58 protein-coding genes, 1 tRNA gene and 1 riboswitch (2 of these 60 cut by a window edge) are annotated in these 54,696 nt (G+C 67.2%); of the genes, 34 read left to right on the forward strand and 25 right to left on the reverse strand.

Annotated features, from left to right (window positions below; translation table 11 throughout):
* The 3 genes in view from BUR94_RS18140 to recR are tightly spaced (at most 27 nt apart) and all read left to right on the forward strand, a layout consistent with a single transcriptional unit that may run on beyond the window.
* On the forward strand, positions 1-12 hold the 3' portion of the coding sequence (locus tag BUR94_RS18140) for a DNA polymerase III subunit gamma/tau (RefSeq protein ID WP_074257853.1). 1,749 nt of this gene lie to the left of the window's left edge; 12 of the gene's 1,761 nt are visible here — the last part of the coding sequence; its start codon lies beyond the left edge, outside the window; its stop codon occupies positions 10-12.
* 27 nt (positions 13-39) lie between these two features.
* Complete coding sequence (locus BUR94_RS18145) at positions 40-384, forward strand: YbaB/EbfC family nucleoid-associated protein (protein WP_074257854.1); 345 nt, start codon at positions 40-42, stop codon at positions 382-384.
* Positions 385-397: 13 nt separating this feature from the next.
* A complete protein-coding gene (gene recR, locus BUR94_RS18150; protein WP_074257855.1) occupies positions 398-997 on the forward strand; it encodes a recombination mediator RecR in 600 nt (199 codons plus the stop codon).
* On the opposite strand, the gene BUR94_RS18155 is transcribed toward recR, so the two are convergent.
* Positions 994-1,554, reverse strand: a complete 561-nt coding sequence (locus BUR94_RS18155; RefSeq protein WP_074258239.1) for a DUF4453 domain-containing protein — start codon at positions 1,552-1,554, stop codon at positions 994-996. The two genes, recR and BUR94_RS18155, sit on opposite strands and share 4 nt — an antisense overlap.
* Before the next feature lie 144 nt (positions 1,555-1,698).
* Entirely contained in the window at positions 1,699-2,457 is a 759-nt protein-coding gene (locus BUR94_RS18160) for a DUF1013 domain-containing protein (RefSeq protein ID WP_074257856.1), read from the reverse strand.
* Positions 2,458-2,585: 128 nt separating this feature from the next.
* Here BUR94_RS18160 and BUR94_RS18165 point away from each other — a divergent pair, with 128 nt between their 5' ends.
* Positions 2,586-3,221 carry a ribonuclease T2 family protein gene (locus tag BUR94_RS18165; protein WP_074257857.1) on the forward strand — a complete coding sequence of 212 codons (636 nt, stop codon included), beginning with the start codon at positions 2,586-2,588 and terminating at the stop codon, positions 3,219-3,221.
* Between the two features lie 60 nt (positions 3,222-3,281).
* On the opposite strand, the gene BUR94_RS18170 is transcribed toward BUR94_RS18165, so the two are convergent.
* Entirely contained in the window at positions 3,282-3,710 is a 429-nt protein-coding gene (locus BUR94_RS18170) for a SpoIIAA family protein (protein WP_074257858.1), read from the reverse strand.
* Between the two features lie 115 nt (positions 3,711-3,825).
* Here BUR94_RS18170 and BUR94_RS18175 point away from each other — a divergent pair.
* Both BUR94_RS18175 and BUR94_RS18180 read left to right on the forward strand, forming a co-directional pair.
* A tRNA-Arg gene (locus BUR94_RS18175) sits at positions 3,826-3,902 on the forward strand.
* A 403-nt stretch (positions 3,903-4,305) separates the two neighbouring features.
* A complete protein-coding gene (locus BUR94_RS18180; protein ID WP_074257859.1) occupies positions 4,306-9,192 on the forward strand; it encodes a DEAD/DEAH box helicase in 4,887 nt (1,628 codons plus the stop codon).
* 12 nt (positions 9,193-9,204) lie between these two features.
* On the opposite strand, the gene BUR94_RS21125 is transcribed toward BUR94_RS18180, so the two are convergent.
* Positions 9,205-9,630 carry a helix-turn-helix domain-containing protein gene (locus BUR94_RS21125; protein ID WP_074257860.1) on the reverse strand — a complete coding sequence of 142 codons (426 nt, stop codon included), beginning with the start codon at positions 9,628-9,630 and terminating at the stop codon, positions 9,205-9,207.
* A 191-nt stretch (positions 9,631-9,821) separates the two neighbouring features.
* Between BUR94_RS21125 and BUR94_RS18190 the strand changes: the two genes are divergently transcribed.
* Complete coding sequence (locus BUR94_RS18190; protein ID WP_084193188.1) at positions 9,822-10,094, forward strand: helix-turn-helix transcriptional regulator; 273 nt, start codon at positions 9,822-9,824, stop codon at positions 10,092-10,094.
* Positions 10,095-10,651: 557 nt separating this feature from the next.
* Here the strand turns inward: BUR94_RS18190 and BUR94_RS18195 are convergent.
* From BUR94_RS18195 to rpsU, 11 genes are all read right to left on the reverse strand, one after another.
* Positions 10,652-12,262, reverse strand: coding sequence for a GMC family oxidoreductase (locus tag BUR94_RS18195; RefSeq protein WP_074257862.1), 1,611 nt, complete (start codon positions 12,260-12,262; stop codon positions 10,652-10,654).
* A gap of 63 nt (positions 12,263-12,325) precedes the next feature.
* Entirely contained in the window at positions 12,326-13,096 is a 771-nt protein-coding gene (locus tag BUR94_RS18200) for a cobalamin-binding protein (RefSeq protein ID WP_074257863.1), read from the reverse strand.
* On the reverse strand, positions 13,096-13,836 hold the full coding sequence (locus BUR94_RS18205) for an ABC transporter ATP-binding protein (RefSeq protein ID WP_074257864.1): 741 nt from the start codon (positions 13,834-13,836) through the stop codon (positions 13,096-13,098). Before BUR94_RS18205 ends, BUR94_RS18200 begins: the two co-directional genes overlap by 1 nt.
* Entirely contained in the window at positions 13,833-14,819 is a 987-nt protein-coding gene (locus tag BUR94_RS18210; RefSeq protein ID WP_074257865.1) for a FecCD family ABC transporter permease, read from the reverse strand. The genes BUR94_RS18205 and BUR94_RS18210 overlap by 4 nt, the downstream gene beginning before the upstream one ends.
* Positions 14,820-15,012: 193 nt before the next feature.
* Complete coding sequence (locus BUR94_RS18215; RefSeq protein WP_074257866.1) at positions 15,013-15,840, reverse strand: ABC transporter substrate-binding protein; 828 nt, start codon at positions 15,838-15,840, stop codon at positions 15,013-15,015.
* Complete coding sequence (locus BUR94_RS18220) at positions 15,827-17,662, reverse strand: TonB-dependent receptor plug domain-containing protein (protein ID WP_074258240.1); 1,836 nt, start codon at positions 17,660-17,662, stop codon at positions 15,827-15,829. The genes BUR94_RS18215 and BUR94_RS18220 overlap by 14 nt, the downstream gene beginning before the upstream one ends.
* 136 nt (positions 17,663-17,798) lie before the next feature.
* A riboswitch (cobalamin riboswitch) is annotated at positions 17,799-18,003 on the reverse strand.
* A gap of 54 nt (positions 18,004-18,057) precedes the next feature.
* Positions 18,058-19,275 (reverse strand): Na+/H+ antiporter NhaA, encoded by a 1,218-nt coding sequence (gene nhaA / locus BUR94_RS18225; protein WP_074257867.1) that lies wholly within the window; start codon positions 19,273-19,275, stop codon positions 18,058-18,060.
* A 97-nt stretch (positions 19,276-19,372) separates the two neighbouring features.
* Positions 19,373-20,044: a GNAT family N-acetyltransferase gene (locus tag BUR94_RS18230; protein ID WP_139301353.1), complete on the reverse strand. Its 672-nt coding sequence runs from the start codon at positions 20,042-20,044 to the stop codon at positions 19,373-19,375.
* 108 nt (positions 20,045-20,152) lie between these two features.
* Complete coding sequence (locus tag BUR94_RS18235) at positions 20,153-20,539, reverse strand: rhodanese-like domain-containing protein (RefSeq protein ID WP_074257868.1); 387 nt, start codon at positions 20,537-20,539, stop codon at positions 20,153-20,155.
* 9 nt (positions 20,540-20,548) lie between these two features.
* Positions 20,549-21,448, reverse strand: a complete 900-nt coding sequence (locus BUR94_RS18240) for an MBL fold metallo-hydrolase (protein ID WP_074257869.1) — start codon at positions 21,446-21,448, stop codon at positions 20,549-20,551.
* Positions 21,449-21,636: 188 nt separating this feature from the next.
* Positions 21,637-21,843: a 30S ribosomal protein S21 gene (gene rpsU, locus BUR94_RS18245; protein WP_007118112.1), complete on the reverse strand. Its 207-nt coding sequence runs from the start codon at positions 21,841-21,843 to the stop codon at positions 21,637-21,639.
* A 115-nt stretch (positions 21,844-21,958) separates the two neighbouring features.
* Here rpsU and BUR94_RS18250 point away from each other — a divergent pair, with 115 nt between their 5' ends.
* Genes BUR94_RS18250 through BUR94_RS18260 form a run of 3 tightly spaced genes read left to right on the forward strand, consistent with a single transcriptional unit; the run spans position 21,959 to position 24,154 of the window.
* Positions 21,959-22,660, forward strand: coding sequence for a COQ9 family protein (locus tag BUR94_RS18250; RefSeq protein ID WP_074257870.1), 702 nt, complete (start codon positions 21,959-21,961; stop codon positions 22,658-22,660).
* Between the two features lie 49 nt (positions 22,661-22,709).
* Entirely contained in the window at positions 22,710-23,696 is a 987-nt protein-coding gene (locus BUR94_RS18255) for an NAD(P)H-quinone oxidoreductase (RefSeq protein ID WP_074258242.1), read from the forward strand.
* Positions 23,693-24,154: a hypothetical protein gene (locus tag BUR94_RS18260; protein ID WP_074257871.1), complete on the forward strand. Its 462-nt coding sequence runs from the start codon at positions 23,693-23,695 to the stop codon at positions 24,152-24,154. The genes BUR94_RS18255 and BUR94_RS18260 overlap by 4 nt, the downstream gene beginning before the upstream one ends.
* A 48-nt stretch (positions 24,155-24,202) precedes the next feature.
* Here the strand turns inward: BUR94_RS18260 and BUR94_RS18265 are convergent, their stop codons facing one another.
* The 3 genes from BUR94_RS18265 to BUR94_RS18275 are packed head-to-tail and all read right to left on the reverse strand — an operon-like array spanning position 24,203 to position 27,804.
* Positions 24,203-25,624 carry a sensor histidine kinase gene (locus tag BUR94_RS18265; RefSeq protein WP_074257872.1) on the reverse strand — a complete coding sequence of 474 codons (1,422 nt, stop codon included), beginning with the start codon at positions 25,622-25,624 and terminating at the stop codon, positions 24,203-24,205.
* A gap of 36 nt (positions 25,625-25,660) precedes the next feature.
* Complete coding sequence (locus BUR94_RS18270) at positions 25,661-27,070, reverse strand: dihydrolipoyl dehydrogenase family protein (RefSeq protein ID WP_074257873.1); 1,410 nt, start codon at positions 27,068-27,070, stop codon at positions 25,661-25,663.
* Complete coding sequence (locus BUR94_RS18275; RefSeq protein WP_175570500.1) at positions 27,070-27,804, reverse strand: TVP38/TMEM64 family protein; 735 nt, start codon at positions 27,802-27,804, stop codon at positions 27,070-27,072. The genes BUR94_RS18270 and BUR94_RS18275 overlap by 1 nt, the downstream gene beginning before the upstream one ends.
* A 299-nt stretch (positions 27,805-28,103) precedes the next feature.
* Between BUR94_RS18275 and rpmH the strand changes: the two genes are divergently transcribed.
* From rpmH to BUR94_RS18325, 10 genes are all read left to right on the forward strand, one after another.
* The gene (gene rpmH / locus BUR94_RS18280; protein ID WP_012177012.1) at positions 28,104-28,238 is read left to right on the forward strand and encodes a 50S ribosomal protein L34; all 135 of its coding nucleotides are present in this window, start codon (positions 28,104-28,106) and stop codon (positions 28,236-28,238) included.
* Positions 28,239-28,267: 29 nt separating this feature from the next.
* On the forward strand, positions 28,268-28,651 hold the full coding sequence (gene rnpA / locus BUR94_RS18285) for a ribonuclease P protein component (RefSeq protein WP_245794628.1): 384 nt from the start codon (positions 28,268-28,270) through the stop codon (positions 28,649-28,651).
* 75 nt (positions 28,652-28,726) lie between these two features.
* Positions 28,727-28,948 (forward strand): membrane protein insertion efficiency factor YidD, encoded by a 222-nt coding sequence (gene yidD, locus BUR94_RS18290; RefSeq protein ID WP_074258244.1) that lies wholly within the window; start codon positions 28,727-28,729, stop codon positions 28,946-28,948.
* A gap of 55 nt (positions 28,949-29,003) precedes the next feature.
* Entirely contained in the window at positions 29,004-29,483 is a 480-nt protein-coding gene (locus tag BUR94_RS18295) for an SH3 domain-containing protein (RefSeq protein WP_074257875.1), read from the forward strand.
* 88 nt (positions 29,484-29,571) lie between these two features.
* Positions 29,572-30,717: an aromatic ring-hydroxylating oxygenase subunit alpha gene (locus tag BUR94_RS18300; RefSeq protein ID WP_074257876.1), complete on the forward strand. Its 1,146-nt coding sequence runs from the start codon at positions 29,572-29,574 to the stop codon at positions 30,715-30,717.
* Entirely contained in the window at positions 30,714-30,914 is a 201-nt protein-coding gene (locus BUR94_RS18305) for a hypothetical protein (protein WP_074257877.1), read from the forward strand. Before BUR94_RS18300 ends, BUR94_RS18305 begins: the two co-directional genes overlap by 4 nt.
* 144 nt (positions 30,915-31,058) lie before the next feature.
* On the forward strand, positions 31,059-31,487 hold the full coding sequence (locus BUR94_RS18310; protein ID WP_074257878.1) for a DcrB-related protein: 429 nt from the start codon (positions 31,059-31,061) through the stop codon (positions 31,485-31,487).
* Positions 31,488-31,497: 10 nt separating this feature from the next.
* Positions 31,498-32,757: an HNH endonuclease gene (locus tag BUR94_RS18315; protein ID WP_074257879.1), complete on the forward strand. Its 1,260-nt coding sequence runs from the start codon at positions 31,498-31,500 to the stop codon at positions 32,755-32,757.
* 3 nt (positions 32,758-32,760) lie between these two features.
* Positions 32,761-33,237, forward strand: a complete 477-nt coding sequence (locus tag BUR94_RS18320; protein WP_074257880.1) for an SMI1/KNR4 family protein — start codon at positions 32,761-32,763, stop codon at positions 33,235-33,237.
* Entirely contained in the window at positions 33,234-33,626 is a 393-nt protein-coding gene (locus tag BUR94_RS18325; RefSeq protein WP_074257881.1) for a hypothetical protein, read from the forward strand. The genes BUR94_RS18320 and BUR94_RS18325 overlap by 4 nt, the downstream gene beginning before the upstream one ends.
* Before the next feature lie 149 nt (positions 33,627-33,775).
* Here BUR94_RS18325 and BUR94_RS18330 read toward each other — a convergent pair whose 3' ends face one another.
* Positions 33,776-34,357 carry a hypothetical protein gene (locus BUR94_RS18330; RefSeq protein WP_074257882.1) on the reverse strand — a complete coding sequence of 194 codons (582 nt, stop codon included), beginning with the start codon at positions 34,355-34,357 and terminating at the stop codon, positions 33,776-33,778.
* Between the two features lie 220 nt (positions 34,358-34,577).
* On the opposite strand from BUR94_RS18330, the gene ttcA reads away from it, so the two are divergent.
* The 9 genes from ttcA (at position 34,578) to BUR94_RS18375 (ending at position 45,434) form a co-directional block, all read left to right on the forward strand.
* A complete protein-coding gene (gene ttcA, locus BUR94_RS18335) occupies positions 34,578-35,456 on the forward strand; it encodes a tRNA 2-thiocytidine(32) synthetase TtcA (RefSeq protein ID WP_074257883.1) in 879 nt (292 codons plus the stop codon).
* A 69-nt stretch (positions 35,457-35,525) separates the two neighbouring features.
* Positions 35,526-37,067 carry a putative bifunctional diguanylate cyclase/phosphodiesterase gene (locus BUR94_RS18340; protein ID WP_074257884.1) on the forward strand — a complete coding sequence of 514 codons (1,542 nt, stop codon included), beginning with the start codon at positions 35,526-35,528 and terminating at the stop codon, positions 37,065-37,067.
* A 201-nt stretch (positions 37,068-37,268) separates the two neighbouring features.
* Positions 37,269-39,116, forward strand: a complete 1,848-nt coding sequence (yidC, locus tag BUR94_RS18345) for a membrane protein insertase YidC (RefSeq protein WP_074257885.1) — start codon at positions 37,269-37,271, stop codon at positions 39,114-39,116.
* Complete coding sequence (locus BUR94_RS18350; protein WP_074257886.1) at positions 39,113-39,862, forward strand: MOSC domain-containing protein; 750 nt, start codon at positions 39,113-39,115, stop codon at positions 39,860-39,862. Before yidC ends, BUR94_RS18350 begins: the two co-directional genes overlap by 4 nt.
* Positions 39,859-40,524 carry a ribosome biogenesis GTP-binding protein YihA/YsxC gene (gene yihA / locus BUR94_RS18355; protein ID WP_074257887.1) on the forward strand — a complete coding sequence of 222 codons (666 nt, stop codon included), beginning with the start codon at positions 39,859-39,861 and terminating at the stop codon, positions 40,522-40,524. The genes BUR94_RS18350 and yihA overlap by 4 nt, the downstream gene beginning before the upstream one ends.
* 68 nt (positions 40,525-40,592) lie before the next feature.
* Positions 40,593-41,786 carry a bifunctional phosphopantothenoylcysteine decarboxylase/phosphopantothenate--cysteine ligase CoaBC gene (coaBC, locus tag BUR94_RS18360; protein WP_074257888.1) on the forward strand — a complete coding sequence of 398 codons (1,194 nt, stop codon included), beginning with the start codon at positions 40,593-40,595 and terminating at the stop codon, positions 41,784-41,786.
* Positions 41,783-42,250 (forward strand): dUTP diphosphatase, encoded by a 468-nt coding sequence (dut, locus tag BUR94_RS18365; RefSeq protein WP_074257889.1) that lies wholly within the window; start codon positions 41,783-41,785, stop codon positions 42,248-42,250. The genes coaBC and dut overlap by 4 nt, the downstream gene beginning before the upstream one ends.
* Positions 42,250-43,338 (forward strand): HesA/MoeB/ThiF family protein, encoded by a 1,089-nt coding sequence (locus BUR94_RS18370; protein ID WP_074257890.1) that lies wholly within the window; start codon positions 42,250-42,252, stop codon positions 43,336-43,338. Before dut ends, BUR94_RS18370 begins: the two co-directional genes overlap by 1 nt.
* Positions 43,339-43,415: 77 nt before the next feature.
* The gene (locus tag BUR94_RS18375; protein ID WP_074258245.1) at positions 43,416-45,434 is read left to right on the forward strand and encodes a M3 family metallopeptidase; all 2,019 of its coding nucleotides are present in this window, start codon (positions 43,416-43,418) and stop codon (positions 45,432-45,434) included.
* 254 nt (positions 45,435-45,688) lie between these two features.
* Here BUR94_RS18375 and BUR94_RS18380 read toward each other — a convergent pair whose 3' ends face one another.
* The 3 genes from BUR94_RS18380 to BUR94_RS18390 form a co-directional block, all read right to left on the reverse strand.
* Positions 45,689-47,098: a TRAP transporter large permease gene (locus BUR94_RS18380; protein WP_074257891.1), complete on the reverse strand. Its 1,410-nt coding sequence runs from the start codon at positions 47,096-47,098 to the stop codon at positions 45,689-45,691.
* Positions 47,095-47,736: a TRAP transporter small permease subunit gene (locus tag BUR94_RS18385; protein ID WP_074257892.1), complete on the reverse strand. Its 642-nt coding sequence runs from the start codon at positions 47,734-47,736 to the stop codon at positions 47,095-47,097. The genes BUR94_RS18380 and BUR94_RS18385 overlap by 4 nt, the downstream gene beginning before the upstream one ends.
* A 76-nt stretch (positions 47,737-47,812) precedes the next feature.
* Positions 47,813-48,823 (reverse strand): C4-dicarboxylate TRAP transporter substrate-binding protein, encoded by a 1,011-nt coding sequence (locus tag BUR94_RS18390; RefSeq protein WP_074257893.1) that lies wholly within the window; start codon positions 48,821-48,823, stop codon positions 47,813-47,815.
* A 232-nt stretch (positions 48,824-49,055) separates the two neighbouring features.
* Between BUR94_RS18390 and BUR94_RS18395 the strand changes: the two genes are divergently transcribed.
* The 5 genes from BUR94_RS18395 to BUR94_RS18415 are packed head-to-tail and all read left to right on the forward strand — an operon-like array spanning position 49,056 to position 53,501.
* Entirely contained in the window at positions 49,056-49,946 is an 891-nt protein-coding gene (locus BUR94_RS18395; protein ID WP_139301354.1) for a metal ABC transporter substrate-binding protein, read from the forward strand.
* Positions 49,943-50,869 carry a manganese/iron ABC transporter ATP-binding protein gene (locus BUR94_RS18400; RefSeq protein ID WP_074257895.1) on the forward strand — a complete coding sequence of 309 codons (927 nt, stop codon included), beginning with the start codon at positions 49,943-49,945 and terminating at the stop codon, positions 50,867-50,869. The genes BUR94_RS18395 and BUR94_RS18400 overlap by 4 nt, the downstream gene beginning before the upstream one ends.
* Positions 50,870-50,898: 29 nt before the next feature.
* Positions 50,899-51,711 (forward strand): metal ABC transporter permease, encoded by an 813-nt coding sequence (locus BUR94_RS18405; RefSeq protein ID WP_074258246.1) that lies wholly within the window; start codon positions 50,899-50,901, stop codon positions 51,709-51,711.
* A complete protein-coding gene (locus tag BUR94_RS18410; protein ID WP_074257896.1) occupies positions 51,708-52,562 on the forward strand; it encodes a metal ABC transporter permease in 855 nt (284 codons plus the stop codon). The genes BUR94_RS18405 and BUR94_RS18410 overlap by 4 nt, the downstream gene beginning before the upstream one ends.
* A gap of 27 nt (positions 52,563-52,589) precedes the next feature.
* Positions 52,590-53,501, forward strand: a complete 912-nt coding sequence (locus tag BUR94_RS18415; protein ID WP_074257897.1) for an AEC family transporter — start codon at positions 52,590-52,592, stop codon at positions 53,499-53,501.
* A gap of 48 nt (positions 53,502-53,549) precedes the next feature.
* On the opposite strand, the gene BUR94_RS18420 is transcribed toward BUR94_RS18415, so the two are convergent.
* The 3 genes in view from BUR94_RS18420 to BUR94_RS18430 are tightly spaced (each overlapping or abutting the next) and all read right to left on the reverse strand, a layout consistent with a single transcriptional unit that may run on beyond the window.
* A complete protein-coding gene (locus tag BUR94_RS18420; RefSeq protein ID WP_074257898.1) occupies positions 53,550-53,996 on the reverse strand; it encodes a phosphatase domain-containing protein in 447 nt (148 codons plus the stop codon).
* Positions 53,984-54,544, reverse strand: a complete 561-nt coding sequence (locus BUR94_RS18425) for a histidine phosphatase family protein (RefSeq protein ID WP_245794630.1) — start codon at positions 54,542-54,544, stop codon at positions 53,984-53,986. The genes BUR94_RS18420 and BUR94_RS18425 overlap by 13 nt, the downstream gene beginning before the upstream one ends.
* Positions 54,541-54,696, reverse strand: the final stretch of a protein-coding gene (locus BUR94_RS18430; RefSeq protein ID WP_245794632.1) for an MBL fold metallo-hydrolase. It continues 942 nt past the right edge of the window; only the last 156 of its 1,098 coding nucleotides appear in the window; the start codon falls outside the window, past its right edge — the gene reads right to left on this strand; its stop codon occupies positions 54,541-54,543. The genes BUR94_RS18425 and BUR94_RS18430 overlap by 4 nt, the downstream gene beginning before the upstream one ends.

The raw sequence follows: 54,696 nt of genomic DNA on the forward strand, positions 1-54,696 counted from the left end.
GAAGAGGACTGACCCGCCGCAAACCCGAAAGGTGAGAGCATGTTGAAAGGACTGGGCCAGCTGGGCGACATGGCCAAGATGATGAAGGCCGCTCAGGAGATGCAGGGCAAGATGGCCAAGCTCCAGGAGGAGCTGGCCGAGATGACCGTGGAAGGCGAGAGCGGCGCCGGGCTGGTGAAGGCCCGCTGCACCGCCAAGGGCGTTCTGAACGGGCTCGATATCGACCCCTCCATCTTCAACCCGGACGAAAAGGAAGTGGTCGAAGACCTGATCCTCGCCGCGATCAAGGACGCCCAGGCCAAGGCCCAGGTCCGCGCCCGGCAGGAGATGGAGAAGATCACCCGCGAGATGGGCCTGCCCGAAGGGATGGACCTGCCGCTCTGAGGCAGGCCGGCCCATGGCGGAAGACCAGGAAGAGATCGAGGGGCTGATCGCCCTGATGGCCCGGCTGCCGGGCCTCGGCCCGCGTTCGGCCCGGCGCGCGGTGCTTCAGCTGATCAAGAAGCGTGGGCAGCTCTTGGTGCCGCTGGCCGATTCGATGCGCCGGGTGGCCGAGACGGCACGGGAGTGCCTGCGCTGCGGCAACGTGGGCACCGCCGACATCTGCTCGATCTGTCTCAGCGAGAAGCGCGGCACGGGCGAGCTCTGTGTGGTCGAGGACGTGGCCGATCTCTGGGCAATGGAACGCGCCGGCGTGTTCAAGGGCCGCTATCACGTGCTGGGCGGCGTGCTGAGCGCGCTCGATGCCGTGGGGCCGGAGGAGCTGCGTATACCGCGATTGGCCGAGCGGGTCCGCGAGGAAGCGATCACCGAAGTGATCCTCGCGCTTAACGCCACGGTCGACGGCCAGACCACGGCGCATTACATCGCCGATCAACTCGAGGACATGGGCGTGAAGATCACCTCCCTGGCCCAGGGCGTGCCGGTGGGCGGCGAGCTCGACTACCTCGACGACGGCACCATCGGCGCCGCCCTGCGGGCGCGGAAGACTTTCTAGCCCGCAAGGCCCTCGCAGGTGGCGGGGCTGACCTCGATCACCGTCCACCCGGCCTTGAGCAGCACGCCTTCGTCGTAAACCTGCACGTAGTCCCAGGTCTGCCCCCCGGCGGGCTCGACCTCATGCGAGAACAGCACCACGTCGCCCGGCGCGAGGGTGAAGAGCGGCTCGGCAGCCTGGCTCGTGCCCGTGCGCAGGGCCACCGGCCCGCCCTTCCAGCCGATGCAGCCCGACTCGCCGTCGGAGCGGATCGGCAGCACCGCAAGGCGGCGGCGGATGTCGAGGTCGGGGATGTCGAGCGAAGTGCGGTTGCTGTCCACCACGCAGCCGTCCTCCGCCGTCGTCATCCGCTCCAGCCGTGCGGCCTGTGCCGCGCTCAGATCGGGTGTCTTGGTGGTGCAGCCGTCGTTGCCGAAGACCGCCTGCCCGAGCGGCGAGCCGAAGCAGTAGCCCACCTCGTGAAAAATCGCGTTTCGGGTGAACCAGAGCTCGTCGCAATAGCCGTCTCCGGCGAGGGCGGGGCCGGCGGCGAGAAAGGCAAGGGCAGAAAGGCGCATGACAAAGAAAATCCCGGCAGAAATCACTGCCGGGATGGTCTCGTGTCGGGCCGCTCGAATCAAGGGGCCGGGGCGGCTTGGCCGTAGGGGCGCGCAGGAGATCCTCGGGTCAGGCCCGAGGATGCCGGTGCGGGACCGCCCGGATCAGGGCTGCTCGTCGTCTGTGCCGCTCTCGTCGTCGGGCAGGTTGAAGAAGCTGTCGGCGTCGAGCACCTTCTCTTCCTTCTTCTCTTCCTCGTCGTCGTTGCCGCCGGTGAGGGTGAAGGTCTCGAGGCCCGAGATCGCCGAGGGGATCTTGGGCTCGGGATCGGCAGAGAGGCTCTGCTCGGTCGAGAGCAGCTTGCGGCGCTCGTCGTCCGAGATGTGCTCGCCTTCGCGGGCCTTCTTGGCGGCGGCCTTCTGCACGGCGGCGTCGAGCTCGGTCTGCTTGCAAAGGCCAAGCGCCACCGGGTCGATCGGCTGGATGTTCTGGATGTTCCAGTGCGTCCGCTCGCGGATGGCCTGGATCGTCGGCTTGGTGGTGCCCACCAGCTTGCCGATCTGGCCGTCGGTCAGCTCGGGGTGGAACTTGACCAGCCAGAGAATCGAGGCGGGCCGGTCCTGGCGCTTGGACAGTGGGGTGTAACGCGGGCCGCGGCGCTTTTCTTCGCCCACGGCGGCCTGGTTGAACTTGAGCTTGAGCTTGTGGCCGGGATCCTTTTCGCCGGCGTCGATCTCGTCCTGGGTCAGCTGGTTGTTGGCGATCGGGTCGAAGCCCTTCACGCCCTGCGCCACGTCGCCATCGGCGATGCCCTGCACCTCGAGCTCGTGCAGCCCGCAGAACTCGGCGATCTGGGTGAAGCTGAGGGTGGTGTTGTCGACCAGCCAGACGGCGGTGGCTTTGGCCATAAGGGGTTTGTTCATCTGAGGACTCCTTGAGCACGACTTTCCCGACGCCGGAAAGGCGACCCCGGGTTTTGGCGGGGCGAGTTCACGTTGTCGGGGAACTTGGGGGGCTGTATAGGGAAAACCGGTGAGGAAAGGAAGGGCGAATGCGGGGTTGGATCACGGCGGCACTGATCGGTCTGGCGGCGCCTGCCTGGGCCGAGGGCGAGCCGGCCGGGGACTTCGACTACTACGTGATGAGCCTCTCCTGGTCGCCCAACTGGTGCGCCCTCGAAGGCCGGGCCAAGGACTCGCCGCAGTGCGACCGTGGCCGGGGCTTTGGCTGGGTGCTGCACGGGCTCTGGCCGCAGAACGAGCGCGGCTGGCCCTCCTTCTGCCGCACCGGCCTGCGCGACCCCTCCCGCGGCGAGACGGCGCAAATGGCTGACATCATGGGCACTTCCGGCCTCGCCTGGTACCAGTGGAAGAAGCACGGGCGCTGCGCGGGGCTCTCCGCGTCCGACTACTACGCCACGGCCCGCGAGGCCTATGGCAGCGTCACGCGGCCCGAGGTCTTTCGCAGGCTGAAGGACCCGATCACACTGCCCGCTTCGGTCGTCGAGGAGGCCTGGCTGAAGGACAACCCCGACCTGACCGCCGAGATGCTGACCGTCACCTGCAAGGGCGGGCATATCCAGGAGGTGCGGATCTGCCTGACCAAGACGCTCGAGCCGCGCAGCTGCGGGGCCGATGTGTCGCGCGATTGCCGGATGCAGGATGCCGCCTTCGAGCCCATTCGCTAGAGGGGTGATGGCCCACAGGGTGAGTCGCGCCCGCCGCGTCTTCGGCAAACCGGGCCCCGGTCATACCGGAAAGGAATCGTCCACCGGAGGGTCGGCATAGGCCTCGGCGGAAGGGTCGGCCTCGGTGATCCAGGCCCGCGCCGCGCCCAGCTGGGCCAGCTCGAAACAGCGCACCGGCGCCGAGATCAGCGGCGCGAAGAGGCTGACGCCATGGCGGATCCAGCCGACATCGGTAACCACGGCGATCCGGGCGAAGTCGTGCAGGTGGCTCATGCCGAGCCGGGCGTCGCTGATCGCCGCGCCGGTGGTGAACCCCGCAAAGTCCTCGCCCAGCAGGTAGAACAGCCTCACATGGTCGTGCCGGCGCAAACGCTCCTCCAGCGCCGGGCGCAAGACCTCCTCGTAGGCGGCGGCGTCGATGGTGCCCTGGCCGGAGACGGCCAGCACGTCGGGCGGGTAATCGGGAAGGATGGTGAAACCGTCGGTCATGCGGCCTCCTTTCAGGGGATGGGCGCGCGCGTTCGGGGCAAAGCGTACACCGGGCATAAAACCCGACCAACCCCCCTTGCAATGCCCGGGAGGGCCGGTTAGATCACGCCTCCACGGACTGGTAGCTCAGTTGGATAGAGTACTTGACTACGAATCAAGGGGTCGGGGGTTCGAATCCTCCCCAGTCCGCCACTTAACCCCCTGAAATAAAAGAGAATTTTTGTGTTGCGCCTCGGCGATACTGATGCAGGCTGGCTAAGTTATTGATATTGCGTTATTTTACAGAACCCGCTCCGGACCCCAAGAAACCCATTTTTTGCCCGAAGGCGCGCGCCCAAGCCACTGTAATCATTTATAAATTTTGTGGCGAGGTTTGATAGACCACTTGATTTATATGTAAGTGGTCCCTGCCGGCGGTGAGATCGCGAGACAAGGGCGCATAATCAACTGTTATAAAACAATAATAATCCGAATGATGACGGTTGTTAGAAGGAGCATCTTGAGCATGACTGTTGCACCTTGCCTGCCCGTTTGCTCAGGTGCGATGAACCCCAGGGACCCACGTCCTAAAAATTGAGAATGTCGTCGAGGCACCATGCAGCTACAGGACCTGCTCACGGAATTTCGAATCGGGTCGAGGTCCGAACGCGAAAAGGGCGAATATTTCGAACGCGTGGTGAGAGTCTTTCTGGAGCAGGACGATGTGCAGCAGCAGTTCTACTCAGAGGTAGTGCCGTTCCACAAGTGGGCAGAGAGACACGGATGGAGCCAAACTGATACTGGCATCGACCTCGTCGCCACGCTTTCCGATGGGTCTGGCTATGCCGCAGTTCAATGCAAGTTCTACGCGCCTGAGTATCCCATCCAAAAGCCCGATCTCGACAGCTTCTTGTCAGCGGCGTCGAACGATATTTTCACCCGTCTGATAATCGCAGACACGACGCGAAAGGAGTTCGGTCGGAACGCACTCGAGACATTGAACAACCTTTCCAAACCTTGGAATCGGATCGCGATAGACCACTTGGAGGCAAGCCGGATTGACTGGTCGCAGTTCCTACGGACGGGCCGCGTAAGCCTCGCGAAGAAGAAAGAGCTGCGCGACCACCAGCGAGACGCCTTGTCCGCTGTCGAAAGTGGCTTTGAAAATGCGGACCGTGGCAAGTTGATCATGGCCTGTGGGACAGGCAAGACCTTCACGGCACTACGGGTTGCTGAGCAACTGGCAGGAAGTGGCAAACGTGTTCTCTTCATGGTCCCGTCCCTCGCACTCATGTCGCAAACCGTGAGGGAGTGGAAGAATGACTGCCAGGAGGAATTCTTCGCATTCTCTGCGTGTTCGGACGTTCGCGTTGGGCGCACGGTCGATGCGGACAGCCTCGATCTGAACGTCCACGACCTGGCCTTCCCAGCCACGACTGATCCCGAGAAACTGGCACGCCAGGTCAATGCCTCTGATGGCGACAAGATGACCGTTGTCTTCTCGACCTATCACTCGATTGATGTGCTCACTCGTGCCCAGAGGGACTACGGCCTGCCAGCGTTCGATCTGGCAATTTGCGATGAGGCTCACCGCACTACCGGCGTCACGCTCAAGGACGAGGACGACAGCACCTTTGTCCGTATCCACAGTGATGACTACGTGGTGGCCAAGAAGCGGCTCTACATGACCGCTACGCCGCGCATCTTCGGCGATGGAGCGAAACGGAAAGCAGACGATCACGATGCCGAGCTGGCGTCGATGGACGACGAGGCGAAGTTTGGCACCGATTTCTTCCACCGTGGCTTCGGCTGGGCGGTCGAGAACGAGCTGCTGACCGACTACAAGGTCGTGGTGCTGGCCGTGGACGAAGGGCTGATCTCGAACACGATCCAGAACCGTCTGAAGGTCGGCGCGGAACTTACCCTCGACGATGCGACCAAGATTATCGGCTGCTACAAGGCGCTCACGAAATCCGATCTGGCCGCCGACTTGGAATTCGACCCTCGACCGATGCGCCGTGCGCTGGCCTTCTGCCAAAGCATCGCGAAATCCAAGATCATCGAAGACGAGTTTGCGCAGGTCGTCGAGGAATACACCGGAAACGAGCTGATCGACGATGGGGGACATCTCAACACCGAGGTGCGCCACATCGACGGCGGCTTCAACGCCAGCGCGCGTGAGGAGATGCTGAACTGGCTCAAGGCCGATGCGGGCAACGATACTTGCCGCATCCTGACCAATGCCAAGGTGCTGTCCGAAGGCGTGGACGTGCCCGCGCTTGACGCGATCATGTTCATGCACCCGCGCAAGAGCCAGATCGACGTGGTGCAATCGGTTGGCCGCGTGATGCGCCGCGCCGAGGGCAAAAAGCTCGGCTATGTCATCCTGCCGGTGGCCATCCCGCCCGACACCACGCCCGAAGCGGCGCTGAACGACAACGAGCGCTATCAAGTCGTCTGGCAAATCCTCAACGCGCTGCGTGCCCACGACGAGCGTCTGGACGCCCGCATCAACCAAGCCAAGATCGGCGAAGATATCAGCGACAAGGTGGAACTGGTGCGCGTCTCCTCGGAGACGGAGCTGCGCAATCTGACCGCCGTAGTCGATGATTTCACCACGTCGAAGACCAAGGCCGCGAAGGCCAGCGCGGGGATTGGCAGCGATGTGCCTGAGCGTCGGCCCGATGCCGTCATCGAGCAATCCGAGATGGTCTTCGACGAATTCACCCGCGCCATCATGGCCAAGATCGTCGAGAAATGCGGCACCCGCGAATACTGGGATACCTGGGCCAGGGACATCGCTAAGATCGCCCAGACGCACATCACCCGCATCACCACCATCGTCGCCAAGGAGGGGCGGGAACGGACTGCCTTCCTCGCGTTCCTAGAGGAGCTGCAAGACGACCTGAACCCCGAGATTTCCGAGGCCGAAGCCATCGAGATGCTGGCACAGCACCTTATCACCAAGCCGGTCTTCGACGCGCTCTTCAAGGGCCACCGCTTCACTAAGGAGAACCCCGTATCCCGCGCGATGGAGATCGTGCTGGGTCAGCTCCATGAGCACAATCTGGAGAAGGAATCCGATAGCCTCGCCAAGTTCTACGCCAGCGTGGAACGTCGCGCGGCGGATGTGAAAACCGCGCAGGGCCGCCAGACCCTGATCACGGAGCTATACGACAAGTTCTTCCGCACGGCCTTCCCCGTGCTCACCGCGCGGCTTGGCATCGTCTACACGCCGGTCGAGGTGGTGGATTTCATCATCCACTCGGTCAATGACGTGTTGAAGGCGCAGTTCGGGCAGACGCTTGGCTCCAAGGGCGTGCACATCCTTGACCCTTTCACCGGCACCGGCACCTTCATCACGCGGCTGCTGCAATCCGGCCTCATCGCGCAGGATGAACTGGAGCATAAATACAAGCACGAGATTCACGCCAACGAGATCGTGCTGCTGGCCTATTACATCGCCGCCGTGAACATCGAGACGGTCTATCACGAACTGGCCTATGGCTCGCTCTCGGCCAACGCGCCCTATGACCCGTTCGAGGGCATCCTGCTGACCGACACCTTCCAGATGTATGAGCAGGAACGCGACATGATCGCCAACCTCTTGCCCGACAACTCGGAGCGCCGGACCAAGCAAAAGGCGCTGGATATCCGCGTAATCATCGGTAACCCGCCCTATTCCGTGGGGCAAAAAAACGCGAACGATGATGCTAGGAACATCCCTTACAAAGCATTGCGAAAAAAACTTCAAGACACTTATATCGGCAAGTCTAAAAGTAACGCAAGAAGCGTGTACGACACATATATACTTGCTTTGCGTTGGGCTACGGACCGCCTCAAGCTCACCGATGCAGGTATTGTCGGTTTTGTTTCGGGCAGCGGTTTCATCGATAAACCCGCCATGGACGGTGTTCGGCGCTGCCTTGGCGAAGATTATAGTTCTCTCTACATCTTTAACCTCAGAGGTGACATTCGTAAGAACATGTTGAACAAAGGCGCTGCCCGAGAAGGTGGGAACATCTTCGATTCAGGCAGCATGTCTGGCATCTCTATCTCGATCTTGGTCCGGAATCCCGATCAGCCCGACAAAGGTAGAATCCACTATTTTGATATTGGTGATGACCTTTCGGCCCTTGAAAAGAAGAACCTTATTGCGGGATACGGTTCCATCGCAGGGCTCACCGATAAGTGGACTTCTGTTACACCGAACGATCAATGTGACTGGATCGGACAGCGCGACGCTAGCTTCTTGGAATACGTTGCGATTGGCGACAAGCAAAAGCGCGAGAACATTGTAGTTTTTGAGAATTTCTCTCTGGGCGTTACCACCAACAGAGATGCTTGGGCGATCAACTACTCGAAGCCGGCAACATCGGAAAACATGAAGCGTATGATCAAGTTCTACGACGAGGAACTTGATCGTTATATTTCCTCAGGTTCCGACAACGTTGACTCTTTTGTCACCTACGACGACAAAAAGATTAGCTGGTCACATCACCTCAAGAAGCGCTTCGGATCGGGGCGGAGAAGCAAATTTTCCGAGGACAAAGTCAGACGGATTCATTATCGGCCATTTTCGCAGCAATGGGAGTACTATGATAAGCTGTTCAACGAGTACGTCTATCAGACCCCGAGGCTATTTGGCGAGCGAGGTGACGTTCAAAACAATGCGGTCCTGTTATCTGGCACAGGGGCCAGGTCAGGGTTCTCGGCTCTGATGGTCAATCAGATTTATTCTGGTGACCTCATAGAAAAAGGCCAGTGCTTCCCCCTTTATCTCTACGAAGAAACGCAACCCGATGACGGCCTCTTCGCCACCTCGGGCGATCATGCGGGCGGCCTCACCCGCCGTGATGCGATCACCGATGAAGGCCTCGCGCATTTCCAAGCCGCCTATCCGGGCAAGGAGATCAGCAAGGAAGACCTGTTCTATTACATCTACGGACTTTTGCACTCGCCCGACTACCGCGAGCGGTTCAAGAACAACCTCGCCAAGCAGCTCCCCCGCATTCCGGCGGTCAAAACCTTTGCCGACTTCGCCGCCTTCCGCGACGCGGGCCGCGCCCTCGGCGATCTGCATGTGAACTTCGAGACCGCCGAGCCCTACATGGTGACGTTCAAGGAAGGCACCCACGACCTCATCCCCGAGGCCCAGGCCGATCCGGTGAAATTCTACCGCGTCAAGAAGATGAAGTTCGGCGGCAAGGGCAAGGAGAAGGACAAGACCACCGTCATCTACAACGACAACATCACCATGCAGAACGTCCCGCTGGAGGCCTACGACTACGTCGTTAACGGCAAGCCCGCGCTGGACTGGGTGATGGAGCGGCAGGTCGTCAAGACCGACAAAGCCAGCGGCATCGTCAACGACGCCAACGACTACGCCAACGAGACGGTCGGCGACCCCCGCTACCCGATGCTGCTGTTCCAGCGCGTCATCACGGTGAGCCTTGAGACCATGCGGATCGTTCGGGGGCTGCCGAAGTTGGAGATCGACTGATCCAAGCAGGACCTATCCCTCCACGACCTCTTCGGTCTTGGGCACTCGAATCTCCGATTGGTGCAAGCACACGGTCACCGCTGCACCGCATGAGTCGCACACAAGCGCATCTTTCGGAACGGGATACCCCGGGGGGACCGGGGTGAAACTGAGCACGTCACTGACAACGACATCGTCTGATATTCGCTTTTGTCGTAGCCCGTGGCCAATGAAGCGATCCGGCACCCCAAATGCCAAGGTGTCCAGCGGGGCCCGAAGCACTTTTGCCAACCGCATCATGAGTTCATAACTGGGATTATTCTTACCCCGTTCCCATTGCGAAACCGTCGCTCGCTCGACGCCCAGTGCCTCCGAAACTTCTGCTTGCGTGAGGTGCCGCGCACGCCGCGCACTGAGGATTCTCCGCCCCCGCTTGATCTTATCCTGGCTCGACTTCATTTCGTCCTCCACTCAGCCACCGGAGTTCCGATTCGGAACATTCTGCCTCCGATATGTGCCGAATTAGCACATTGCTGCAACGAAGTTATTTCTCACAGAGGAGTTTGCGATGCTCCGAGATTGCTCCATAGATGTGAAATGTTAGGACCGCTCACATTCTAGGGGTTCGGTGACGGTTCGACGGGGTGGCGATGGACTGGGAAAAAGAGCTTGGTTGCACCATGCGAGACCTCAGGAAGGCCGCTGGTCTGACGCAGCAGGAGCTGGCGGAACGCCTACAAAAGGCTCGATCCCACGTCGTTCGCATCGAAGCGGGCCAGAAGAACCTGCTGTTGGCCGAGTTCTACGACTGGCTATCGGCCACCGGGATCGAAGGCGATCTCGCAGTCGCAATCTTTGAGAACTTGCGAAGCATCCGGGACACCGCCGTTGAGCCGGATCAGCGTGACCGGAAACAGGACTGACACTCTCGATTCTGGGAGTCGTCGCTACTTGGACCCGCGTGAGGCTCGCTTGCGGCTGGAGTTGGTTCTTCTCACACCCCAATGCAGTCGATTTCTCTCGCTCCAAACCCGGCCTCAAACCGCGTGAGGTTGTGGTTGGGAGCAGTGTTTAAGCGGTTGCAAGCACCCAGCATCCAGCGCCTTCACCGCCTTGCCGCACCCTGAGGAGGTATCGAAAGTGACACAGAGTGTGAGAGATTATTGCCCTGTATAGAGTACTTGATTGGTAGATCTCACATTACGATCTGGAGGCTGTTCGGGTTGCTTTCCACTTTAGTAAGAAAATCTCACAATAAAGCACTCGAGAAGTTTTAATTGAATATTTTCAATGACTTAATGGCTGATATCTCCTGCGCCCGGAAACCGATGGGTTCGTTGTGGGCCATTCCGAGAATTAACATATTGAAAACATTGGAAAAAATAGGCCTTCGCCTGGCTACGAATCAAGGGGTCGGGGGTTCGAATCCTCCCCAGTCCGCCACTTCCCCTGATATCCGACTGAGACACGCCGCGCGGCGCTAGACCGCGCGCAGCATCATCTCGGCCGCCTTTTCCGCGATCATCGTCACCGGGGCATGCGTATTGCCCGAGGGGATCGTGGGCATGATCGAGGCATCGGCGATGCGCAGGTTGGCAAGACCGCGCAGGCGCAGTTCGGGGTCGACCACCGCGCCCGGATCGCTGCCCATGCGGGCGGTGCCGACGGGGTGAAAGATGGTGGTGCCCAGGTTGCCCGCAGCTCTCAGCAGGTCTTCGTCGCTCTGCACCTCCGGCCCCGGCTTGATCTCGCGCGGCTGAAGCCCCTGCAGGCCCGCCATCCCCATCAGCCGCCGCGCGTGGCGCAGGCTGTCGATGGCCACGATCTGGTCGGCGCGGGCCGAGAGGTAGTTGGGGCGGATTTCGGGGGCGGTGTCGGCCACCGGCGCAGTGATGTGGATGGTGCCCCGGCTCTCGGGGCGCAGATTGCACACCGAGATGGTGACGCCCGGCTCCCTGTCGAGCGGCTGTCCGAAGGCCTCCAGCGTGAGCGGCTGGATGTGATACTCGATGTTGGCGCGGTCGAAGCCGGGCGAGGAGCGTGTGAAGATGCCAAGCTGGCTCGGGGCCATCGACATCGGCCCGGAGCGGCCCAGGGCGTATTCCAGCGCGATCCGTGCCTTGCCCCGCAAGGTGCTCATCCGGTCGTTCAGGGTGAGGGCGCCGGTGATGCGGAAGACCGTGCGGATCTGGAGGTGATCCTGCAGGTTCCGGCCGACCGAGGGCAGGTCGAGCATCACCGGAATCCCGAGCGACCGCAGCAATTGTCCGTCGCCGATGCCGGAGAGTTCGAGCAGTTGCGGCGTGTTCACCGCGCCCGCCGCCAGCACCGCCTCGCCGCGGCAGCGGGCCCGCTTCAGGGTGCCCTTCTGGCGGTAGAGCACGGCCTCGGCGCGGCCATCGGCGAGGGCCAACCGCTGCACCAGGGCATGGGTCTCGATGCGAAGGTTGGCGCGGTTGCGCACCGGTTTGAGAAAGGCCTTGCGCGCGTTCCACCGCCAGCCGCCGCGCTGGTTGACCGGAAAGTAGCCGACCCCCTCGTTGTCGCCGTCGTTGAAATCCTCCGACTTCGGGATGCCCATCTCCCGCGCCGCGCGGGCCAGGGCATCGAGCACCGGCCAGTGCAGGCGCTGCTCGGTCACGTCCAGCTCGCCGCCGGTGCCGTGGGCCTCGCTCGCGCCGGCGAGGTGGTTCTCGGACTTCCGGAAGAGCGGAAGCACATCGTCCCAGCCCCAGCCGGTGCAGCCCGCCTGCCGCCACTGGTCATAGTCGGCGGCCTGCCCGCGCATGTAGATCATGCCGTTGATCGAGGAACAGCCGCCGAGCACCTTGCCGCGCGGATAGGCGAGGCTGCGCCCGTTGAGGCCCGGCTCTTCGGCGGTGCGGTAGCACCAGTCGAGCCTGGGGTTGCCCATGGCGTAGAGGTAGCCCACCGGGATGTGCACCCAGTGGTGGTTGTCGGACCCGCCCGCCTCCAGCAGGAGCACCTTGTTGGCCGGGTTGGCCGAGAGCCGGTTGGCCAGCACGCAGCCCGCAGAGCCCGCGCCGACGATGATGTAGTCGTATTCGCCCGTGTCGGCTGCTGTGTCCATCACGGCTCCTCCCCCCTTTCGGCTTTAGGCCAGCCGGGGGCGCATGGCCAGAGGCGTGGTGGGTCAGGTCAGCGCCGCCAGGATCGCATCGAGCCCGTCGGTCAACGCGGCGGGGCCGGGCTGGAGGATGAGCGGCGACTTGATCTCGTGGATTCGGTTCCCGGCAACGGCGGGGATGGCCTGCCAGCCGGGGCGGGCGGCAATGCGCTCTGGGCGGACCTTCTTGCCGCACCAGGAGGCGAGGATCACGTCCGGCGCGGCGTCGATCACCTGCGCGGCGGTCACGATCCGGCCCGTGGCGGCCTGTTCGCGGGCGAGGGGGGCAAAGACATCGCGCGCGCCGGTGGTCTCGATCAGCTCCGAGACCCAGCCGATGCCCGAGATCATCGGCTCGTCCCATTCCTCGAAATAGACCTTGAGACCCCGGGCCGGAGCCTCGGAGCGCAGCCGGTCGAGGCGAGTGCGATAGCCTCGGGTCAGCGCCTGCGCAGCCCGCCCGCAGCGGGTGAGGGCGCCGAGGGTTTCGATCATGTCGAAGATGCCGGCGAGGCCGCGCTGGTTGAAGCCGTGCACGGCCACGCCCTCGCGCAGCAGGGCGGCGGCGATCTCGGCCTGAAGGTCGGAGAAGGTCAGAACGAGGTCGGGCTTCAGCGCCATCACCTTGGGGATGTCGGCAGAGGTGAAGGCCGAGACACGCGGCTTTTCGCGCCGCACGCCGGGGGGCCGGACGGCATAGCCCGAGACCCCGACGATGCGGTGCTGCTGGCCGAGGAGGTAGAGAGTTTCGACGGTTTCCTCCGTCAGGCAGACGATGCGCTCGGGCGGAAAGGCCATCAGGTCAGCCCGGTCGGCTGAAACAGCGGCCCGTGGTCGGTAAAGACGAAACTGCCGGTGATGTGGAAGACCTCGGCCAGCAACGCGCGGGTGAGCACCTCCTCGGGTGGGCCGTCGGCGGCGATGCGGCCCTGGTGCAGCACCACGAGGCGGGTGCAGTGGCGGGCGGCGAGCGAGAGGTCGTGCAGCGCGGCAATGACGGCGCGGCCCTCGGTGGCGAGGCGGGCGAAGAGCTGCATGGTGGCGATCTGGGCGGCCGGGTCGAGCCCGGCGATGGGCTCGTCGGCCAGCAGCAGCGGGGTTTCCTGCGCCAGCGCACGGGCGATCAGGGCGCGGGCCTGCTCGCCGCCGGAGAGCCGGGTGGCGCGGCGGCGGGCCAGCTCGGTGAGCTGCATCTGGGCGATGGCGCGGGCGGTGGCGTCGCGGTCGGCGCGGGAGGGCAGGTGCGGGGTGCGGCCGAGGGTGACGAGGGTTTCGACCGTCAGGTCCCAGGCGATCTCGCGGGATTGCGGGAGAAAGGCGGCCTCGCGGGCGCGCTGGCCGGGCGTGAGGGCGGTCAGGGAGGAGCTGCCAGTGGCGGGCAGCAGGCCCTGGGCGGCGCGGAGCAGGGTGGTCTTGCCCGCGCCGTTGGGGCCGATGAGCCCGACAAATTCGCCCGCGCCCACGGCAAGCGACACGTCGCGCAGGGTCTCGCGGCCGTTCTGCCGGGTGACGGAGAGATGGTCGAGCCGCAGCGTCATAGCCGCCCCCGCAATCGCCAGATCAGGTGTAGAAAGAAGGGTGCGCCCACCAGCGCGGTGACGACCCCGAGCTTGAGGTCGCGCGCGGGCAGGACGAGGCGGGTGGCGGTGTCGGCGGCCAACAGCATCGCCGCACCGCCCAGGGCGGAGGCGAGGAGCAGGGTCGAGGGGCGGTGGCCGGTGAGCGGGCGCAGCAGGTGCGGCACGACGAGACCGACGAAGCCGATTGCCCCTGCCACGGCGGTGCCCGCGCCGACCGAGGCGGCGACACCCAGGATCAGCGCAAGCCGCAGCCGGGGCAGGCGGATGCCCATCGAGGCGGCGGCGTCCTCGCCCAGCGAGAGCGCATCGAGTCCGCGCCCCAGCGGCAGGATCAGGGCAAGACCCGCGAGGATAAAGGGCGCGGCGAGGGCGACATGGGTCATCGACCGGTCGGCAAGGCTGCCCATCATCCAGAAGACGATCTCGGCGGCGGCATAGGGCGAGGGCGAGAGGTTGAGCACGAGGCTGGTGAGCGCGCCGGCCAGGGCCGAGAGGGCGACACCGGCGAGGATCAGCGAAAGGGCGGTGCCGCGCGGACCGGCGAGGGCGAGGATGGCCAGCACGGCGAGGCCGGCGCCCGCCAGCGCCATCAGCGGCAGGGCGAGCGCGGCGGCATAGGCCAGCCCGGTCTGGATGGCGATCACCGCGCCGAGGGCCGCGGAGGAGGACACGCCGATCAGCCCCGGCTCGGCCAGCGGGTTGCGGAGGTAGCCCTGCATGGCGGCGCCGGAGAGCCCGAGCGAGGCCCCGATGAGCGCGCCGAGGATGGCGCGGGGCAGGCGGATCTCGCGCATCACCATGGTGGCGGGGCCGTCGGACTGGGTGAAGAGGGCAGAGAGAGCCTCGGCAAAGGGAATCGAGGCCGGGCCCACGGTGAGCGAGGCGGTGAAGAGGGCGGCTGTGAGGCCGCCGAGAAGGGTGTAGAGCCGCGCGGGGGTCATCGGCGCGGATCCCGGGCGCAGGGTCGAAGACGCCTCGAAGGGCGGATGGGACCGCCCGCAGTGGGGCGCTCCTCGCGCGCGAGGGGCGGCTTGGCGGGCACGCGGAGAGCCCGGAGGGTGCACGCCGCGCGGCGCGGCGCTGCGGGCGCGGCGCTCGTGGGGTGCGGGTTTCGGGGCAGGTTCCCACCTGCGCTCACTGCATGGTCTCCCGGATTGCGGCCAGGCGCTCCACGGTGTCGAGCACGGCGGGGGTGCCGCAGGTCCAGTCGCTGTCGTGCAGGGTGTCGGTCGGGGTCTTCTCGCGCAGGGCGGCGACAACGGGGTGGGCGAGGATCTCCTCGGCCCGGCTCTTCGGGGCGCCTGGGCGGGCGGCGATGAGCAGGTCGGGGGAGGCGGTGGCGAGGGTTTCGAGCGGCACGACGCCACCGTAGGGCAGGCCAAGCTGCTCGGCCAGCAGGGTGAAGCCCGCGGCCTTCACCATCTGGCCGGGCAGGGTGGCATCGCCGGCGGAATAGCCGTTGGCGGCATAGAGCGCGGCGAGCGGCGCGGGGCCTTGCGGCGCGGGGAGCGCGGCAAGGCGGGCGTCGAACCGCGCCACATGCTCCGCGGCCGCAGGCTCGCGGCCCAGCAGCGCGCCCATCCGGGTAATGTTGGCGCGGATGTCATCGAGCGTTTCGGCGGGCGGAAATACGGCGACGGTCAGCCCCAGCCGGTCGAGCATGCGCAGCGTGTCGGGCGCGGTAAAGCTGCCGGCCAGCACGAGGTCGGGGGCAAGCAGGTAGACCTCTTCGGCGCGGGCGGAATTGCCGGGCAGGGCCCGGGCTTCGGCAGCCAGCGGCGTGTCTTCGGCCTGAAGCATCCGGGTCACCGACACGATCTGCCCCGGCGCCGCCAGCGCCAGCGCCAGCTGGTCGGTGCACAGGTTGATCGAGACCACCCGCTCGGGCGGGGCGGCGAGGGCCGCGCAGGCCCCCGCCAGCCAGAGCGCAAGCGCACTGGCGGGGTGCTTAGAACTTGGCACGGAGGCCGACGTAGAAGGCGCGGTCGGACTGGCCGTAGCCGTTGACGGTTTGGTATTCGACATCGCCGATGTTCTCGATCCGGAAGTAGGCTTCGGCGCTGTCGCTCACGTCGTAGGTGACCATGGTGTTGACAAGCGTGTAGTCATCGAGCCTGACCGGATCGTAAGGAAAGCTCGCGCCCACATCCAAGTAGTCGGAAACATGTTGCAGTTCGGCGCGGGCGGTCCAGCGGGGTGCGATCTCGGCATCAACGCCCAGAACGAGATTATTGCGGGGCACGCGGAGCACCCGAGCGCCATCTTCACCCTCGCTCTCGGTGTAAGTGTAGTTGCCGAACAGCGAGACCCGGTCGGAGAGCGCCTTTTGCCCGGACAGCTCGATGCCCCGGGCGATGGAGGTACCCTCTGCCTGCACGTTCGGTGAGGGGAAGGTTGGCCCGAAGGTGATGCGATCTTCGACTTCGCTGTAGAACAGCGTGGCCTTGACGAAGTCTTCCCTGCCGAGGCGCTTCTCGATGCCGAGTTCGGCACTGAAGCTGGTTTCGGGGGTGAGGTCGGGGTTGCCGGAGTTCGGCGCGTAAAGCTCGAAGAGCGAGGGTGCGCGGAAGCCGGTGGCCAGAGAACCGCGCAGGATCAGGTCATCCTGCGGGCGGTAGGCAAGGGCAAGGCGCCCGGAGGTGTATCCGCCGAACTCCTCGTGCTCGTCGTGGCGCAGCGCCGCAACCACATCGAGCTGTCCGGTGGGCGACCAGTTCAGCTCGGCAAAGACGCCGGTGTTTGTCACATTGCCCTCGGCGGCGGTGCCGAAGGCGAAGGAGGCAAAGCTCTCGTCGCTGTAGTCGAAGCCGAAGTTGAGCCGCATGGTGGGCGACAGCGTGGCCTGGCCCAGATAAGCCAGCGTCTTGCGTTCACCCGCGTAGGTGCTGCCGCTGCTGGTTTCGCGGTCGAAGTCGAAGCTTGTTGCCGAGAGTTCGTGAGTCACCTTCGCGCCCTCGTAGCGGGCGAAGAGGCGCAGGCCGTTGGAGGTGTTCTCGATGGTGTCGTCGGTGTCACCGAAAGGGAAGCCGCCGTCGAGGTCGTACTCGCTCTTCTCCGAGAAGCCGCTGAGGCCGATGGTCAGGGCCTCGGTCAGGGCATATTCGCCGTTGAACGAGAGGCGGACGGTGGAGAGGCTGTCTTCTTCGGTGTTGCCGTCTTCCTCGTCGGCTGCCGAGAAGCCGCCGAACTCCAGCCGCGACAGGGTGACGGCGAAGCTGTGGCGCTCGCCCTTGCTGGTGACGGTGGCGTTGGCATCGAAGCTGTCGTAGCTGCCGACCTCGCCCTCAAGGTAAACGTGAGTGCCCTCCTCGGTGGCGCGGCGGCTGTTGATCGAGACAACGCCGCCCACGGCAGCGGAGCCGTATTGCGCCGACTGCGCGCCTTTCAGCACTTCGATGCGCCCGATCCCGCCGGTGGTCAGCGTGCCGAAGTTGAAGGCGGGGTTGGTGGCGGAGAGATCGAGAACATTGATGCCGTCGATCAGAACCGAGGTGTAGCGCTGGTGCAGGCCACGGATGCGAATGTCGGCGGTGCCGCCAGGGCCCCCGGTCATGGCCAGCGAAAGCCCCGGCTGGCGAGACAGGTAGGTGGCCACGCTGCTGTCGCCCGCCCGTTCCAGATCTTCGCGCGTGGTCACCTCGACGGTGGCGCCGGTGCGCTGGGTTTCGGTGCCGTCGGAGAGGTCGGCGGTGACGGTGATGGTGTCGAGGTCATAGACTTCCTGCGCGGCGAGTGGCGCGGCGGTGGCGGCCAGGATGGCGGTCGTGACAAGGAGGCGGGTCATGGCGTCCAAGGTCCCTCTGCTTCGGCCCTTTTGCGGGCCGTTGTGGCGTGGTGTCCTTGGAATGGCAGGGCCTTCCGCAGACGGTGCTTTCGTCACCGCTACGGACAGACCGTTGACGCCGTGCGCCCCGCACGGGTTCAGGGTGATCGCCTCGGCAGGTCTCCTGACTTGCGGGTCATCGCGAGTTGGCCGGCCTTCCCGGGGAGGATCCCCCAGTGGCACACAGGCCTCGCTCTCCGCTCACAGTTGCGGGGGCAGTCGCGGCATTGGAGAGCGGGTCTCCGCACCGTGTTCCCATTTTGCTCCGGGCTTGCGCCCGAACCGAAGCAAGGCGGGGGTAGCGCAGGAGAGGCGGCGGGCGCAAGGGATTCGTTTCCCCTGCGCCCCTTGGGTGCCTACTCGGCCGCGCGTTCGGCGGCGCCGGGCTGGTTGAGCGCCTCGACCTTCTCGGCCTGGCCGGGGTTGGTGGCGGCGCGCAGCACCGTATAGCCGATGATGGCCGATACGGCGGAGCCCAGCAGCACGCCGAGGCGCACCTCGTTCATCAGTACCGCATCGTCGAACGACAGCGAGCCGATGAAGAGCGACATGGTGAACCCGATGCCGGCAAGGCAGGCCAGGCCGTAGATATGCGCCCAGGTCACCCCGAAGGGCAGCTTGGCCAGCCCGGACTTGACCATCAGCCAGGTGGTGCCGAAGACGCCGATCTGCTTGCCGACGATCAGGCCGAGCGCCACGCCCAGCGGCACCGGGTCGAGCAGCGAGGAGAGCGACATGCCCTGAAGCACCACGCCGGCGTTGGCAAAGGCGAAGAGCGGCACGATGACGTAGAGCACGTAGGGAGCCAGCCCGTGCTCGATCGAGTGCAGGGGCGACTTGTTCCACTTGTCCTTCAGCGGGATGCAGAAGGCGGTGATCACGCCCGCGAGCGTGGCATGCACGCCCGACTTGAGCACAAAGACCCACATCACCACGCCCAGCAGCAGGATTGGCGCCACGCGGTGCGCGCCGCGCAGGTTGCGCCAGATCATCAGGGCCAGCGGGATGCAGGCGAGGAAGAGGTAATCGACCTGGAGGTTGGCGGTGTAGAACAGCGCGATGATGAGAATGGCGCCCATGTCGTCGAGGATCGCCAGCGTCAGCAGGAAGATCTTGAGCGAGGGCGGCACACGGGAGCCGAGCAGGGCCAGCACGCCCAGCGCGAAGGCGATGTCGGTTGCCGCCGGGATCGCCCAGCCGTGGATGGTGGCGGCGTTGCCCCAGTTGAAGAACACGTAGACGGCGGCAGGCACCACCATCCCGCCCACGGCGGCCATGCCGGGCAGCACCACGTCGGCGGGGTTCTTCAGCTTGCCCTCCATCAGCTCGCGCTTCAGCTCGAGACCGATCAGAAAGAAGAAGATGGCCATGAGGCCGTCGTTGATCCACAGAAGCGCCGGTTTCTCGATGCCTTCGCCGTTCACGGTGACGCCGATGTAGGAACCCAGGAACTCCTGGTACTCGGGGTTGAGCGAGGAGTTGGCGATCATCATCGCGGCCACGGCGGAGAGCATCAGCACCACGCCGCCGGCGGCGTCGGAGCCGAAGAATTCGTCGATTGTTCTGCGGAGCATTCCCTGTCCCTGTTGCGCGTTCAGTTTCCCTAGGTAACGAGATGGCAACCCGGTTGGTTCAGATCAACCGCGTGAGGCGTGGTGTCGCAGGTTTTTCTCAGAGTTTCTCGAAGATTGCGCAGGCCAGTTCGGCGCGGATGGCAAAGCCGAGGCTCTCGTAGAGCGCGATGGCCGCCGGGTTGGAGGCGAAGGCGTGGAGAAACGGCGTGCTGCCCGCAGCCGTGATCTGGTGCGCGACATGGGCAGAGAGCCGCCGGGCGAGCCCCTGGCCCCGCGCCGAGGGGTCGGTGCAGACGCCGGAAATCTCGGTGAAGCCGGGCGCGGCCATGCGGGTGCCGGCCATGGCGATGAGCCGGCCCTCGTGGCGGATGCCCCAGAACGGCCCGAGCTCCAGCGCGCGCAGGGTGAAGGGGCCTGGCCTGGTGGCCTCTGCCAGCGCCAGCATCTCGGCGGCGTCGCGCGGGCCGAGGGGGGTGATGCGCGGGTCGTCGGGCGCGGGCGGCAGGGTGCGGGAGGTCAGTTGGACGGCATCGGCGCGCAGGGTCTCGGTGAAGCCGGGCAGGGTGGCCACCCGGGCCTTCTGGAGAAACACGGCGATCTCGCCGGGCGCGGCGAGGGTGGCGAGGTCTTCGGGGTGGGCCGGGTCGATGCAGGCGAACGGAATCAGCCCCGGGTCGTAGCGCAGGGCGGTGCCGCCGCGCTGGGCGAGCTGCGCGTGGGGGCCGGTGAGGGCGGCCCGTGCGGGGCAATCGAGCGGGTGGTCGGGCATGGGCGGGTCCTGCGCATCTGCCCCCAACATGCCCCGGACGGCGGGCGCAAGCATGAAACGGCCGGGGCGCGGCGGCCCCTGTGCCGTCGGCCCGCCCCGGCCGTCCTGTCAGCTGCCCGAGCTGGAAGACCTGACCAGCGCGCCGGAGGCCATGTCGGTGGTGATGTAATCCAGCTTGGCCTCCTTCCAGCCGCCAAAGCCGCCGTCCATGTGGGCAATCTGCCCGCCACGGGCCTCAAGCGTCTTGCGCGCCATCTTCTCGGAGCGTTTGGAGGAGCCGCACATCAGAACGACGCGCTTGTCGCCCTCCTCGGGCAGGAAGCGCGGGTCGAAGAAGGCCATGGGCAGCAGCAGGGCCCCCTCGACATGCTCGAAGGCGTATTCCGCCGGGGTGCGCACGTCGACCAGCACCAGCTTGCCCTGCGTAAGGCCCTCGTTGACCTCTTCGGGGGTCCAGGTTTCCAGCGTGCCGTGATCGGTGGTCTCGGTCTTCATGATGTGTCCTCAAAATCTGTTTGCGGGGATCTTGTAGTAGCTGTGCCCGTCCGCCTCCGGCTCAGGCAGGCGGCCGCCGCGCAGGTTGACCTGAAGCGCGAAGAGCATCCGTTCGGGCAGGCCGAGGGTCTCGTCGCGCGCGTCGCGCAGCGCGATGAACGCCTCCCGGCTCCTGCCGCCGCCGACATGCGGGTTGTCGGCGCGGTGCCGGGCGACGGTGGCCTCGCACTCCGGCTGGTCGCGGTCGTCGGTGCCGTAGTCGTGGCCTATGAACAGGCGGGTCTCGTCGGGCAGGTCGAGGATGCGCTGGATCGAGCGCCACAGCTCCTCGGTGCTGCCGCCCGGAAAATCGGCCCGCGCGGTGCCGACATCGACATGCATGAGCGTGTCGTGGACGAAGGCGGCATCGCCGACGACATAGGTGATGGAGCCGAGCGTATGCCCGGTCGAGAGCATCACCCGCACGTCCAACTCGCCCAGCTTGAAACTCTCGCCATCGGCAAAGAGCCGGTCGAAATCGCCCTTGATCGGGAAAGCACCGGGCATGTGGTAGTAGTCGCGCCAGAGCTCGGCGATCTCGGTGCATCTCTCGCCGATGCCGTGCGGTGCGCCGGTGCGCCCGGCCAGCCAGTGGCCGGCGGTCAGGTGGTCGGCGTGGGGATGGGTGTCGAGGATCCAGGCCAGCTCGTAGCCGTTGGTCTCGATGCAGCGCAGCAGGTCTTCGGCGGATTCGGTGGAGGTGCGGGCATGGGCCGGGTCGAAATCGAGCACGGGGTCGATGATGGCGCAGGCTTTCGTGGCCGGATCGGCGCAGATGTATTGCCACGATCCGGTGTCTTCTTCGTAAAACCCGTGCACAACGGGACCGCTCCCGCTGGCGGCGCTTTTTACCTGGCGTCCGGTCGGCATGCTCTCTCCTTTCCGTGTCGTTCCCAAGGGAAACGGCCTTACCGCGCTGGAAGGTTCCATCGCGGGTGCGATTCGAAGGGCCGGAGGGGCCGGACGGGGGGCCCGAAAAACAACAAACCCCCGGGCAGGGCCGCGGGGGTCGTCGTAGGCGGGGGCCGAAACCCTCGCCGTTCGTGTGTCGACGGGATTTACATCATCCCTTCGCGCTGGGCCTTCTTCCGAGCCAGCTTCCGCGCACGGCGGATCGCTTCGGCCTTTTCACGGGCTTTCTTCTCGGACGGCTTCTCGAAGTGTTGCTTGAGTTTCATCTCACGAAACACACCCTCGCGCTGAAGTTTCTTCTTCAGAGCACGAAGCGCCTGATCGACGTTGTTGTCACGAACGCTTACCTGCATGTGGTTGTCACCACCTTTCCGGTTTGAGTTGCAAGAATTTGCAGGAGGGCGCCGTATAGCAAAGCGCCGGGCATCTGTCTACACTCGCCGGAAATTTGCCCTATGTTGCCGAGACATGATGACGAGCCAGCCCGAAACCCCCGCAAAAGCCGCCATTCTCGATGCCGCCCTGCCCCACGTCGCCTTCGACGGATGGTCCGACGAGGCCCTGACCCGTGCCGCCGGGGAGGCGGGGGTGAGCGCGGGCGAGGCGAGGGCGCTGTTTCCGCGCGGCGCGGTGGACCTGGCGCTGGCCTTTCATGCCCGCGGCGATGCGAAGATGCTGGAGGCGCTGGGCGCGGTCGAGCTGGAGGCGATGCGCTTCTCCGAGCGGGTGGCCCATGCGGTACGGCTCCGGCTTGAGGCGATCGAGGGCGATCGGGAGGCGGTGCGCCGCGCCGCCTCGCTCTTCGCCCTGCCACAGAACGCCGCCGCAGGCGCCGGCGCGGTCTGGGGCACGGCGGATGCGATCTGGCGGGCGCTGGGCGACACCAGCGAAGACCTCAACTGGTACTCCAAGCGGGCCACGCTCTCGGCGGTCTACTCGGCCACGCTGCTCTATTGGCTGGGCGACCAGAGCGAGGGACACGAGGCGACCTGGGCCTTTCTCGACCGGCGCATCGACGATGTGATGCGAATCGAGAAGCTGAAGGCCGGGCTTCGGAAGAACCCGCTGACCAAGGGGCTGATGGCCGGGCCCGAGTGGCTGGCCGCCCGCGTGCGTGCGCCGCGCAGCACCCCGCCGGCCGACATGCCCGGCCATGTGAGCAAACCCTAGGGCGGGTGCCGCCCCCGCCACTCCCAAGACCAAGGACTCCCCGATGACCCTGCCCGAGACGATGAACGCCGTGAAAATCACCAGGCCCGGCGGGCCCGAGGTGCTGACGCTGACGCAGGTGGAGGTGCCGCAGCCCGGCGCGGGGGAGATCGTGATCAGGGTGGCCTGGGCCGGGGTGAACCGGCCCGACGCGCTGCAACGCGCCGGGGCCTATGCCCCGCCGCCCGATGCCTCTCCCCTGCCCGGCCTCGAGTGCTCGGGCGAGGTGGTGGCCGTGGGCGAGGGCGCGCGCTGGGCGGTGGGCGAGCACGTCTGCGCCCTGCTGCCGGGCGGAGGTTACGCCGAATACGTCAAGTGCCCCGCCGCCCATGCCCTGCCGGTGCCGGAGGGGATGGGGCTGCGCGCGGCCGCCTGCCTGCCGGAGACTTTCTTCACCGTCTGGTCCAACGTCTTCATGCGCGGCGGGCTGAAGGCGGGCGAGGTGTTTCTGGTGCACGGCGGCTCCTCGGGCATCGGCACCACGGCGATCCAGCTCGCCCATGCCTTCGGCGCACGGGTGTTCACCACGGCGGGCTCCCGTGAGAAGTGCGAGGCCTGCCTGGGTCTCGGCGCCGAACGGGCAATCAACTACCGCGAGGAAGACTTCGTCGAGGTGCTGAAGGCCGAGGGCGGGGCCAACCTGGTGCTCGACATGGTCGGCGGCGACTACATCCCCCGCAACGTCGCCGCCATGGCGATGGACGGGCGGATGGTGCACATCGCCTTCCTCTCGGGCCCCAAGGCGGAGCTGAACTTTGCCCAGGTCATGGCGCGGCGGCTCACCCTCACCGGCAGCACCCTGCGCCCGCAATCGGTGGCCGCCAAGGCGGCGATCGCGGCTGAGCTGGAAGAGAAGGTCTGGCCGCTGCTCGCCTCGGGCCGTGTGGCGCCGGTGATGGACCAGGCCTTCGCGCTCGCCGACGCGGCGCAGGCGCACGCCCGGATGGAGAGCTCGCAGCATATCGGCAAGATCGTGCTGGAGGTGGCCGGCGGGTGAGCCGCTACCACCCGGCGCCGCTTTCCACGCCGCCCGGCACGCTGGTTGCGTTGCGCGACTGGATGCTGGCGGAGGGGGCCAACTTTGAGGGCTATGCGCTCGACGGGCGCGGCGTGGGCGAGGGATTCTCGGTGCGCCACGACGGCGCGGCCTGGCTCTGGGGCAACGAAGAGCGCGGCCAGTGGCGCGAGGTGGCCCGCTTCGAGACCGAGGCAGGGCTGGCGGCGCATGCCTGGGCCGAGATCGCAGCCGACGACTGGGCCTGGAGCCACCTGGTGGTGATGACCGACGATGCCGAGCGGGCCAGGGTCGTTGCCGAGGAGTGCCGGGCGCGGGGGCTTGTGGTGTTCACCGACAGCATCCCCTACGGCGGCCCCGACGACCCGCGCCACAGGGTCTTCGTGTTCGGACGCGGGATCGACGCGGTGGCCGACCTGGTGCAGCGCGACTGGATCTAGGCGCACCGCTGCCATGACGGGCCGGCGCGCGGTGGCCCGGGTGCGGCCCTACTCGGCGGCCCTCTGCGGCACGGGTTCGGGGGCCTCGGCGAATTCGCGCGGCAGCACCACGGCGAACTCGGTGCCTTCCGGGCCGGTGCGGCTGAGGTCGAGCCTGCCGCCGTGGCCGCGGATCAGCTCGGCCGAAATCGCCAGCCCGAGGCCCGACCCGCCCTTGCGGAACCCGCCCTGGAACGGCTGGAACAGGTGCTCCTGCGCCTTGGGCGGCAGGCCGGGGCCGGTATCGGTGACGGTGATCACCCAGCCGTCGTCTTCCTCCCGCCCGGTCACGCAGATCTCTCCCGGCTTGCCGGTGGCGACGATGGCCTGCCGGGCGTTGCGGATGAGGTTGGTCAGCACCCGGAAGAGCTGCTCGCTGTCGGCGCGCAGGGTCAGGCCGCTGGGGATGTCCTCGGCATAGGAGATGTCGTGCTCGCCCGCCGCCAGGCGCTCGCTGTCGATCACGTCGTTCACCAGGGGGGCCAGCGCGAAGCGCGAGAGCTTCGGCGGCGGCTCCTCGGCGCGGCCGAAGGCCAGCGTGCTCTCGCAGAGGTTGACCGCGCGGCTGATCGAGTTGACCAGCTTGGGCGCTGCGCGGGCCACCGCCGGGTCCTTGGAGCTTTCCATCCGGTCGGCGAAGAGCTGGGCGGTGGTGAGGATGTTGCGCAGGTCGTGGCTGATGCGGGCCACGGCGCCGCCAAGCTGGGCCAGGCGGTCCTTCTGCTTCAGCGCGGAGGTGAGCTGGGTCTGAAGCGCGTTCAGCCCCTCCTCCGCCTCGCGCAGCTCCAGCGCGCCGGCGCGCGGCTCGATGATGCGGCGGGCATCCTCGGGGGCCTTGGCATAGCTCGCCATCGCATCGACCACATGGTGGATCGGGCGGACGATGAAGATGCGGACGGCGAGGAACAGCAGCAGCGCTGTCAGCGCCGAAATCACCGCCGAGAGCCAGAGGATTCGCACGCCGTAGTCGAGCATCGCCATGCGCAGGTCGGCGGTGTCCATCGTCACCTCGATCAGCAGCCCGGCCTCCTTGACCGGGTCGCCGATGACCCGGATCAACTCGGCATCGCGCTTCCACAGCCGCATCATGGCGTCCATCATCAGCACCCAGGGGCCCGGGTCGCGCAGGTCGTAGGTCTGGGTCACCGGGGCGATGATTGGCGAGGAGAGAATCAGCTCGCGCATCTCGTCGCGCCGCAACACCACGTTCATGACGCCGGCGTTGCGCAGGAGTTCGGCCTCGAGGTTGGCGTCGATCACCTCGTCGGTCGCCAGCAGCGCCAGCGAGGCGATCTGGGCCCGCTCCAGGCGCGACAGCAGAAAGTCCTCCCGGAAGCGCGCGATGGAGGGCACGAAGATCAGCACTTCGGCCAGCATGACGAAGGCGATCGTCAGCATCAGGAAGCGGCCGGAGAGCGTATTCAGGAACATTTCTCGCGCGTTATACCATTTCCGCGCGGTCCGTCGCTAGGGCAGCAGGCGTTGCACCAGCCCGACGACCCGCTTGACCAGGGGGCTCTCGAACAGTTTCGGAGAGAAATAGGCTCCGGCGGCGCGTTTGTTAAGTTCCTGCAGGGTCGGGTAGGGCAGAACCGTGTTCGCCAGGGTGGTCAGCTTGTGGCCATTGGCGATGGCCGTGGCCCAGGGTGCGATCAGCTCGCCGGCCTGCGGCCCGGCGATGGAGGCCCCCACCGGGCGGCCCTTGACCACCATCAGCTTCAGCATCCCTTCGGCCCGGATGGCGCGGCCCCGGTCGGTGTCGTCGTAGCTCAGCCGGATCACCTGCAGCGCCGCGCCGTGCGCCTCGCGGGCCTGCGCCTCGGTCTGGCCCACCTGGGCAAGCTCGGGATCGGTGTAGGTGACCCAGGGGATATGCGCGGTCCTGGCCTTGGCGGGCAGGCCGAACATGGCGGAGCGGATGACGATGCCCGCGTGGTAGCCCGCGACATGGGTAAACTGCAGCCCCCCCGCGGCATCGCCGATGGCATAGACCCGGCGGTTGGAGGGGGAGCGCAGCGTGGCATCCACCTTCACAGCGCGGTCGTGGTCGACCTTGGCGACGTTGAGGTTGAGCCGGTCGATGTTGACCTGCCGTCCGACGGCGACCAGCAGGTGCGAGCCGGTGACGGGCCCGGAGGGCGTGTGCACGGTGACGCCACCCTCGGCGGTGACCTTCTCGGCTGCCGTTTCTTCCCGAATCTCGATGCCCTCGGCGCGGAGCTTGCCCAGCACGAAGGCGGCGAGGTCCGGGTCGTCCTTGCCCAGGGCCTTCTGCGCCTCGATCACGGTGACCTTGCAGCCCAGCCGGGCATGGGCCTGGGCCATCTCCAGCCCGATCGGTCCGCCGCCGATGACGATCAGATGCTCCGGGCGCTCGCGCAGGTCGAAGATGGTTTCGTTGGTGTGGTAGTCCACGCTCTCCAGCCCGTCGATCGGCGGCACGAAAGGCCGTGAGCCGGTGGCGATGACAAAGCGGCGGGCGGTGATGGTGTGCTCTCCGGCGCGCAGCTCGGTGGGGGAGATGAAGCTGCCCCAGTCGCGGATCACCTGCACGCCCAGCCCCTCGAACCGCTCCTGCGAATCATGGGGCTCGATGGCAGCGATCACCTCGGCCACGTGATCCTTGGCGCGGGCGTAGTCCACCTGAGGTACGGCGGGGGCCACGCCGAAGGGCGCACCGGTGGTCATGGCGTGGGCGTGGTGGGCGGAGGAAAGCAGCGCCTTGGAGGGCACGCAGCCGTAGTTCAGGCAGTCGCCGCCCATCTTGTGGCCCTCGACGAGCACCACCTTCGCCCCCATCTGGGCCGCGCCGGAGGCCACCGAGAGCCCGCCGGAGCCGGCGCCGATGATGCAGATGTCTGCCTTGATCGTGGACATCACAGACCTTTCTTGCCTCGGAGGGCCTTGAGAACGATGGGGAGGGCCGCCAACGCGCAGAGGCCGAGGATGGGCAGCAGGATGTGCGGCTCGAAGATGATGCCGAGGTCGGGCGTTTCGCCGCGGGCAAAGACCTCGCCCAGCCCGGCGCCGACCGAGGTGTAGACCACCGCGCCCGGGATGATGCCGAGGAAGGTGGTGATGGCGAAGCGGTGCAGCGGCACCGAAAGCAGCGCGGGCACCAGGTTGGCCACGAAGAAGGGCACCGCCGGCACCAGCCGGATCAGAAACAGCATCTCCCACTGGTTCGCGTCGATCCCGGCCTTGATCTTCTGCACCGCGCCGCCCGAACCGTCGAGCCGCTCGGAGAGCCTGTCGCCCAGCCCGAGGCGGGCCGCCTGGAAGATGCAGATCGCCCCGAGGGTGGCGGCGGTGATGTTGAAGAGCGCACCGGGGAAGGTGGCAAACAGAAATCCGCCTGTCAGCGTGGCCACGGTGGCGCCGGGCAGCGAGAAGGCGACGATCACGACATAGACGGCGATGAAGGCCAGCACGGTCAGCAGGTAGTTCTCGTCCCGGAAGGCGATGAGCGCCTCGCGGTTCTCGGCCAGGGTCCGGAAACTGAGGTAATCCCGCAGGAAGAAGGCCCCAAGCAGCGCCACGGCCAGGATCGCCAGCAGCGGCAACCGCCTGATCCAGGGGCTTTTCGCCCTGTTTTCCGTCATCTCGGCCATTCCGTCATCCCTTCGGTCCGTGGTATCAGTCATGGCAGAAGATGGGCGGGCACCCCATGCGCGGCGGCCCAGATCACGCCCGGTTGATGCCGGGTGAGCACAAGCGGGCAAATCGGCTGCCCCGCGCAGGGTTTTGTTACAGCCTCCGGGGCGACCGGCGGGAAATGTTGCAAGATTCCGGTACGGGTCGATTGACAGCCTCCCGAGCGGTCCCTATTGAGCGGGCTTCGAACACCCGAGCCCCCTGCGATTCCGCGGGGCGGCCACCGACCGAGACAGTCCGAGACGGAGACAGCGCGATGAAACGCACGTTCCAGCCTTCCAACCTCGTCCGCAAGCGGCGTCATGGATTCCGTGCGCGCATGGCCACCAAGGCCGGCCGCAAGATCCTCAACGCCCGCCGCGCCCGCGGCCGGAAGAGTCTGAGCGCCTGAGGCGTCGCGGGGCAGGGATGCCCGGCGTGATGGCAAAGGTTGATGAAACCGCCGGGGGCGAGGGCCCTGCGGCGGTTTTCGCTTGTCTCGAGGTGATGAAGAAGCGCGCCGATTTCCTGGCCTGCGCCCGTGCGCGGCGTCAGCATACGCCGGGGTTCGTGGTGCAGGGGCGCAAGCGGGGCGAGGGCGAGGCCCTGCGCGTGGGCTTCACCTGCTCCAAGAAGGTGGGCAACGCCGTGGCGCGCAACCGGGCCAAGCGGCGGCTTCGCGAGATCGCGCGGGCGGTGCTGCCGGGTGCCGGCAAGCCAGGCTGGGACTACGTGCTGATCGGCCGCGAGGCCGAGACGGCGCGCCGGGATTTCGCCCTGATGCAAGACGAGTTGCGGGCGGCGCTGGACAAGCTGCATGGATAGGCCGGGCAGGATTTTCAGGGGCCCATGGCCCCTCATCGCCCCCGCAAGGACGCCTCGAAGGGCGGGCTCGCGGCCATGACCCTGCTGGCCCGCCTCCTCGCCCTGCCGGTCAGGGCCTACCGGCTGCTCTTTTCGCCTTGGGTCGGGCACAGCTGCCGCTACCATCCGACCTGCTCGGCCTATGCGCTGGAGGCGCTTGAAAAGCACGGCGGCCTGAAGGGCGGATGGCTCGCGCTGCGGCGCATCCTGCGCTGCAATCCCTGGGGCGGCTCTGGCATCGACAACGTCCCCGATTGACCCGCCGCGCCGGCTGCGGCGATGCTGGCGGCATTGCCAGACCGGAGATTTTCTCATGACCCGCCGATTCCTTCTCGCCTTTCTCGCCCTCGTGGCCCTGGCCTTGCCCGCCGCCGCCGAAACCCAATACGTGCAAGACACCAACGACGGCTACCTCAACCTGCGCCGCGGACCCGGCACGCAATACGGCATCGTGATGCGGCTCACCGCCGGGACCGAGGTGCAGGGCCTTGCCGGCAACCGCGCCTGGCGTCAGGTCGCCCTGCCCGACGGCACGGTGGGTTGGGTGCATGGCGGCTACATCGACCTCAACTACTTTCCGACCCGCCGCTACGACTTTACCGTGCGGCGCACCAATGACGGCTATCTCAACCTGCGCCGCGGGCCGAACACGAGCTTCGGCATCATCCGCAGGCTGCATGCCGGCCAGATGCTGTTCTGGGATGGCGGGCGCTCGGGCGACTGGGCGCAACTGCGCCTGCCCGACGGCACCACCGGCTGGGCCAGCCTGAAATACCTGATGGCGGTGAACTGAGGGCCGAAACGCGCCGCGGGGTGTCGCCTTTCGGCAAGCCCGCCCCCGCCCCGGGCCTAGCCTGACAGGCAGGACAGGGGAGGACGCCATGCCCGACGATCACGCCACCGAGCTTGCCGCCGTGCTGCGCCCGATCGGGCAGGCCAGGGGCTTGCCCAATGCGCATTACACCGATCCCGCGACCTTTCAGGCCGAACGCGACGCGCTGCTCTGGGGCGGCTGGGCCGGGATCGGGGTGGCGGCGGATGTGCCCGAGCCGGGCGATGCTGTGCCGCTCGAGTTTCTCGGTCTGCCGCTTCTGATGCTGCGGGGCCGCGACGGTGTGCTCCGGGTGTTTCGCAACACTTGCCGCCACCGGGGCATGATTCTGGTCGACGCGCCGCGCAGGATCGAGGGCGCGATCCGCTGCCCCTATCACTCCTGGTGTTATGCCCATGACGGCCGCCTGCTGGCCACGCCCCATGTGGGCGGGCCGGGGATGAACCGGGCCGACGGCATCGTGAATGACGATCTCGGCCTGGTCGAGGTGGCCTCCCACGTCTGGCGCGACGTGGTGTTCGTCGATGTGTCCGGTGCGACCGCCCCGTTCGAACAGGTCCATGCCGAGCTGCTGGCCCGCTGGGAGGCGGTGGATGCGCCGCTGGTCCACGGCGGAGACGACAGCCGCTTCGTGCTGGAGGTGGCCTGCAACTGGAAGCTTGCGGTCGAGAACTTCTGCGAGAGCTACCACCTGCCCTGGGTCCACCCCGGGCTCAACAGCTACTCGCGGCTGGAGGATCACTACCACATCGAGGCCAAGGGCTTCTCGGGGCAGGGCAGCACGCTCTACCGGCGCATACGGGGTGAGGGCGGCGAGACCTTCCCCGATTTCGCGGGCTGGCCGGAGAGTTGGGAGGAGGGGGCAGAGTATATCTCGGTCTTTCCCAACGTGCTGATGGGCGCCCAGCGCGACCATGCCTTTGCCATCGTGCTGGAGCCCACCGGCATCGGCACGACGCGGGAGCATGTTCACCTCTACTATCCCGCCGCCGAGACCGACGCGGGGCTCCGGGCGAAGAATTGCGCGCAGTGGCGCGAGGTTTTCGAGGAAGATGTCTTCGTGGTCGAGGGGATGCAGCGCGGGAGGGTCGGGCCGGGCTTCGACGGCGGGCGATTCTCTCCGGCGATGGACGGGCCGACGCACAGGTTTCATCAATGGGTGGCTGCCAGGCTGACGGGGCGGATGAGCCGGTGAACCTCGACGCCCGGCTGCTGGCGGCCCATGCGGCGGGCGACGGGGTGGCGCTGGCGCGGCTCTACGCCGAGGCCGCGCGGGCAGGCGGTCCGGGGGCCGGGTTCTATCTGACACAGGCCTGGATCTTTGCCCTGGAAGCCGGGCTGCCCGAGGCCGCGGAGATCGGCGAAACCCTGCGCGAATCCGGCCTTACGTAGGGGCAACGGAAGGCTCCGCTTGCAACTGTCGCGGGAGCGCCTTACTTGCCGGAGAGAGGCTGGCATTGATGGCCTCGATCCTGATTATCGCGTGTTTCCGGCCAATTACGGGCTCGGAGAGGTTCATCTCCCATTGGGGGCGAAATGACTTTGCCAGACATCCGGCCGCCAGAGGGCTGGTCCGACAAATCCATGAAAATCTACACCGCAGCCACCCCCGGCCAAGCCGGCATGGCGGCCAACGTGGTGTTCAGCCAGGAGCCGCAGGTCGACGGTGCGACGGTGGAGGCGCGGCTGGCCGACTTTTCGGCTGCGCGCCATGCCGAGATGCAGCAGGCCCTGCCCAGCCCGCTTTTTCACGTGGTGCGCCAGACGGTGATCGAGGGCCATCCGGCCCGCGAGTTCATCGTGTCGTGGCAGAACGGCCCGTTGCGGGTGACGCAATGGATCGTGCTGCTCGAGGGGCGCGACGGGATGGTGGTAAACGGCACCGCGACGGCGACGGAGAAGGAGTTCAACGACGCCCGCGAGGTGTTCGAGGAGCTCTTCGCCCAGGCCGCGCGCCAGCTCTGAGGACGGGCCGGTGAGCGAGAAGCCTGCGGCGCGGCTGGGAGACCCGGTTGCCCACACCATGGCCCTGCCCGGCGCGCTGATCGGGCTCGGCATCGGGCTGCTCGCGGGCGCCGCGATCATCGCCACCGGCGGGCTTGGCGCCATCGCCATTGGCGGCGCGCTTGCGGTGGCGGGTGGCTCGGGCCTGGCCGGGCAGTATATCGGCGAATCCAAGATGGGGCCGGCAACCGGGGCCATCGCCATGGGCTCGCCCAACGTGCTGATCAACATGCGCCCGGCCTCGGCCACCGTGCTGGGCCTCGCCAGCTGCTCGATGGAGGGCGGTATCCCCCAGGCCCAGGCGACCGGCGCGGAGACCGTGCTGATCAACATGATGCCGGCAGGCCGGGTCGACGAGAAGATCGTGTGCTCCGCGCTGATCACCGCCGGCTCGCCCAACGTGATGATCGGCGGCCCCTCGGTGCAGGTTCTGCCGATGAAGCCCGAGGTGCCGGTGTGGCTCTCGACCGGGATGAAGGTCATGGCCATCGGCGGCCTGCTCATCGCAACTGGCGGCTCGATCGCCGCCTACGGCCTCGGGCCTACCCTGGCCTATACCGCGCTCGGCTTCGGGGGTGGCCACCTTGGTGCCCTGGGTGGCCGTGCCCTGGGCGAGCACCTTGGGCTCGGCGAGACCTGGACTCGCACCTTCGAGGTGCTGGGCGGCTTTGCCGGCGGCGCGGCGGCGGTGCGCGGCGGCCAATGGTTCAACCGCAACTACCAGGTGCGGGTCGATCCCAACCGGCTCGGCATGAACGGCGGCAACCTGCGAATCACGCCACGTCCGGGCGCGAACTTCCAGAAGCCCACCACCGGGGCCTGGCGCAACGCGCCCAACACCCGCAAGTGGCTCGACCGCGGCGGCACCATTCATCAAAACCGCGACGGATCGGTGACCTACACCAACCGCCAGGGCCAGGCGGTGACCTACGACAACCGCGGCTATCCCGACTTTTCGCCGCATCGGGTCGACAGCACCACCCTGCCGGGCGGCTTCCAGAGCCGGAGCGCCGACTTTCGGGCCGCCAACAACCAGACGGGGAGGGGGCAGTACGGCGACCGCTCGCCGCCGGGGCAGACATGGCATCACCACGAGGATGGTGTCACCATGGAGCTGCTGCCGCGGGCGCTGCACCGGCAGTTCACCCATGCGGGCGGCATATCGAACACCCACGGCACGCTGGCCAACGGGGGCGCCAGTGGCGGCGGCGGAAGCGGCGGAGGGCCCTGATCTATGGACTACGGCGAATATTTCTCCGAGGCCGCGCCACCCCTGAGCATCGACGCCCGCGAGGCCGCCTGGTTGGCGCTGGGGGTGCAGGTGCCCGAACCGCTGGTGATGCTCTACGCCAGCGTCAACGGCGGGCTGACCCGCGCCTCGGTGCTGCCGTTGCCTGGCGGAAACGACACGGTGGTGAACACCGTCTTCGCGCTCGGCGGCAATGCGCCCTACCCGCTGCTGGCCGACGAGACCGCCGAGCTGGCAGAGGTGGGCATGTTGCCCGAAGCGGCACTGGCCTTCGCCGATGATCCGGGCGGCAACATCTTTGCCATCGCCCTCGATCCGGAAGACTTCGGCAGGGTTTTCTTCATCGACCACGAGGTTTGGGTTGAAGACCCCGCCGAAACCCTGAGAGAAAGCGCCAATGCCACGCTTGTCGCCAAGGACCTGCTGTCCTTCTTCGAGAGCCTGAGGGAGGCCCTTCATTGACCCGAATAGAGACTGTCGTCGAGGCCTGCCAGCAGCTCCTGCCAAACGACCGGCTGGACGAGTTCCTGGCCCTGGTGGGCGAGCTGACCCCGGTGGAAGAGGAGAAGGAGGGCGCGATCACCTATCTCTTCCTGCCCGAGGTTTCCGTGCTGCTGACGCCCAGGGGCGACGGCACGCTCAAGTCGGTGACCTACGAAGAGGGCTTTCCCGGCGAAATCAACGGCATCCGCATCGGCATGACCGGAGACGAGGTGGAGGCAAAACTCGGCCCGGTGGACCGGCTCTGGCCGATGCCCCACCCGGACTACGTGCTGATCTGGGATTCGCCGCATTTCTTCCGGGTCGATCTCGACCGGGAGACGGAGCAGGTGAAGAAGATGTATCGCTGACCGTCGCACCCGATGCGGGAGGCCATGAAAAAGGCCCCTGCCGGGAGGGAGCAGGGGCCTTCTGACCTTCGAGGGATCAAGGTCTGGCGCCGCGAGGTTCAGGCGCGGTCGCCTATCCAACGCACCAGGCGTCGATTTGGTTCAACCGATCATGCGCGATCGTCGATCACCAGGGTCACGTTGCCCTCGCCTTCGGCCTCGAAGCCCACCACGTCATCGGCGGTGAAGCCCTGCGCATCCAGCGCGGCGGTCAGGTGGCTGTTGGCCTCGATGGCCTCGTGAAAGCTCGCGATCGCGTCGGCCTGCGCGTTCAGCGCGGTGTCGAGCGCCTGCGCCTGCTCGGCCCCGTCGATCTCGCTCAACAGAACGGTGTCGACCGTGACCTCGCTGTCGAGCGCCTCGATCTCGGCGGCGGCGCCGGCGGTGGAGCCGTTGTTGAGGCCGGAGATGACGGTGCCGTAGTTCAGCGAGGCATCGGCGCTGGCGCCACCTTCGGTCGCATCGGCCAGATCGCTTGCGCCGTCCTGCACGGCCTGGGCGGTGCTGGTCACGGCATCTCTCGCCTGATCGGCCGCGCCCTGTGCGGTGTCGAGCGCGCCGCTCGAGCCGGCTTGCACGCCGGCCTCCACATCGGTCTTGGCCTCGGCGCCGAGGGTGCCGGCGGTGGCTGCTGTGCCGAGCGAGCCGGCAAGAAGGGCTGCGATGGCGGTCTTGGTGAACATGTTGGTCATGGTGTCCTCCTGAGAGTTCTGCGCGGCAGGATCGCCGCTGTGTGGGGCCACAACCACGCCCGGCGATGCCTGTTCCTGCCTCCGCCGCGAGCCCGGATTCTCGCAAGTTCCTGCCGAAATCCGGCCACCCGGCCCGCGGCAATCCGCACCTTCACAAGGCCTTGCGTTGAACGTGTGCCCCCGCTTCCCCAAGGCCGCGCTTTCTGGCATACGCAGCGCCATGCTCGACGAGAACGACGACATTCACCCGCTGTTTCACGGCGCCCCCGCGACGACGGAGTTCAAGAAGCTCCGCAAGCGGATCGTGCGCGATTGCCGCGAGGCGATCGAGCAATACGGCATGATCGAACGCGGCGCGCGCTGGCTGGTGTGCCTCAGCGGCGGAAAGGACAGCTACACCCTGCTCGCCGTGCTCCACGAGCTGCAATGGCGCGGGCTGCTGCCGGTGGACCTGCTGGCCTGCAATCTCGACCAGGGGCAGCCGGGCTTTCCGGCGACGGTGCTGCCGGAGTTCCTGGCGCGGATGGGCGTGCCGCACCGGATCGAGTATCAGGACACCTATTCCATCGTGATGGACAAGGTGCCGGAAGGCCGGACAATGTGCGCGCTCTGCTCGCGGCTCCGGCGCGGCAACCTCTACCGGATCGCGCGGGAGGAGGGCTGCTCGGCGGTGGTGCTGGGCCATCACCGAGACGACATTCTCGAAACCTTCTTCATGAACCTCTTCCACGGCTCGCGGCTGGCCACCATGCCGCCGAAGCTGCTCAACGAGGAGGGCGACCTCTTCGTCTATCGCCCGCTGGCGCATGTGGCCGAGGCCGATTGCGAGAAGTTCGCCCGTGACATGGGGTATCCGATCATCCCCTGCGACCTCTGCGGCAGCCAGGACGGGCTGCAGCGCCAGCAGGTCAAGGCGCTGCTCGACCAGTGGGAGGCCAACCACCCGGGCCGGCGGCAGAAGATGTTCCGCGCCCTCATGAACACCCGGCCCTCGCATCTGCTCGATCCCGCGATCTTCGACTTCATCGGGCTGGAACGGCGAAATCAGGCCGATGCGCAAAATTCGAACGAAATCGCCCCGCCCGTCTTAAGAAACTGAACACGCCGATTGCCTAGCTTGCCCCCCGTGGCGGCCCGATCCGGGGCGCAAGGGCATGAGGGCGATGGCATGAGAGGGCTCAAGGGCACCTACTTGAAACTGCGGCGGGTGCTGCGGCAGGGCTTCTTCCGGCCGCAGATCGTCACTTTTCTCCCGGCGTTGATGCTGGCGGGCTACTGGTTTGGCGGCGAAGGGGTGATTCTCATCGCCGCGCTGCTGTTTCCGGTGCTGGCGCTGATGGGCGGGCTGCTGGAGCGGGGCGATTCCTCCGGCCGCCGTGACGGCGCCACCGACCTGCTGTTGCGCGAGGATTTCCTGGACCTGCTCGGCGAGGCGATTCCCCGGGCCGAGGCGCAGAACTGGACCACCGCCTGCTTCGTGCTGGAGATCGACGATTGGCCCACCCTGGTGGAGCGCGTCGGCAAGACGGCGGCGGAAACCGTGCTGCGCCGCACCGGCGAGCGGATCGAGAGCGCCATGCGCGGGGCCGATTTTGCCGCCCGTCTCGACGGGCCGCGCTTTGCCGTCGGGCTCGACCCGGTGCGCCGGATCAACCTCGACACCGCGCTTGGCATCGCCGAGCGATTGCAGGGCAGCGCCGGCCAGGCGGTGAGCATCGACGCGACCTCGATGCATGTGAGCGTGTCGGTCGGCTTCTGCCTCCACACCCGCGCACCGCAACGCACCGCCAACGCCCTGCTCGCCGCCGCCGAGGCGGCCGCCGACGAGGCCCGCGCCAACGGGCCGGGCGGCACCCGTGCCTACTCGCGCGAGATGCAGGCCCAGATCACCGCGCGGCATGCGCTGGTGGACGACCTGCTCACCGCCTTCTCGGAAGGCCAGATCAAGCCGTGGTTCCAGCCCCAGATCTCTACCGATACCGGCAGGATCACCGGGATGGAGGCGCTGGCCCGCTGGCTTCATCCCGAGCGCGGCATGATCGCCCCCGGAGATTTTCTGCCCGCCATCGAGCAGGCCGGGCTGATGGAGCGCCTGGGCGAGGTGATGCTGCACCACAGCTGCGCCGCACTGCGCGCCTGGGATCGCGCCGGGGTGAGCGTGCCCACCGTGGGCGTCAACTTCGCCGCCGCCGAACTGCGCAACCCCAAGCTCTGCGACCGGGTGAAATGGGAGCTCGACCGCTTCGACCTGCGCCCGGAACGGATCACCATCGAGGTGCTCGAGTCGGTGGTGGCCGACACCGACGACGACACCATAACCCGCAACATCGCCAACCTGGCCACCATGGGCTGCCCCGTGGACCTGGACGATTTTGGCACCGGCCACGCCTCGATCAGCTCGATCCGCCGCTTTGCCGTGAGTCGGCTGAAGATCGACCGCAGCTTCGTGATGCGGGTCCACGAGGACCGGGAGCAGCAAAAGATGGTTTCGGCGATCCTGCTCATGGCCGAGCAGCTCGACCTCGACACCCTCGCGGAAGGGGTGGAGAGCATCGGCGAGCACGCAATGCTGGCCCAGCTGGGGTGCGGCCATATCCAGGGCTTCGGCCTCGCCCGGCCCATGCCCTTCGAGGATACCATCGGCTGGATCGAGAAGCACAACGCCAAGATCGTCGAGACCCCGATCCTGAAAGGCATCGCGCGGGAGTGAGGCGACACGGCCAGCGCCGGCGCGGCAGCGGCCCCCGCAGCCTCCGATTCTGCCTCCCGCTCCCCGGCAAAGCAGGCCCGGAGCGCCCGGGACCCCGCCTGCGACCCCTCGCCCGGTCACAATTGCAGCCTTTCGTCTTGACCTTTCGGCCCTTGAACGATTGAACCCTCGCAACCTGAAACGAGCGAGCGGTGCCCCTGCATGGACGACCAGAACAAGAACCTCATTCTCGCCACGGCGCTGAGCTTCCTTGTGATCCTGGCGTGGTTCATCATCTTCCCCCCCGAGGAGCAGGTGGTGCCCGAGGCGCCCAGCGCCGAGCAGACCGCCGGCAGCGCCGCGCCTGCCGCCGATGGCTCCACGACGCCCGGCGCCGCAGATGGCACCGCTCCGGCCGCCACCGGCGCCTCGGCGGCTGCGCCCGAAGCCGTGGCCAACGCCCCGCGCCTGCCCATCGAAACGCCCAATCTCGTCGGCTCGATCAACCTGATCGGCGGCCGCGTCGACGATGTGAGCCTCCGGCGCTACACCGTGGACGTCGACAGCACCGAGATCGTCCGCCTGCTGTCGCCCGTGGGCGAAACCAATCCCTATTATGCGCTGGTCGGCTGGGCCCCCGGCGCCGGGCTCACCCCCGCCGACGTGCCCGGCGACGCCACCGAATGGACCGTGGAGGAGGGCGAGAGCCTGACCCCCGGCACCCCCGTCACCCTGCGCTGGGACAGCCCCGCGGGCCTGATCTTCCGCCGCACCATGAGCGTGGACGAGGAGTTCCTCTTCACCATCGAGCAATCGGTCGAAAACCCGACCGAAACCGCCGTGCGCGCCCAGCCCTACGCACTGATCAACCGCCACGGCCTGCCCGACCTGACCAACTTCTTCGTCATCCACGAAGGGGTCATCGGCCAGCACGGCGGCGAACTGGTGATCGAGGATTACGACGACGTCACCGATTTTGCCGGCAAGCCCGAGGTGTTCGAGAACATCACCGACGGCTGGATCGGCTTCACCGACCACTACTGGATGACCAACCTGATCCCCGAGCCGGGCCAGCCCGCGACGCTCACGGTGGGCTACATCCCGGGGCAGGACATCTACCAGACCCTGACCAAGCAGCCGACGCGGGACATCGCGCCCGGCACCACCGTGAGCTCGCGCAGCCATCTCTTTGCCGGCGCGAAGGAATGGGAGGTCATCAAGCACTACCAGGACGATCTCGGCTTCGTCGATTTCGTCAACACGGTGGATTGGGGCTGGTTCTGGATGCTGACCAAGCCGATCTTCAGGGGGCTGCACTTCCTCTACGGGCTGATCGGCAACATGGGCCTGGCGATCATCGCGCTGACCTTCATCATCAAGGCGATCCTCTTCCCGCTGGCCTACAAGAGCTACGTCTCGATGGCCAAGATGAAGGAGCTTCAGCCCGAGATGGAGAAGCTCAAGGAAAAGGCCGGCGACGACCGTCAGAAGCTGCAGCGCGACATGATGGCGCTCTACAAGAAGGAAAAGGTGAACCCCGCCTCGGGCTGTCTGCCGATCCTTCTGCAGATCCCGATCTTCTTCTCGCTCTACAAGGTGATCTTCGTCACCCTCGAGCTGCGCCAGGCGGCCTTCTTCGGCCCGTTCCGCGACCTTTCGCAGCCCGACCCGACCTCGCTGTTCAACCTCTACGGGCTGCTGCCCTGGGCCAACCCAGAGCCCGGCACGATCCTGGCGCTGATCTTCATCGGCATCCTGCCGCTGCTGCTCGGCATCTCGATGTGGCTCCAGCAGAAGCTGAACCCCGCGCCCACGGATCCGACCCAGCAGATGATCTTTGCCTGGATGCCCTGGGTGTTCATGTTCATGCTTGGCGGCTTCGCCTCCGGCCTCGTGGTCTACTGGATCGCGAACAACACGATCACCTTCATCCAGCAGTACACGATCATGCGCAGCCACGGGCACAAGCCCGATGTCTTCGGCAACATCAAGAAGGGCTTCAGGAAGAAGGCCAAGGCCGAGGCGGCGAAAGCCGCCAACTCCACCGCCAAGCCGGGCGGCAAGAAGTGACGGCCCGCCTGGCCGAGATCTGGCGCTACCCGATCAAGAGCCATGGCCGCGAGCGGCTGGCCGGGGTGGTGCTGGAGGCCGGCCAGGCGCTTCCGGGCGACCGGCAATGGGCGTTGGCACTGGACGGGGCCGAGGCGGAGGCCGGGCACTGGGCCGCCTGCTCCAACTTCTCGCGCACCTCGCGCAACCCGCAGCTCGCGCCCTTCTGGGCCGAGACCGGCGCGGGCGACGCGGTCACCCTGCGCCATGCGAAGCTGGGCGAGGCCAGCTTTCACATGGATGACCCCGCCGACCAGGCCCGCCTGCTCGACTGGGTCGCGCCGCTGCGCCCCGAGGGCCAGCCCGCCGCCACCCGCGTGCTCAAGCTCGAAGGCCGCGGCTATACCGACAGCGATTTTGCCTCGGTCACCCTCTGCAACCGGGCCAGCCACGCCGCCGTCGAACAGCAGCTCGGCCAGAAGATCTCGCCGCTGCGCTGGCGCGGCAATCTCTGGGTCGAGGGGCTGGAGCCCTGGGCCGAGTGGGAGTGGGTCGGCCGAGACATCCGCCTGGGCAAGGCCCTGCTGCGCGGTGTCGAGCGGACCGACCGCTGCCCCGCCACCATGGCCAACCCCGAGACCGGCGCGCGCGACGTGCCCACGGTGATGGCGCTCAAGGAGGGCTGGGGGCACAAGGATTTCTCGATCCGCTGCGAGGTGATCGAGGGCGGGGAGATCACCGAAGGCTGCGAGGTGACCCCCGCATGAGCACGCCGCTTCCCTTTCCGCTGGCAGACGCGCCCGACGAGATCACCCTAGAGGCCGCCCGCAAGCTCTTTGCCGGCGAGATCACCTTCGTGAAGGGCGTGGTGGCGATGGATGGCCTGCCCGCCGCCGACCGCCCCGAGATGTGCTTTGCCGGGCGCTCCAACGTCGGCAAGTCCAGCCTGATCAACGCGCTGACCGGGCGCAAGGCGCTGGCGCGGGCGTCCAACACGCCGGGCCGGACGCAGGAGATCAACTATTTCGATCTCGCAGAGCAGGCCTTTCTCGTCGATCTGCCGGGTTACGGCTTTGCCAAGGCCCCCGTGCCGGTGGTGGAAAAGTGGCAGCGCCTGCTCAAGAGCTACCTCCAGGGCCGCGTCACCCTGCGCCGCGCCTTCGTGCTGATCGACAGCCGCCACGGCGTCAAGGCGGTGGACGAGGAGATCATGAAGCTGCTCGACACCGCGGCGGTGACGTTTCAGGTCGTCATGACCAAGGCCGACAAGGTCAAGGAACAGGAGCGCGCCAAGGTGCTGGCCCAGACCCGCGCCGCCCTGCAGAAGCATCCGGCCGCCTTCCCCGAGATCGTGCTCACCAGCTCCGAGAAGGGCGATGGCATCGCCACCCTGCGCGCCATCATCCGACGGGTCACGCTGGAGGGCTAGGCGCCTTTGCCCGAGGTTGCCGGGCGCCCCGCCGCGCCCTACAACTGGCCAAGCGGAGGGCCAAACCCATGCTCCAAGGCAAGAAAATCCTGCTCGTCATCGCCGGGGGCATCGCCGCCTTCAAGTCGCTCGACCTGATCCGGCGGCTGCGGGAACAGGGCGCGCATGTGACGCCCGTGCTGACCCGCGCGGCGGAGCAGTTCGTCACGCCGCTCTCGGTCTCGGCGCTGGCCGCCGAAAAGGTCTATCGCGAGCTCTTCGACCTGACCGACGAGCGCGAGATGGGGCATATCGAGCTGAGCCGCGCCGCCGATCTCGTGGTCGTCGCCCCCGCCACCGCCGACCTGCTGGCCAAGATGGCGAACGGCCACGCCGACGACCTCGCCTCAACCCTGCTGATGGCCACCGACAAGCGCGTGCTCTGTGCGCCCGCGATGAACGTGCGGATGTGGCTGCACCCGGCCAACCAGCGCAACGTGGCGCAGCTCCGGGCCGACGGCGTGCTCTTCACCGGCCCCGGCGAGGGCGAGATGGCCTGTGGCGAATATGGGCCGGGCCGCATGTCGGAGGTGCCCGAGATCGTGGCCGCCGTGGGCGAGGCGCTGGCCGAGGGGCCGCTCAGCGGCAAGCATATCCTGCTCACCTCGGGGCCGACCCACGAGCCGATCGACCCGGTGCGCTACATCGCCAACCGCTCCTCGGGCGCGCAGGGCACGGCGTTGGCGCGCGCGCTGATGGGGCTGGGGGCCTCTGTCACCTTTGTCACGGGCCCGGCCTTGGTGCCGCCGCCGGCGGGGGCCAGCGTGGTGAAGGTCGAAACCGCCCGACAGATGCATGAGGCGGTCTTCGCCGCGCTGCCCGCCGATGCCGCCGTCTTTGCCGCCGCCGTCGCCGACTGGCGCGTGGTCGATGCCTCCGACAAGAAGATCAAGAAGGACGGCTCGGGCCGGATCGCGCCGCTGGAGTTTACCGAGAACCCCGACATCCTCGCCGAGGTGTCGAAATCGCCGCAGCGGCCCGGCCTCGTCATCGGCTTTGCCGCCGAGACCAACGACCTGATCGCCCACGCCGAGGCCAAGCTGAAGCGCAAGGGCTGCGACTGGATCATCGCCAACGACGTCTCGCCCGAGACCGGCATCATGGGCGGCTCCGAGAACGCGGTGACCATCCTCACAGCCGCGGGCGCCGATGCCCTGCCGCGCATGAGCAAGGACCAGGTGGCGCAGCAACTGGCCGCCCGCATCGCGGAGGCGCTCAGGTGACGCCGGAGATCCGCTGCTTCCGCGACGAGGGTGCCGACCCCGCGATCGCGCTTCCGGGCTACGAGACGGAGGGCGCCGCCGGGGCCGACGTGCGCGCCAACCTGCCGGCGGGGCAACGCGAGAGCGGGCTCACCCTCGCCCCCGGCGCCCGCGCCATCGTGCCCTCGGGCCTGCGGGTCGAGATCCCGGCGGGCTTCGAGATCCAGGTGCGCCCGCGCTCCGGCCTCGCCGCCAAGCACGGGGTGACGCTGGTCAACACGCCGGGCACGATCGACAGCGACTATCGCGGGCCGCTCGGCATCCTGATGATCAATCTCGGCAGCGCGCCCTTCACCGTGGCCCATGGCGAGCGCATCGCGCAGCTTGTCGTCGCCCCGGTGGTGCAGGCGAAATTCGCCGCCGCCGCGGCGCTCTCCGAGACCGCGCGCGGCGCAGGCGGGTTCGGCTCCACGGGCCGCGGCTGATGCTGCTTGTCTTCGCGCTCATGGCGCTGGCGTGGTGGGGCGGCGCTGCTCTGGGTGCGCCGCGCAGACAGCGCAAGCTGGCGGTGGTGGCGATCGTTGGCGCGGCGCTGGTGCTCAACCTCGCGCTGCCCGAAGGCCACGCCCTGCGTGCAATGACCGGCGGACAGTGGGAGCTGTGGTTCATCGTTCTGCTCTTCGGCGGCATCGCACTCGGATACGGGCTGCTGCTGAAGCTGCTGCGCCGCGAGGCGGCGGGCATCGAGCAGGCCGAGGCCCGCCGCGATGCCGGGCACGCCGCCCCAACGCCCGAAGACCCCGCCAAACTCACCCCCGACGAGCTCACCCGCTACGCCCGCCACATCGTGCTGCGCGAGATCGGCGGGCCGGGGCAGAAGCGGCTCAAGGCGGCCCGCGTGCTGGTGATCGGGGCTGGCGGCCTCGGCTCGCCCGCGCTGCTCTACCTCGCCGCCGCCGGGGTCGGGCATGTGACCGTGCTCGACGATGATACGGTCGATGCCTCCAACCTCCAGCGGCAGGTGATCCACCGCACCGACGGGCAGGGCCGCAACAAGGCCGAGAGCGCGGCGGAGGCGATGGCGGCGCTGAACCCGCATGTGAAGGTGACGGCCCTGGCCGAGCGGCTGACGCTCGAGAACGGCCCGGCCCTGGTGGCCCAGGCCGACATGATCCTCGACGGCACCGACAACTCCGCCACCCGCTACCTTGCCAACGACCTCGCCGTGGCGGCGGGGATCCCGCTGGTGTCCGGTGCGCTCTCGCAGTGGGAGGGGCAAATCTCGGTCTTCGACCCGGCGCAGGGCGCCCCCTGCTACCGCTGCATCTTTCCCGAGGCGCCGGCCCCCGGCCTTGCGCCCTCCTGCGCCGAGGCCGGCGTGATGGGGCCGTTGCCGGGCGTGGTGGGGGCGATGATGGCGGCCGAGGCGGTGAAGCTGGTCACCGGCGCGGGCAGCCCGCTGCGCGGCGAGATGCTGATCTACGATGCGCTCTGGGGCGAGACCCGCAAGATCCGGCTCAAGCGCCGCCTCGATTGCCCGACCTGCGGCCAGATCGCCACGACAGGCGAATGACCGCACCCCCCTTCGCCTTCCTTCGCTGCACCCCTATGTTGCCTCCCAAAGGAGACCGCGACCCCATGCCTCAAACCATGACCAACCCGCTTCTCACACCGTCCGAGCAGCCCTTCGACCTGCCCGACTTCGCCGCCATCGAGGATGCCCACTTTGCGCCCGCGCTCGATGCCGCCGAGGCCGAGACCCGCGCCACCATCGCCGAGATCGAGGCCAACCCCGAGGCGCCCAGCTTTGCCAACACGATCGAGGCGCTGGAACTGGCCGACGAGCCCTTGAACGACGTGCTGGGGCCGTTCTTTCTGCTCGCCGCCGTCTCCTCCACGCCCGAGCGCGAGAAGCTGCAACGCGCCTTCTCGCCCCGGCTTTCGGCGCTGCACTCCGACATCTCGCTCAGCACCAAGCTCTTCGACCGGGTCAATGCCCTCTGGGATACCCGCGAAACCCTCGACCTCACCGACGAGCAGCGCCGCGTGCTCTACCTCACCCACCGCAGTTTCCGCCGCTCAGGGGCCGGGCTCGACGAGGCCGGGCGCAAGCGGCTGAAGGAGATCAACACCGCGCTCTCGGAAAAGAGCACCGCCTTCGGCCTCAACCTGCTGGCCGACGAGCGCGACTGGTTCATGCCTGTGGCCGATCTTGCCGGCTTGCCCGACTTTCTGGTCAATGCGATGAACTCCGCCGCCGAGGAAAAGGGCAGCGACTCGCCGGTCGTCACCCTCTCCCGCTCGCTTGTGGTGCCCTTTCTACAGTTCTGCCCCAACCGCGACTACCGCCGCACCGCCTACGAGGCCTGGACCTCGCGCGGCGCCAAGGGCGGCGAAACCGACAACCGCGCGCTGGCCGCCGAGATGCTGAAGCTCCGCACCGAGCGGGCCGGGCTGCTGGGCTACGACAGCTTCGCCGACTACCGGCTCGAGACCGAAATGGCCAAGACGCCCGACAACGTGCGCGGCCTGCTCCGCGCCGTCTGGTCGCCCGCCCGTGCCAAGGCCGAGGCGGACGCAAAGGTGCTGGAACGCCGGCTGCACGCCGATGGCTTCGACGGTCCGCTCGAGCCCTGGGACTGGCACTATTATTCCGAGGCCCGCCGCAAGGAGGAGCACGCGCTCGACGAGGCGGAGCTGAAGCCTTTCTTCCAGCTCGACCGCATGATCGAGGCGGCCTTCACCTGCGCCACCCGGCTCTTCGGGCTGGAGTTCACCCCGCTGGAGATCCCGCTGCATCACGCCGATGCCCGCGCCTGGGAGGTCACCCGCGACGGTGCGCATATCGCCGTGTTCATCGGCGATTACTTCGCCCGTGGCGGCAAGCGGTCGGGTGCCTGGTGCTCGGCCCTGCGCTCCCAGCAGAAGCTGGCGGGCGACATCCGCCCCCATGTGATCAACGTCTGCAACTTCGCAAAGCCGCCCAAGGGCAAGCCCGCGCTGCTCAGCTACGATGACGCGCGCACGCTGTTCCACGAGTTCGGCCATGCCCTGCACCAGATGCTCTCGGACGTGACCTATGCCAGCATCTCCGGCACCTCGGTCAGCCGCGATTTCGTCGAGCTGCCCTCGCAGCTCTACGAGCACTGGCTGGAGGTGCCCGAGGTGCTCTCGGAGTTCGCCACCCATGCCGAGACCGGCAAGCCGATGCCGGAAGACCTGCTCCAGCGGGTGCTCGACGCGGCAACATACGACATGGGCTTCTCCACCTGCGAGTTCATCGGCTCCGCGCTGGTGGATCTGGAGTTTCACGCCGGCCCGCCGCCCGCCGACCCGATGCAGAAGCAGGCCGAGGTTCTGGAAGAGATCGGCATGCCCCGCGCCATCCGCATGCGCCATGCCACCCCGCACTTCGCCCATATCTTCTCGGGCGGCTATGCCTCGGCCTATTACTCCTACATGTGGTCGGAGGTGATGGACGCCGATGCCTTCGCCGCCTTCGAGGAGGCCGGCGGCCCCTTCGACCCCGACACCGCCAGGAGCCTCGAGCGTCACATCCTCTCCGCCGGGGGCATCGAGGAGCCGGAGGCGCTCTACACCGCGTTCCGGGGCCGTCTGCCGGGCGTGGAGGCGCTGCTGAAGGGCCGGGGCCTGGACGACGTGGCCTGAGTTTCCACCAAGTTATCCACATGCTTACCTTTGCGTCACGGGGAGAGCCGCGCCCCGTGACAGCCGCCGGTTGAGCGGTGGCCCGAGTTCGGGGCGCAAGAAAATAACTGGAAACGGACGATTCAGCCGCTTGACCCGGACAGAATGCATGCGCGACTCAGGCAAAGGGCCGCTCCGCTGCGCTGCCGCATTGCAGGAATGCAATCCCGGCCTGCGACTTTGTTCACACCCGGCGTGACTGACCTTGCGTAATTCTACAACCCAAGCAGGAGTCCGGGCAGGTAGAGCACGATGGCCGGGAAGGCCACAAGCCCCGCGATGGTGAGCGCATCGGCCACGAAGAACGGCGAGGCACCCCGAAACACGTCCTGCACCGAAAGCTCGGGGCGGACGCCCGCGACGACAAAGCAGTTGAGGCCGATCGGCGGGGTGATGAGGCACAGCTCGGCCATCTTCACCACGATGATCCCGAACCAGATCGCGCAGCCGGTGGCGTTCATTCCAAAGGCGCTCTCCGCCGCCGTCACCGCCTCGCCGCCGTTCAGCGCGATGACCGCAGGAAAGACGATGGGCAGGGTGAGCAGCAGCATGCCGATGGCGTCCATGAACATGCCGAGGATCGCGTAGGCGCAGAGGATCAGCAGCAGGGTGACCATCGGCGGCTGGTGCAGGCTCTGGATCCAGTCCGAGAAGGCACCCGGCAGGTCGGCAAAGCCGAGAAAGCGCACATAGATCAGCACGCCCCAGATGATCGTGAAGATCATCACCGAGAGCTTGGCGGTTTCCAGGATGGCCGATTTGAACTCCTTCCAGCGCATCCCGCGCCAGAGCGCGATGAGGAACACCAGGAAGGCCCCGAGCGCCCCGCCCTCCGAGGGCGTGCCCCAGGCGTCGCCTCCGAAGGGGTTGTAGATGAAGAAGATGATGATCAGCACCACGAAGACGATGGGCAGCGCGCCCGGCAGCGCCGCAAAGCGCTCGCCCCAGCTGAAGCCGGTGACCGGTGGTCCGAGCTTCTTCCAGACCATCGCCATGCCGATCACCATGGTCGCGTAGATCACGGCCGAGAAGGCGCCGGGGATGAAGCCTGCAAGCAGCAGCGCGCCCACGTCCTGCTCCACGATGATCGCGTAGATGACGAGGATCGCCGAGGGCGGGATCAGCGAGGCCAGCGTGCCCGCGGCGGCCACCACGCCCGCGGCGAACCGCTTGTCGTAGCCCTCCGCCAGCATTTCGGGAATCGCGATGCGGGCAAACACGGCGGAGGTGGCAACCGAGGCGCCGGAAACGGCGGCAAAGCCCGCCGTGGCAAAGACGGTCGACACGCCAAGCCCGCCCGGCAACCAGCCCACCCAGCGCTTTGCGGCGGTGAAGAGCGCCTTGGTCAGGCCCGCGTAATAGGCGAGGTAGCCGATCAGCACGAAGATCGGGATGAGCGAAAGCTCCTGGCTCGACACCTTCGAATGTGGCACCTGGCCCGCGGTCTTGACCGCCACGGCGATGGCCCAGGAGAGCTCGCCCGCGTCGTAGCCCTTCTTCGACCAGAAAATCCAGACAAGGCCGACGAGCCCGGCGAGGGCGGCGGCAAAGGCCACGCGGGTGCCGATCAGCACCAGCGCCAGCAGCCCGGCGGTGACCCAGAGGCCGATCTCGATGGAGGTCATCGGGCGTCCTCCTCGAAACCGGAGACGGCCTCGGCCTCATGGGCGGCCTGGGCGGCCGCGTCCTCGATCAGTGGCACGGCCACGGGGCGTTCGACCCCGGTGGCAAAGGCCCTGGCGTAGCCGATGACGTGGATGACGAGGCGCAGGCAGAGCACCCCGAAGGCCACCGGCACCACCAGCTTGGCGGGCCAGAGCGGCAGGCCGATGTCGATGGAGCTGTCGGCGCTCCAGAGCGGGCGGCCCAGGTCGAAGCTGCGGCCGAAGTGGGCCCAGCTGCCCCAGAGCAGCAGGATCATCAGCGCCAGGACCAAGAGGGTGGAGAGCAGCTCGAAGAGCCAGAGCGCGCGGCCCCTGAGCCGGCCCACAAGGATATCCATCCGGATGTGCCCGCCGAGGCGGTGGCAGTAGCTCACGCCGAGGATGGCGATGAAGGGCATGGCGAACTGGATCCAGTCCACGTAGCCCCGGAGCGGCTGGTTGAAGAAGTTGCGCCCGCCCACCGAGGCGACGGCCAGCAGCATCAGGCCAAACACGGCCAGCCCGCCGAACAGCGCCAGAACCGTCTCCACCCGAAACAGCGCCCGGTCGATCCGGCTGAGCGTGCTGCCGTCCTCCAGAACCGAGGATGATCCTGCCATGTTTCTTGCCCCCTCCCGTTATGCGACGGGCCGGAGAGGTGCTCCGGCCCGTGCTGTGGTGTTGCTGCGGATCAGGTCAGCTTCCACCGCCGATCACGCCGGTCACGAGGTCCAGCAGCTCCTGGGCGGGCAGGCCCTTGGCGGCGTTGTCCTCGACCCACTGGGCCGCGATCGGCCCGGCGGCCGCGGCGCGGAACTCCTTCAGCGCCTCGTCGGAATAGGTGATCTGCTCGACCCCCTTTTCCTCCAGCAGCGGGCCCCACTTGGCCATCGTCTCGTTGTTGTAGAAGTCGATGTAATAGGCGAGGGCCTCTTCCACCGACCCGAGCAGAGCCTCACGCTCGGCATCCGTGAGGGCGGCCAGCGCATCGGTGTTCACCACCACGGGGCAGTTGACGGTGCCGGGGTTGAGGTTGGTGGTCCACCACTTTGCGGGCTCGATGGTGCCGAAGCTCATGTGCGCGTGCGGCGCGAAGGCCACTGCCTTCACCACGCCCGAGTCCATCGCCTGGCGAGCCTCTTCGGAGGTCACCGAGGTGGGCACCGCGCCGACGGTCTCCATGGCAGAGCCGATCCCGCCGGTGGCGCGCACCGAGAGGCCCTTGAAGTCGGCCAGGGTCTTGGGCGCGTCACCCACCCCGGCAATGTTGTACTGCGGCATCGGCGAGGGCATCAGCAGCGTCGCGTTCCAGCGGGCGAGATCGTCCTGCACCGCCGGGTGCTCATAGAGCTTCATCGACACCTCGGTTTCCATCTCCAGCGAGTTCACGCCGAGGAAGGGCAGCTCGAGAACCGTGAGCGAGGGGTTCTTGTCGGGGTGGTAGCCGGCGCAGATCTGGGCCATCTCGAAGGCGCCGATCTGGATACCGTCGAGATTTTCGGTGTTCTTCGACAGGCCGCCGTAGCTGATGTTCATGGTGAACTCGCCGCCGGTCTTTTCGCTCACCAGCTCGGCAATCTTCTCGATGTGTTCGGTGAAGGCGCGGCGCTTGCCCCAAACCGAAACGTTCCACTCCGTCGCCGCGGCCTCGCCAGCGATTCCGGCAGTCATCAGGGCGGCCACGGCCACCTTCGTCATCATGTGCATGTTTCTCTCCCTGTTGTCTTCGGCTCTTTCGCGTGGCGGAACTCGGTTTCGCCGTTGGGCCGCAGATCCCGATCATCTTAGAAGCATGGTTTTGCGGATGTGAAGGCTTTTCTGACCTTGCGCCCCGAGCCGGGGCTCCCACTGGCAGAGTAAATGCAAATCATTCTCATTTGCATTGACATGGCTCCGCCGCCACCTATTGTCAGCAGCAACACAACCGATGGAGTCCCCCATGCGCAGCCTGAAGGCCCTGCTTGTCGCGGCCCTGGCGCTCTCGCCGCTGCCCGCCCTGGCCGAGAAGTTCCGGGTGGCCACCACCTTCACCGTCATCGCCGACATGGCCCGCAACGTGACCGGTGATGCGGCCGAAGTGGTCTCTGTCACCCCGCCCGGTGCCGAAATTCACAATTACGCGCCCACCCCGCGCGACATCCTCGCCGCGCGCGATGCCGACCTGATCCTGTGGAACGGGCTCAACCTCGAACTCTGGTTCGAGAAGTTCTTTCGAAACCTGGGCGAGGTGCCCGCCGCCGTGGTGAGCGAGGGCGTGGAGCCGATGGGCATCACCTCCGGCCCCTACGACGGCAAGCCCAACCCCCACGCCTGGATGGCGCTCAGCTCGGCGCTGATCTACGTCGACAACATCGCCGCCGCGATGTCCGAGCACGACCCGGCGAACGCCTCGACCTATGCCGCCAACGCCGAGGCCTACAAGGCACGGATCGCGGCCACCATCGCGCCGATCCGCGAAGAAATCCTCGCCTTGCCCGAAGAGCAGCGCTGGCTGGTCAGCTCGGAGGGCGCATTCTCCTATCTGGCCCGCGACTACGGGCTGAAGGAGCTCTATCTCTGGCCGATCAACGCCGACCAGCAGGGCACGCCCCAGCAGGTGCGCGCGGTGATCGACACGATCCGCGAGCACGAGATCGCCACGATCTTCTCGGAGAGCACCATCTCCGACAAGCCCGCCCGGCAGGTGGCCCGCGAGACCGGGGCGCATTACGGAGGCGTGCTCTACGTCGACAGCCTGACCGAGGCCGATGGGCCCGTGCCCACCTACCTTGACCTTCTGCGCGTCACGTCCCAGACCATTCTCGACGGTCTCAAAGAGGGCAATTCATGAGCCTGGCCACCGAGCCTCACGAGGTCTTCGAGCCCGGCACCGCAGAGGCGGGGGCCGGGCTCAAGGTCGAAGACATCACGGTCAGCTACCGCAACGGCCATACCGCGCTGCGCAACGCCAGCTTCGAGATCCCCAGGGGGACGATCACCGCCCTGGTGGGGGTGAACGGCGCGGGCAAATCCACGCTGTTCAAGGCGATCATGGGCTTTCTGCGACTGGCGGCAGGCGAGATCCGCGTGCTCGGCCTGCCGGTGCGCGAGGCGCTCAAGCGCAATCTCGTGGCCTATGTGCCCCAGGCCGAAGAGGTCGACTGGGCCTTTCCCGTGCTGGTCGAAGACGTGGTGATGATGGGCCGCTACGGCCACATGGGCTTTCTGCGCCGCGCCCGCGCCGCCGACCGGCAGGCGGTGACGGAGGCGCTCGCGCGTGTGGGCATGGAGAGCTTCCGCCACCGCCAGATCGGCGAGCTCTCCGGCGGGCAGCGCAAGCGGGTGTTCCTTGCCCGCGCGCTGGCGCAGGAGGGGCAGGTGATCCTGCTCGACGAACCCTTCACCGGCGTCGACGTGACCACCGAGGAAGAGATCATCGGCCTCCTGCGCGAGCTGCGCGACGAAGGCCGGGTGATGCTTGTCTCCACCCACAACCTCGGATCGGTGCCAGAGTTCTGCGACCGCACCGTGCTGGTCAAGGGCACCGTGCTGGGCTTCGGCCCCACCTCGACGACCTTCACCAGCGAAAACCTCGAGGAGGCCTTCGGCGGCGTGCTGCGCCACTTCGTGCTCGGCGGCTCCGACCTGCACGACGATGACGACACCCGCCACATCACGGTCATCACCGACGATGAGCGGCCCTTCGTCATGTACCAGGATCAGCCCGAACCCCCCTCCGAAACCAGCCACAAGGACGGTGAGGCCAAGCCGTGACCCTGCTGGAGCCCTTCACCTACGGCTACATGACCAACGCCATGTGGGTCTCGGCCCTCGTCGGCTGCGTCTGCGCCTTTCTCTCGGCGTTCCTGATGCTGAAGGGCTGGTCGCTCATCGGCGATGCGCTCTCCCATGCCATCGTGCCCGGCGTCGCCGGGGCCTACATGCTCGGCCTGCCGTTTGCCCTGGGCGCCTTTCTCTCGGGAGGGCTGGCGGCCGGGGCAATGCTCTTCCTCAACCAGCGGACCGGCCTGAAGGAAGACGCGATCATCGGCCTGATCTTCACCAGCTTCTTCGGGCTCGGGCTCTTCATGGTTTCGGTCTCGCCGGTGCCGGTCGACATCCAGACCATCACGCTGGGCAACATCCTCGCCATCACGCCCGAGGACACGCTGCAGCTCGCCATCATCGGCGTGGTGACGCTGGCGATCCTCACCGCCAAGTGGCGCGACCTGATGGTGACCTTCTTCGATGAAAACCACGCCCGCTCCATCGGCCTCAACACCGGCGGGCTGCGCATCCTCTTCTTCACCCTGCTCGCCGCCTCCACCGTGGCCGCGCTGCAAACCGTGGGGGCGTTTCTCGTCATCTCCATGGTGGTCACTCCCGGCGCCACCGCCTACCTGCTGACAGACCGCTTTCACCGCCTGATCTGGCTCTCGGTGCTGATCGGCGCCGGCACCGGCTTCTTCGGGGCCTACATCAGCTACTTCCTCAACGGCGCGACCGGCGGCGTGATCGTGCTGCTGCAGGTGGCGCTCTTCCTCGCCGCCTTTTTCCTCGCGCCCAGGCACGGGCTGCTGGCGGCCCGCCGGCGTGCCCGGGAGGCGCTGGAATGATCGAGGAGCTGCTGCTGCCGTTCCAGCTGCCCTTCATGCAGAACGCGCTCGCCGTGGCGGCGCTGGTCTCCGTGCCCGCCGCGCTGCTCTCGTGCTTTCTCGTGCTCAAGGGCTGGTCGCTGATGGGCGATGCGGTCAGCCACGCCGTCCTTCCGGGCGTCGTGCTGGCCTATATCGTCGGCGCGCCCCTCGGGGTCGGGGCGTTTCTGGCCGGGATGGGCTGCGCCCTGGCCACCGGCTACCTCCAGGAGAACTCCCGCATCAAGCAGGACACGGTGATGGGCGTCGTCTTCTCCGGCATGTTCGCGCTCGGCCTCGTGATCTACACCGCCATCGCCACGGACGTGCACCTCGACCACATCCTCTTCGGCGACATCCTCGGCATCGGCGCGGCCGATCTCTGGGAGGCCGGGATCATCGGCGGCGTCGTCACCCTGGCCCTGCTCGCCAAGTGGAAGGACCTTCTGCTGCACGCCTTCGATCCGACCCAGGCCAAGGCCTCGGGGCTGCCGGTGGGCTGGCTGCATTACGGCCTGCTGGTGGCGCTCTCGCTCACCATCGTCGCTGCGTTGAAGGCGGTGGGCATCATCCTTGCCATCGCGCTGCTGATCTCGCCGGGGGCCACCGCCTTTCTGCTCACCCGGCGGTTCCACACCATGCTCGCCACCTCCGTCGCCATCGCGCTCTTCTGTGCGCTTTCCGGCACCTACGCGAGCTTCTGGCTCGATTCCGCGCCCGCGCCCACCATCGTGCTGGCAATGACGCTCTGCTTCATCGCGGCCTTCATCGCCACGGTGCTCCGCAGCCGCCGCATGAGCACGCCCCTTGCCCCCGGTGAGCCCGCGCCGTAACCCGGACCAAGCAAGCCCGGAACCACCATGCTCGTCCTCACCATCTGGCCGCTCTTCGCGCTGATCTGCCTTGGCTTCGTGCTGTCGCGCCGGGGCTGGCCCGACGCCGCCTTCTGGCCCGCCGCCGAGCGGCTGAACTATTTCATCCTGTTCCCCGCGCTCCTCGTCTCCAGCCTTGCCGATGCGCCCCTGCGCGACCCCGCGCTGCTGCGGATGGGCGGGGCAGGGCTGGCGACGATCACGATTGCCGCCCTGGCCATGTGGGCCCTGCGCCGGACCGTCGTGCCGGCGCGGCCCGCCCGCTTTGGCCCCGCGCTGCAAGGGGTGATCCGGTTCAACACCTACATCGGCCTCGCCGTCACCGCCGGGCTCACCGGCACGGCGGGGCTGGGGCAGGCGGCGGTCTACCTCGCCATCGCGGTGCCCTTCGTCAACGTGCTCTCGATCATGGCGCTCTCCGAGGGGGCCGGGCTGCGGGCCGCGCCGCGGATGGCCCGCAGCATCCTTGCCAACCCGCTGATCCTCGCCTGCCTCGCCGGGATCGCGCTCACCCTCTCCGGCATCGGCCTGCCCTGGGGCACCGACCGCCTTCTCGACCTGATGGGGCGCGCGAGCCTGCCGCTCGGCCTGCTCTGCGTCGGCGCGGCGCTTCGGCCCGAGGCGCTCCGGCACGACATGGCCCCGCTCGTCACCATCGGCGCGCTCCGCCTGCTGGCCATGCCGCTGATGGCCTACGCGGTGGGCCGGGCCTTCGGCCTCGATGGCACAGAGGCGCTGGTGCTGGTGGTCTTCTCCGCGATCCCGGTGGCCCCCACCGCCTATGTGCTCACCCGCCAGCTCGGCGGCGATGGCACCCTGATGGCGGGCCTCGTCACCTCACAGACCCTCGCCGCCGTCGCCACGATTCCGCTGGTGCTGGGCCTGCTCGCCCTGGCCTGAGCCCTCACCTGAGGCGGGGCAGAGGGAGCCCCGGCGCCGCGCGTCGGCTCAGAAGTCTCCCGGGGCGCATTGCAGGCAGGTCAGCCCGGCCTCGCGCCAGAAGGCAACCACCGAGCTGCGGTCATCCACCACCAGCCAGGGCCGGTAACCATCGGCGGTGATCCTGGCCAGCGCGCTGCGCTTGACCTCGGGGTCGCTGGCGGCATCATCCTCGGCGCGCCGCAGGTAGAGCGCATCGTGGCGAATGCCCATCCGGTCCAGCCAGGCCTCGGTATGGGCGCGCCAGCCCTCCGGCCGGCCCGAGCAGAGCACCACCGCCTCACCCTGCCCGCCGAGCCTGTGCAGGAGCCGTGCCACCGGCTCGATCACCGGTGCCTCCGCCATGGCCTCGTGAAAGCGGTCCCAATGCTTGGTCTCGCCATGCACCAGATGGCCGAGGCGCGGCGCGTCGAACGCCGCAAGGGTGCCGTCGATATCGAAGATCACGCAGTCCATTCGTGCTCCATGTCCAATGTGGTTTCGCGCCAGGCCCCGCCGGACGGGGTGAAGAGGCAGGGTGTCGTGTTGGCGGGCGAGGGGCCGTGGGCGCTGCCGCCGGTGATCTGGCGCAGGGCGCGGATCACGCCGGAATGGGCCACCAGGACGGGCAGATGCCCCTCGGCCCGTAGGGCGGCCTCCGCCACGGCAGCCGCGACCCGGTCGATCACCGCCTGCCAGGCTTCGCCGCCCTCGGGCGTTTCGAGGCGCGGCGGAGCCTCGGCGATGGGGCGGCCCTCGAACTGGCCCCAGTCGCGCTCGCGCAGCCCGTCGAGCACCCATGCCGCGTGGTGCGGAAAGGCCAGCTTGGCCGTCTCCCGCGCGCGCTGCTGCGGGCTGGAAAACACCGCCAGCCGCGCGGGCCATGCCCGCCCTGCAAGAGCCCGCGCGGCGGCGCGCCCGGTGTCGGTGAGCTGCGCCTCGATGCGGCCCGCGATCCGCCCGTCGCGGTTGGCGTCGGTCTGGCCGTGGCGGATCACCACGAAGGGCTGCAAGGGCAGGGTCACAACAGGCACCGCTGGTTGAGCACCAACTCGGCCCCGAACCGCGGCTCGATCAGGTAGTCTTCCGGCCGCGCGCAGAACAGCGGCGCAAAACGGCGCGCGCCCAGCCGGGCGATCATCGCCAGCTGGTCGCGCAGGGGCGGGTGCACGTTCCA

The organism is Vannielia litorea (genome assembly GCF_900142295.1).
Classification (GTDB): domain Bacteria; phylum Pseudomonadota; class Alphaproteobacteria; order Rhodobacterales; family Rhodobacteraceae; genus Vannielia; species Vannielia litorea.

Bases quoted from the DNA above. Each gene is read 5' to 3' on its own strand.
- BUR94_RS18145 (WP_074257854.1), top strand. From the start codon at position 40: ATGTTGAAAGGACTGGGCCAGCTGGGCGACATGGCCAAGATGATGAAG.
- recR (WP_074257855.1), top strand. From the start codon at position 398: ATGGCGGAAGACCAGGAAGAGATCGAGGGGCTGATCGCCCTGATGGCC.
- BUR94_RS18155 (WP_074258239.1), bottom strand. From the start codon at position 1,554: ATGCGCCTTTCTGCCCTTGCCTTTCTCGCCGCCGGCCCCGCCCTCGCC.
- BUR94_RS18160 (WP_074257856.1), bottom strand. From the start codon at position 2,457: ATGAACAAACCCCTTATGGCCAAAGCCACCGCCGTCTGGCTGGTCGAC.
- BUR94_RS18165 (WP_074257857.1), top strand. From the start codon at position 2,586: ATGCGGGGTTGGATCACGGCGGCACTGATCGGTCTGGCGGCGCCTGCC.
- BUR94_RS18170 (WP_074257858.1), bottom strand. From the start codon at position 3,710: ATGACCGACGGTTTCACCATCCTTCCCGATTACCCGCCCGACGTGCTG.
- BUR94_RS18180 (WP_074257859.1), top strand. From the start codon at position 4,306: ATGCAGCTACAGGACCTGCTCACGGAATTTCGAATCGGGTCGAGGTCC.
- BUR94_RS21125 (WP_074257860.1), bottom strand. From the start codon at position 9,630: ATGAAGTCGAGCCAGGATAAGATCAAGCGGGGGCGGAGAATCCTCAGT.
- BUR94_RS18190 (WP_084193188.1), top strand. From the start codon at position 9,822: ATGGACTGGGAAAAAGAGCTTGGTTGCACCATGCGAGACCTCAGGAAG.
- BUR94_RS18195 (WP_074257862.1), bottom strand. From the start codon at position 12,262: ATGGACACAGCAGCCGACACGGGCGAATACGACTACATCATCGTCGGC.
- BUR94_RS18200 (WP_074257863.1), bottom strand. From the start codon at position 13,096: ATGGCCTTTCCGCCCGAGCGCATCGTCTGCCTGACGGAGGAAACCGTC.
- BUR94_RS18205 (WP_074257864.1), bottom strand. From the start codon at position 13,836: ATGACGCTGCGGCTCGACCATCTCTCCGTCACCCGGCAGAACGGCCGC.
- BUR94_RS18210 (WP_074257865.1), bottom strand. From the start codon at position 14,819: ATGACCCCCGCGCGGCTCTACACCCTTCTCGGCGGCCTCACAGCCGCC.
- BUR94_RS18220 (WP_074258240.1), bottom strand. From the start codon at position 17,662: ATGACCCGCCTCCTTGTCACGACCGCCATCCTGGCCGCCACCGCCGCG.
- nhaA (WP_074257867.1), bottom strand. From the start codon at position 19,275: ATGCTCCGCAGAACAATCGACGAATTCTTCGGCTCCGACGCCGCCGGC.
- BUR94_RS18230 (WP_139301353.1), bottom strand. From the start codon at position 20,044: ATGCCCGACCACCCGCTCGATTGCCCCGCACGGGCCGCCCTCACCGGC.
- BUR94_RS18235 (WP_074257868.1), bottom strand. From the start codon at position 20,539: ATGAAGACCGAGACCACCGATCACGGCACGCTGGAAACCTGGACCCCC.
- BUR94_RS18240 (WP_074257869.1), bottom strand. From the start codon at position 21,448: ATGCCGACCGGACGCCAGGTAAAAAGCGCCGCCAGCGGGAGCGGTCCC.
- rpsU (WP_007118112.1), bottom strand. From the start codon at position 21,843: ATGCAGGTAAGCGTTCGTGACAACAACGTCGATCAGGCGCTTCGTGCT.
- BUR94_RS18250 (WP_074257870.1), top strand. From the start codon at position 21,959: ATGATGACGAGCCAGCCCGAAACCCCCGCAAAAGCCGCCATTCTCGAT.
- BUR94_RS18265 (WP_074257872.1), bottom strand. From the start codon at position 25,624: ATGTTCCTGAATACGCTCTCCGGCCGCTTCCTGATGCTGACGATCGCC.
- BUR94_RS18270 (WP_074257873.1), bottom strand. From the start codon at position 27,070: ATGTCCACGATCAAGGCAGACATCTGCATCATCGGCGCCGGCTCCGGC.
- BUR94_RS18275 (WP_175570500.1), bottom strand. From the start codon at position 27,804: ATGGCCGAGATGACGGAAAACAGGGCGAAAAGCCCCTGGATCAGGCGG.
- rpmH (WP_012177012.1), top strand. From the start codon at position 28,104: ATGAAACGCACGTTCCAGCCTTCCAACCTCGTCCGCAAGCGGCGTCAT.
- rnpA (WP_245794628.1), top strand. From the start codon at position 28,268: ATGGCAAAGGTTGATGAAACCGCCGGGGGCGAGGGCCCTGCGGCGGTT.
- yidD (WP_074258244.1), top strand. From the start codon at position 28,727: ATGACCCTGCTGGCCCGCCTCCTCGCCCTGCCGGTCAGGGCCTACCGG.
- BUR94_RS18295 (WP_074257875.1), top strand. From the start codon at position 29,004: ATGACCCGCCGATTCCTTCTCGCCTTTCTCGCCCTCGTGGCCCTGGCC.
- BUR94_RS18300 (WP_074257876.1), top strand. From the start codon at position 29,572: ATGCCCGACGATCACGCCACCGAGCTTGCCGCCGTGCTGCGCCCGATC.
- BUR94_RS18310 (WP_074257878.1), top strand. From the start codon at position 31,059: ATGACTTTGCCAGACATCCGGCCGCCAGAGGGCTGGTCCGACAAATCC.
- BUR94_RS18320 (WP_074257880.1), top strand. From the start codon at position 32,761: ATGGACTACGGCGAATATTTCTCCGAGGCCGCGCCACCCCTGAGCATC.
- BUR94_RS18330 (WP_074257882.1), bottom strand. From the start codon at position 34,357: ATGACCAACATGTTCACCAAGACCGCCATCGCAGCCCTTCTTGCCGGC.
- ttcA (WP_074257883.1), top strand. From the start codon at position 34,578: ATGCTCGACGAGAACGACGACATTCACCCGCTGTTTCACGGCGCCCCC.
- BUR94_RS18340 (WP_074257884.1), top strand. From the start codon at position 35,526: ATGAGAGGGCTCAAGGGCACCTACTTGAAACTGCGGCGGGTGCTGCGG.
- yidC (WP_074257885.1), top strand. From the start codon at position 37,269: ATGGACGACCAGAACAAGAACCTCATTCTCGCCACGGCGCTGAGCTTC.
- yihA (WP_074257887.1), top strand. From the start codon at position 39,859: ATGAGCACGCCGCTTCCCTTTCCGCTGGCAGACGCGCCCGACGAGATC.
- coaBC (WP_074257888.1), top strand. From the start codon at position 40,593: ATGCTCCAAGGCAAGAAAATCCTGCTCGTCATCGCCGGGGGCATCGCC.
- BUR94_RS18370 (WP_074257890.1), top strand. From the start codon at position 42,250: ATGCTGCTTGTCTTCGCGCTCATGGCGCTGGCGTGGTGGGGCGGCGCT.
- BUR94_RS18375 (WP_074258245.1), top strand. From the start codon at position 43,416: ATGACCAACCCGCTTCTCACACCGTCCGAGCAGCCCTTCGACCTGCCC.
- BUR94_RS18380 (WP_074257891.1), bottom strand. From the start codon at position 47,098: ATGACCTCCATCGAGATCGGCCTCTGGGTCACCGCCGGGCTGCTGGCG.
- BUR94_RS18385 (WP_074257892.1), bottom strand. From the start codon at position 47,736: ATGGCAGGATCATCCTCGGTTCTGGAGGACGGCAGCACGCTCAGCCGG.
- BUR94_RS18390 (WP_074257893.1), bottom strand. From the start codon at position 48,823: ATGCACATGATGACGAAGGTGGCCGTGGCCGCCCTGATGACTGCCGGA.
- BUR94_RS18395 (WP_139301354.1), top strand. From the start codon at position 49,056: ATGCGCAGCCTGAAGGCCCTGCTTGTCGCGGCCCTGGCGCTCTCGCCG.
- BUR94_RS18400 (WP_074257895.1), top strand. From the start codon at position 49,943: ATGAGCCTGGCCACCGAGCCTCACGAGGTCTTCGAGCCCGGCACCGCA.
- BUR94_RS18405 (WP_074258246.1), top strand. From the start codon at position 50,899: ATGACCAACGCCATGTGGGTCTCGGCCCTCGTCGGCTGCGTCTGCGCC.
- BUR94_RS18410 (WP_074257896.1), top strand. From the start codon at position 51,708: ATGATCGAGGAGCTGCTGCTGCCGTTCCAGCTGCCCTTCATGCAGAAC.
- BUR94_RS18415 (WP_074257897.1), top strand. From the start codon at position 52,590: ATGCTCGTCCTCACCATCTGGCCGCTCTTCGCGCTGATCTGCCTTGGC.
- BUR94_RS18420 (WP_074257898.1), bottom strand. From the start codon at position 53,996: ATGGACTGCGTGATCTTCGATATCGACGGCACCCTTGCGGCGTTCGAC.